Genomic DNA, 57,543 nt, shown 5'->3' on the forward strand with positions numbered 1-57,543 from the left:
CACCTTTCCTGAAATACTCACGGCGCTGCCGTTGCAGGTGCAGAAGGCGGCCCGTTGCGAAGCTGCCGCACGGGGGGGCTTACCTTTGCCCAATCTGAAACTGTCATGATCTGGGCTGATCGCGATCACCGCCGGGACTGACATCCCCGGCACTTTGGAACAGGGCCCTTGGCAGGGGCACGCACAACCGACGTTCAGCGTGCGGGGTCGACAGCCCCGTCCCACCTCCGCTTCCGGCGGCGCCGCCACTTCTTATGGCTTGGAATTCTGGCTGGATATCAGCCCCGAGCAATCGGCTGCAGCAGAGCCAAAGAGACCGATACTCCGGCAGGGCAGTGCCCCGACCGGACCAAAGCCATGCGCAGCGTTGCCTGTGCAAACCCGAGCTGCAAATCGCGGTCATGACCGCGAAAACCGACAGGGGGCGGGCAGAAACCTGCATTCCGGGCGACGCTAGGTCGGTTTTGTCATGTTTTGGGTCGGATGGATTTGGCGCAAAATCTGCAGGCGGGGCATAACTCCCTGCAAACGAGTCATCATTTTCCGGAGAGCGGGCCCATGAAAACCCAAGTCAAAGCATTGGTCGTCGGCGGTGGCGCTGTCGGCACCTCGATTGCCTATCACCTTGCCAAAGCAGGCTGGGACGACGTCATGCTGATTGAGCGTGATGAGCTGACCTCCGGTTCGACATGGCACGCGGCGGGTCTCTTGCCGCTGTTCAACATGTCCTATGCGACCACCCATATTCACAAATACTCGGTCGATTTCTACAAGACCCTTGAGGAAGAAACCGGCCTCAACGCAGGCTTTGCCGTGGTGGGCAACCTGCGGATGGCGCAGACTCAGGATCGCATGGATGAATATATGCTCTATGCCTCCACCGCCGAGACCTGCGATGTCGACTACGAATGGCTGACCCCGGATCAGATCAAGGAACGCTGGCCGCTCATTGAGACTGGCGACCTGAAGGGGGCGATCTACCACACCGAAGATGGCTATATTAACCCCGCCGATGTGACCCAGGCGATGGCCAAGGGCGCCCGTCAGCGCGGCGTTGAGATCCACCGCAAGCTGCAGGCCGACGACTTCCACTGGAATGGCACCCATTGGGAAGTCACCTGCACCAAGATGGTTGAGAAGGGCGGCAACCTGATTGAGAGCGACGAGAAAGTCGTGATCACCGCCGAGCATGTCGTCACCGCCTCCGGCAACCACGCGCAGCGCACCGCCAAGATGCTGGGCATCAAAATGCCAGCGATCCCGGTGGAGCACACCTTCATCGTCATGGACAAGGACCCCGAGCTGGTCAAATGGCGTGAAGCCGGCAACCCTGAACATCCCGTTATCCGCGACGCCGACAACGAATCCTATGCCCGTGAGGAGCGCGGCGGCTGGATCCTTGGCATCTATGAGCATGGCGCACCTGCGCGCTTTGAGCACGGCGTGCCAGACAGCTTCCGCGCTGATCTGTTCCCGCTGGATCTGGACCGGATTGCCGATCAGTATATGGCGATGGCCGAGCGTGTGCCCTCCTGCGCCGAATCCGGCCTGAAGGACGATTTCAACGGCCCGATCTGCTACACCCCCGACGGCAACCCGCTGGTTGGCCCGGCTCCCGGCCTGCGCAATATGTGGCTGGCAGAAGGTTTCTCCTTCGGCATCACGGCGGCGGGCGGCACCGGCTACTATCTGGCGCAGATGATGGTGGACGGCGAGGCCGAGATCGACATGGCGTCGCTCGATCCGAAACGCTACTCCTCCAACTGGATGACCACCGAATTTGCGGCGCGCAAGAACGAAGAGTGCTATGAGCACGTCTACATCCTGCACCACCCGGATGAAGAGCGCCCGGCAGCCCGCCCGCTGCGCACGGCACCTGCGTTTGACCGCCAGAAAGCCCGCGGCGCACAGTTTGGCTGGGTCAACGGCTGGGAACGCCCGAACTATTTCGGCCCTGTCGATGCCCCCGACAACTTCGACAAAGAGAGCCGTTCCTTCCGCCGCGGCGGCTGGTGGCAGCATGCCGTGGATGAGGCCAAGGCGATCCGCGAAGGGGTTGGTCTGGTGGATGCCACCGCCTTCACCAAACATGTCGTCAAAGGCCCCGGTGCGACCCAGTTCCTCGACTGGTTCACCTGCAACAAACTGCCGAAGGTCGGCCGCATCAACCTGACCTACGCGCTGACCGTTGCCGGCACCACCCGCACCGAATACACCATCGTGCGCAATGGCGAGAACAACTACTACCTCGTCTCCGCCGGTGCCTGGACCGAGTATGACGCCGACTTCCTGCGCAAGGCCGCAGAGGACAAGATGGAGGAGTTCGGCTATATCGAGATCCAGGATGTCACCACCCAGTGGGGCGTCTTCGCCATCGCAGGCCCCAAGTCCCGCGATGTGCTGAAAGAGGTGATCGTCGACGCCGATCCGGAAACCGCACTGTCGAACAAGCGCTTCCCCTGGCTGTCTGCGCGTCAGATCGAACTGGGCATGTGCCCGGTCAATGCGATCCGCGTGGCCTACACCGGTGAACTGGGCTGGGAACTGCATCACCCGATCGAGATGCAGAACTACCTCTTTGACCTGTTGGAAAAAGCTGGCGAAAAGCACGGCATGAAGCTGGTGGGCGCACGCGCCCAGAACTGGCTGCGTCAGGAAAAATCCTACCGCGCGTTTGGCAACGAGTTGGGCCGCGACGCGACCCCGCTGGAAGCCGACCTGCCGCGCTTTGTCGATCTGGAGAAAGACTTCCACGGCAAGGACAAGCTGGTTGAGACCGGCGTCCGCGTGAAGTGCTGCACCCTGCTGATCGACGGTCCGTCGGACGCTGACCCCTGGGGCCACGAGGCGCTTTATGCTGAAGACGGCACAACCCGCGTTGGCCGCCTGACCTCTGGCGGCTATTCGGTGGCCTTTGAGAAATCCATCGGCATGGGCTATGTACAGCCCGACGTTGCGGTGGAAGGCACCAAGCTGAAGGTCAAGATGCAGGACAAGCTGTGGGATGCGGTCGTCACCTGCGACAGCCCCTACGATCCGAAGAACGAAACCATCCGCCAGAACGGGTGACCTCCCGGTTCTTTTGCGCAGACTAAAACAACAAAGCCCCGGCCACTGTGCCGGGGCTTTATTTTTGGGTCAGGCGAAAATCAGGTAGCTATGGAGGAATGACGGCTGGCAATCCTTATGAGCAGTTTTTTTCTCCTAATCCGTGTGCTAAATGAGCGGCATGGACAGCATCGAAAAAAATCTGGCCAACTGGCAGGCATCGCTTGTTGAAAACGTTCCACTCGGAGGGCTGTTTGCGCGCAATCCCACGGTTTACAAGTGGAAGGCTCCATTTCGGTGCTGGCTGTTACGAGAGGGGTCGTTCTGGCGGACAACAGATTTGTTGACACAGTCGTTATGGTTGCATCAGCAGGGACATGCCCTTGGCGCACGTATCTTATTGAGAAGCTGCTTCGAGACACTGGCAATGCTTATCTATGTTAACCTTCTTATTCGGAAAGTAATAAGTGGCGAAATTGAGTTTCACTCTTTTTCAGAGAAAACTAGTATTCTCTTATTGGGTTCGCGCGACGATTCAACGGGACATCAGGCGCTTAACATCGTTTCCATCCTGGACAAATGTGACAAACGCTACCCTGGAATTAAGAAGCTGTATGCTGGGCTTTCTGAAAGTGCTCATCCAAATTATGAAGGCATAGTAACGGGTTATTCTCGGGTCGATCACGACGAATATGACACACGCTTCTGGAACCGGTGGGGAGAGATTTACGGGAGTGCGCACCTCGACAAGATGGAACTGTGTATGACGACGTTTCACCTTGAATACGATGAAGTATGGCCGGGTCTGATGGATAAGCTGGAGAGTTGGATTGCCGAGAATGACGAAATGCTCGAAACGAGCGCCAATAGCGGCCTCCGAATTTAGAGAGCCTCTCGGCTGACCTGTCGTCTGGCCACCAGCGCCAGATTGTTGGCGGGCATCTCGATGACCTCCGCCATCTCCAGACCGCTGGCCTGTAGCCAGTCCATCACATCGAAATCATCCTTATAACCCACCTCCGGGTCATGGCTGCTCAGTTTGGTGTGAAAGGCGCGATCGCCCTCGCTGGTCAACTCACCTGCGCGCATGAACGGCCCATAGATCACGAAACGCCCGCCCGGTGCCAGATGATCGGCGGCCCCTCGGATCAGCGCTTTGGCTTCCGGCGTGCTGATCAGATGCAGCAGGTTGCACAGGACGATCAGTTCAAAGGCAGCCATATCCTCGGGCCAGGGCCCTTCGGTGGCGTCCAGCTGGCGGGCCGGGGCGATGTTTGTGCACCCGCTCTCGGCGCTGTAGGCGGTGATGCTGGCCAATCGTGCCGGGTCCACGTCACTGGGGTGCCATTCCAGGTGCGGGCAGCGGCGGGCGAAGCCGACAATATGCTGGCCGGTGCCGCTGGCGATTTCCAGTGCGCGCGGGCGGGGGGCCTCCCCCGTGCCGGGCTGGGGGGCGATCTGGGCCAGAAGATCTGCAATCGGCTCCAGATTGCGCGCGGCAGAGGGGGCAAACAGCTTCTCACCCGCCTCAGGCAGCGCGACGGAGGCTTCTCCGGGGACGCTCCGCACAGCCATCAGCGCACCCGTCCGGGGCTGAGAGCGGCCAGCGTGGCCGCATCGATTTCCGGGGTCTCACCGGTGATCAGGTCGGCAATCAAGCGTCCGGCAGCGGGACTGGACTGCACGCCGTACCCCCCCTGACCCGCACACCAGACAAAGCTGGGCTGATCCGGGTCGGGCCCCATCACCGGCACACCGTCAGCGACAAAGCTGCGCAGACCCGCCCAGTTGTGCTCTACCCGCGTGACAGGCTCGCTGACCATCTCTTCGTACCGGGCCAGCCCCTCGGCCAGCACCATATCATCAGCATAGGCATCATGCGGCGCGACCGGATCGGCATCGGCGGGGGAGACCAGCAGCTTGCCTGCGTCCGGTTTTGCATACCAGCATTCGCCCACTCCCATGATCATCGGCCAGCGGGTGACATCGTGGCCACCGGGGGCAGGCAGCCGCGCCATGGAGCGACGTTTGGGTTGCAGGCCAATCGGGGGGAGACCCGCCAGCGCGGCGATCTCATCGGCCCAGGCACCGGCGGCATTGACGATATGGCGGCTGCGCAGGGTTTCGGTGGTTCTGCCAGTCCCCGTGCCGATGGTGACCTCAACCTCCCAAAGATCATCTGCAGCGCTGTGGCGGATGGCTGTCACCTGCGCATCGGTCCGGATCACCCCGCCGTGGCTGCGCGTGACCTTAGCGAAATCCTGCAGCAGCCGGTCGGCGTCCAGATCTTCGGCGGTGTCGTGATAGGCGGCAAAGCCTACTGCGGCGGGGTTCAGCACCGGCACCATCTGGACGGCCTGTTCCACGGGAATCTCTGTCAGCGACAGGGCGGCGCAGTCAGCGGCAAATTCCTCTGCCTGATCGGGGCCTGCGACCAGCATCATGCCGCGCGGGCTGAGATAGCCATGGCTGCGGTGGTGGGCCTCGCTGGCCTGTGTCAGCACCTGCACCGGGCCGGGGCCGTAATGGGCCTCAAACATCGCCGCAGAGCGACCGGAGGAATGATAGCCAAGTGCGCTTTCGCTCTCCAGCACAAGGGTGCTGCGTCGGGGGCTGAGTGCGGCTGCGGCGCTAAGACCCGCAAGCCCGCCGCCGATGATCAGCACATCGGGGATCTGAGTGCTCATGCCTGTTCCTCCAGTCTGTCGGTGGCCGGCGCCGGACGCGGCGACAGCGCTGAGATGCGGTCATAAAGCGCGGGCGTCATCTCGATATCCAGCGCCGCCAGCGAGGGGCGCAGCTGCGCAAGCGTGCGGGCAGAGATGATCGGCGTCACCTGCGCGCCATAGCCTGCCGCCCAGGCCACAGCGAGGCTCGCAGGCTCTACCCCCAGCTCCGCAGCCAGTTCAGCAAGGGCGCTGGCACTGTCCAGCATCCAGCTCTGGCCGTAACGTTCGCGGTAGCGGGGATCCTCATCCAGTCGGCCCCGGCTGCCGCCATCGGTTGTTTCATCCGCAAGACCCGCAGCATATTTCCCGGTCAGCATCCCGCCGCCCAGCGGCGAATAGGGGGCAACGGCAATGCCCTGATCGGCGCACATCGGTAGGAGTTCCACTTCGGCCTGACGTTTGATGAGCGAATACATCGGCTGCAGGATCGCCGGGCGCAGATCAAACTCCTGTCCGATCATGATCGCCTTCATCACCTGCCAGGCGGCAAAGTTCGACAGGCCGAGATAGCGAAACTGCCCGGCCGCGCGCAGCTCAGCCAGTGAGGCAAGCGTTTCGCGCAGATCCGTTTCTTCGTCGTAGCGGTGCAGATAAAGGATATCGACCATATCCTGCCCCAGACGCGCCCGTGACTGATCCAGCTGGCGGCGGATATTCTCGCGGCCTGCGCCACCGGTATAGGCGACCTTGGTGGCGATCAGCAGGCTGTCGCGGGCGTCCCGGATCAATTGGCCGAGGATTTCTTCGCTCTGGCCATCGGTATAGACCCAGGCGGTATCGAAATGGGTGATCCCGGCGGCGCGGCAGGCGTCATACATCGCAGCTGATTGCGCGGCATTGGCACGGCCGCCAAACTGCATGGTGCCAAAGGCAAGGGCGCTGGCGGGGGTGCCGTCTAGGCTGATCAGTTTGGTGCTCATGCGCCGCAGCGTGGCACGAGTGCGCCGCAACCAAAAGCGCAAAATGTCAGATATTGGCGCAAAGATATCTGCGGGAAATCCCGCATCCTGCCTATCATAATCGTGAGTGGCAAAGCCCCGGTACGCGGGGTAGGGGAGAGTATGTTTGATTCAAAAATCCGCCCGCTGATTGATCCGATGCTGAACGCGCAGGGGCAGGTGATCGCCCGCGCCGGCATCAGCGCCAATCAGGTGACGCTGCTGGGGCTGGCGCTGGGGCTGCTATCGGCCGTGATGATTGCCTGCGGTCTGTTTGCGCTGGCGCTGCTGCCGCTGCTGCTGTCGCGGCTGGCGGATGGTCTGGACGGTGCGGTGGCCCGCGCCAGTGAACCAAGTGATTTTGGCGGCTATCTCGATATCACCTGCGATTTCCTGTTCTACGGCGCGGTGCCGCTGGCCTTTGTGCTGGCGGATCCCGGCCAGAATGCGGTGGCGGGCGCCTTCCTGCTGATGACGTTCTATGTGAACGGCACCAGTTTTCTGGGCTATGCGGTGCTGGCGGAAAAACACAAGATGAAGAGCACGGCGCGCGGGGTGAAGACGCTCTATTTCACCGGCGGTCTGTTGGAGGGGGCGGAGACCATCGGCTTCTTCGTGCTCCTGTGCCTGCTGCCTGCGTGGTTTGCCCCCATGGCCTGGGTGTTTGGCGCGCTGTGTCTGGTGACTGCCAGTTCCCGCGTGCTGCTGGCGCTGCGGGTGTTTCATCGCGACTGAGGTCCTGAGCCGCGCCCTAGGATTTTGAGTATTTTGGGAAAGGTGACAGGCGGAGGTCGTTTGTCCCGGAGAGGCTTCCTCTCGCAGGTATCATTGACGTTCCTTGCGACAAAAAAAGGCCCGCCGGATGAGGCGGGCCTTTCGTGTCATTACATCGTTGAAGAGGCGCCGCTGCTTACTGCGGGATATCGCCCTGAATGCCCTCGACGAAGAAGTTCATGCCCGCCAGGGTGCCGTCATCCGCGGTCTCACCTTCTGCCAGCCAGTCGGATCCGTCCTGTTTTTTGATCGGACCGGTGAAGGCATGGTAGGAGCCATCCGCCAGCGAGGCCTTCAGCGCCAGCGCCTCTTCCTTCACGGCGGCAGGAACCGCATCGGTGATCTCGCCGATTTTCACCATGCCGGCGCCGATGCCGTCCCAGGTGTCGGTGCTTTCCCAGCTGCCATCCATGACCGCCTGGGTGCGGGCGATGTAATAGGGTGCCCAGTCATCAATGATGGAGGACACGCGCGGTTTCGGCGCGTATTCCGCCATGTCGGAGGCCTGCCCGAAGGTATAGACATTGCCAGCGGCCTGCGCCGCGGCCTGCGGCGCGGTGGAGTCGGTGTGCTGCAGGATCACGTCGGCGCCCTGTTCGATCAGAACCTTGGCGGCGTCGGCTTCTTTGGCAGGATCAAACCAGGTGAAGGCCCAGACGATTTTGAACTCCACATCGGGGTTCACCTTCTTGGCGTGCAGATAGGCCGAGTTGATACCCCGGATCACTTCGGGGATCGGATAGGAGCCGATATAGCCAACGATATTGCTCTCGGTGAGATTGCCCGCAATGTGACCCTGCACCGCGCGGCCTTCGTAGAAACGGGCCGAGTAGGTGGAGACATTGTCGGCGCGCTTGTAGCCGGTGGCGTGCTCGAACTTCACATTGGGGAATTTCTTGGCGACGTTAATGGTCGGATCCATGTAGCCAAAAGAGGTGGTGAAGATCAGATCCGCGCCTTCCAGCGCCATCTGGGTCATCACGCGTTCGGCATCGGGGCCTTCTGCCACGTTTTCGACGTAGACGGTTTCGACCTTGTCGCCGAATTCCGCAACCACGGCCTTGCGGCCCTGATCATGTTCGTAGGTCCAGCCACCATCACCCACCGGGCCAACATAGACAAATCCCACTTTGGTCTTGTCGTCTGCGGCCACGGCGCCGGTTGCCAGGCCAAGCGCCACTGCGGCGCTGGTCAGCAGTTTATTCAGTTTCATCTTTACGGACTCCCCGTTTTGGTTGTTGTGCCCAGGAGAGGACCCTGGACAGAGGTTCCGCCACCCGCCAGATCAGCGGGAGGCGTGGAAATTGCGGCCAAGGGCGGCAGGTGCGCTGCTCTTGTCCGCGGAAAGAATAACAAGCACGATAATGGTGATCACGTAGGGCGACATTGCCAGATACTCGACCGGGATGGCAACGCCTGCGGCCTGCAGATTGAGCTGCACCACTGTGACCCCGCCGAAAAGATAGGCACCCAGCAGCGCACGCCAGGGTTTCCAGCTGGCAAAGACCACCAGCGCAAGTGCAATCCAGCCGACACCGGCGGTCATGCCTTCGGTCCATTGCGGCACCCGGATGAGGCTGATGTAGGCGCCGCCAACACCGGCACAGGCCCCACCAAACAGGATCGCCATCAGGCGAATGCGGATCACCTTGTACCCCAGCGCATGGGCAGCGTCGTGGTTTTCACCCACCGCCCGCAGGATCAGCCCGGCGCGGGAAAACTTCAGCAGCGCCCAGACAGCGGCGGTGAGCGCGATGCCGAAATAGAGAATGATATCGTGGCCAAAGAGGATTGGCCCCACCACCGGCAGATCGCTCAAGACGGGGATATGGATGTCGCCCATTTGCGGCGGCTTCACCCCGACATAGGATTGTCCCATCAGCGCTGACAGCCCCAGACCAAACAGCGTTAGCGCCAGACCAGAGGCGACCTGATTGGCCTTGGCAAACTGGGTCAGGAACCCGAACAGCACCGACAGCGCCGCCCCGGCAAAGGCGGCAGCAAAGAAGCCCAGCAGGGGGGAGCCGGTCTCCACTGCGGTGGCGAAACCGGCGATGGCGCCGGTGATCATCATGCCTTCGACGCCAAGGTTCAGAACGCCGGATTTCTCCACCACCAATTCGCCAATGGCAGCGATCAGGATCGGTGTGGCCGCCACCATCAGTGAGGCGATGAGCAGGACCGGGTTAATTGCAGAAAGATCCATATCAGGCGTTCCTCGTTTCACGCAGGGCAAAATAGAGCGGCAAGGCAAGGGAGAGGCCAACCGTGAAGGCCGCAGGCAGGGTCAGCCACCACAGGTCAACTCCTTCGCGTTTGGCGTCAAAGAAAGACCAGATCCAGAATATTGGGATCGACAGCAGGATATCCGTCGAAAACCCCGCAGCAGCCCCATTCTCAAACAGTGCCATTATGAACAACACAGGCGACAGGCCGTGCTGGGCAATGAATGACGCAAAGAACAGCCAGGGTAGAACGGTGCCCAATACCGCGAGGGTCCACCAGAATGCAGGCCTTGGCATCACGCCACCTCCCGCATGCGCAGGGTGATGCGGAAATTGGTCAGGAGGTCGAAGGCCAGCAGGAAGAACAGCAGCATCCCCTGAAACACCTGGATCGCGGCGGAGGGCAGGCCCATGTTGGACTGCGCGATATCGCCGCCAATATAGGTCAGCGCCATCAACCCGCCGGCCAGCAGAATACCCACCGGATGCAACCGACCAAGGAAGGCGACAATAATGGCGGTAAACCCGTAGCCCACATTGAAATCAATGGAGATCTGACCGGAGGGGCCGGAAACTTCAAACAGGCCCGCAAGACCCGCCAGCGCGCCGGAGGTGCCAAGGCAGAACAGCACCAGCCGGGTGGGGTTCACACCTGCAAAACGCGCCGCACGGGGGGCCTCGCCGCTCAGGCGGATGTGATAGCCCAGCATGTGACGGTTCAGCAGCACATAGGCAAAGATCACGGCAATCAGCGCCGCCACAACGCCCCAGTGCATGCCAGTGCCCGCGATCAGCTCGGCGTTATGGGCGCTGTCCCAGGACTGCAGGTTGCGCGAGCCGGGAAAGCCGAAGCCCTCGGGGTTTTTCAACAGGCCAAGCGAGACCGAGGCGAGGAACTGCTCGGCCACATAGACCAGCATCAGCGAGACCAGGATCTCATTGGTGCCAAAGCGGGTCTTGAGCACGGCCGGGATCATCGCCCAGGCCCAGCCGCCAAGCGCACCAGCCACCACCATCAGCGGAAAGATCAGGACCGAATCCGACGGGTAAAAGGCAAGGCCGGCACCGGCGCCACAGATGGCGCCCATGATGTACTGGCCTTCAGCGCCGATGTTCCAGATCCCCGCACGAAAGCCCAAGGACAGGCCGATGGCGATCAACACAAGGGGCGCACCCTTCACCAGCAGTTGCGGGCGGTAGTAGAAGGCAAATTCGCCAAACAACGGGTCCCAAAAGATGGTGCGGATCGCCGCCACCGGATCTTTGCCGAGGGCGGCAAACAGCAGCCCGCCCGCAATCATCGTCGCCAGCACCGCCACCAGCGGCGTTGCCATCGACCAGACGCGCGATGGCTGTGGTCTCTTTTCTAGCCGGATCATTCCTATCGTTCCCCCCGGTCGCAGATCTGTGCCTGCGTGCCTGTCATCTTTCCAAAAATACTCACACTCCGAACCCGGCAGCCTGCGCTGCGGTTGGACTGCGTGCGCTCGGCCGCTAGGCTAGACATGCGCAACTTCCATGCCGTGGGCGCCGCCCATCATCAGGCCGATTTCATCGACACTGAGACCCGCAGTGGGGCGCGGCGCGCTCAATCGGCCCTCGTTCAGGGCGGCAAAACTGTCGGCGATCTCCATCAGTTCATCCAGATCCTGACTGATACAGATCACGGCGGTGCCCCCGGCGGCCAGATCCAGCAGCGACTGGCGGATTGCAGCAGCGGCGGCGGCATCCACACCCCAGGTCGGCTGATTCACCACCAGAACCTCCGGGCGTTGCAGGACCTCGCGGCCAATGACAAATTTCTGCAGGTTGCCCCCGGACAGAGAGCGCGCGGCATTCTCTGGGCCAGGCGTGCGGACGTCGAAGTCCTTGATGACCTTCTCGGCGAATTCCTGCGCCAGCCCCCATTTGAGGAAACCCCGGCTCGCCAGCCCCTCGCGGGTGGCGGCGGTCAGCATGGCATTTTCTGTCAGGCTCATATCCGGCGCTGCGGCATGACCCAGACGCTCCTCAGGGGCGGCCAGAATACCCAACCGACGGCGCGCCACGGGGCCAAGGTTGCCAATCGGGGCGCCATCCAGGGTGACCGCATCGGCGGCGGTTGTGGTCTCGCCCGACAGCACACCCAAGAGTTCGTCCTGACCGTTGCCCGCAACCCCGCCCACGCCGAGGATCTCTCCCTTGCGCACGGTCATATGTACGTTCTTCAGCGCGGTACCAAAGGCAGAGGGCGCAGGCACCGACAGCCCGCTGATATCCAGCGCCACATCGCCAAGCGCGCGGCCGGAGCGTTCCGGCGTTTGCAGCGCTGTGCCCACCATCATCTCCGCCATATCGCGGGCCGAGGTCTCAGCCGGTACACATTCCCCGACATTCTTGCCCAGCCGTAGAATGGTGGCGTGATCACACAGCGTGCGGATCTCTTCCAGCTTGTGGGAGATATAGAGGATCGACGTGCCCTCGGACCGCAGCTTTTGCAGGGTCTGAAACAGGATCTCCACCTCCTGCGGGGTGAGCACGGATGTAGGCTCATCCATGATCAGCAGTTTTGGGTCCTGCAACAGGCAACGGATAATCTCTACCCGCTGACGTTCGCCCGCAGAGAGGTCGCCCACTGTGCGGTAGGGATCCAGCGGCAGGCCATAGGTTTCCGAGACCCGGCGGATCTGGCTGGCCAGATCGCGCATCGCAGGCGGGTTTTCCATGCCAAGGGCGATATTCTCCGCCACATTCAGCGCATCGAACAGCGAAAAATGCTGAAACACCATGGCAATGCCATCGGCGCGGGCCTGTCGCGGCTCGCCGGGGGTATAGGGTTCCCCGCGCAGCAGCATGGTGCCGCTGTCGGGCTTCACCAGCCCATAGATCATCTTGACCAGCGTCGATTTCCCGGCGCCGTTTTCGCCGAGCAGGGCATGAACCTCTCCCGCGCCGATATCAAAGGAGACCGTATCGTTGGCAACAACACCGGGATAGGCCTTTGTCAAACCTTGCAGGCTCAGGAGAGGTTGGGTCACGCGCGTCTGTCCTTCTTCAACTCGTCTGTGGCGCCCAGGCGCAAAAGCTCTGCCGCAACCCCCACCGCAATCATTTGCGGATGCTTGCCAAGGGCGGGATCGCCAATGGGGCAGGTCAGCCGGGCGATCTGATCCGGCCTGTGGCCCAGTTCCCTGAGCCGCGAGCGGAACCGCGCCCATTTGGTGGCAGATCCGATCACCCCGGCAAAGGCAAAGCCGCGCAGCAACAGGGCGTGGCATAGCGCCAGATCCAGCGCATGGGAATAGGTAAGCACCAAATGCTGTGCATTTTCAGGGGCATGGGGCACCAATGCCGCAGGCTCCGCTGCGGGCACGGTGGTGACAGCCGCAGGACTGTCAGAGGGGAAGCGCTCAGGCCCGGTATCGACCCAGGTGATATCCAGATCCGGCATCGGCGCCAGCACATCGACCAGGGCGCGGCCGACATGGCCCGCTCCCCAGATCCACAGCGGCGTTTCAGGGCGGTGCACAGGTTCCAGCAGCCAGCCATCGCTCAGCTGCGGATCGGGGCGTTGCCCCTGACTGCGGGCCAGCGCCAGTTTGCGCCGCAGGGCAAGCGGCGGTTCGCCCGTATCCGTCTGCAGCGCCCGCAGGATCACCTCGTCGTCCAACTGCTTCAGATCCTCAGCGCGGTACAACTCGCTCCACAGTGTCACCGACCCGCCGCAGCATTGCCCCAGGTCGGGACCAAGTGCGCGGGTGGTCTGCTGCCGCATCCGACCCGTCGCCAGCTGGGCACGAGCCGCCTCAGCCGCCTCATGCTCCAACGCGCCACCGCCGATGGTGCCGGACTGGCCGTCTTTCCAGACCAGCATCGCCGCGCCTACCTCACGCGGGGAGGAGCCGCGGATGGCGGCAATCACCACCCGCACCACCGGTCCATGCGCCGCAATCCTGTGGCTCAGATCCTGCAGATCAAAACCCATCGCTCAGGCCTCCGGCGCGATGCGACGCACCGCCCGCCAGAGTTCTTCCGCCGTTGCGGGCGCATTCAGCGCCGGATAGCCGCCGCCGTAGGCGTCCACCGCATGGCTGAGCGCGAGCCAGGCCGAAATTCCCAGCATGAAGGGCGGCTCCCCCACCGCTTTGGAGCGATAGATGCTGTCCTCGCGGTTCTCGCCATTCCAAAGCGCGACATTGAACACATCCGGGCGGTCGGAACAGGCGGGGATCTTGTAGGTGGAGGGCGCATGGGTGCGCAGATTGCCGGTCTGATCCCAGACCAGCTCCTCTGTCGTGAGCCAGCCCGCCCCCTGCACATAAGCGCCTTCCACCTGCCCGATATCCAATGCGGGGTTCAGCGAGGCGCCCGCATCATGCAGAACATCGGCGCGCAGAATGCGGTTTTCGCCGGTCAGGCGGTCCACCACAACCTCGGTGATCGCCGCGCCATACGCAAAGTAGAAGAACGGGCGCCCCTTGCCCTGAATGCGGTCCCATTCCAGTTTCGGGGTTTTGTAATACCCGGTAGACGACAGGCTGATGCGGCCTGTGTAGCATTCCATCGCCGCCGCCTCGAAGCTCAGCTCTTCGCTGCCGATGATGACCCGATCGTCCTCAAACCGCACGGCTGCGACTGGCTGCTGATAGCGCTCCGCGAGATAGGCCGCCATGCGGTCGCGGATGGTGTCACAGGCGGCCTTCACCGCCATGCCATTGAGGTCGGTGCCGGAGGAGGCTGCCGTGGCCGAGGTATTTGGCACCTTGGCGGTGTCGGTGGCAGTGATCTTTACCTTGTCCAGCGAGATGCCAAAGCGGCTGGCGGCGACCTGTGCCACCTTCTGAAACAGGCCCTGACCCATTTCGGTGCCGCCGTGGTTCAGGTGGACCGAGCCATCCTGATAGACATGCACCAGCGCACCCGCCTGATTGAGATGGGTCAGCGTGAAGGAAATGCCGAATTTCACCGGCGAAAACGCAATCCCGCGCTTGAGGCGGTCATTATCGGCGTTCCACTTCGCGATCTCCGCCTTGCGGGTTGCGTAGTCTGATGTGTCCAGCAGCTCTGCGGTCAGCTCGTGCAGAACGAAGTCCTCTACCGGCATATGGTAGGGGGTGGTCTGCACATCTGCGGCGGGTGTGGTGACATTGGTTGAGTCTGCTGGGGCACCGCGAGAGGCAAGATCGCCCGCCGCATCCGGCGCGGGGACAGAGCTGTCGTGGGGCGCGCCCGCTGGCGCGGTGGCGGACTGCATCGGCGCATAATAGTTGCGCTGGCGCAGCGCGACCGGATCCAGACCCAGGGCATGGGCCGCGTGATCCATCAGCCGTTCGATGCCCACCATGCCCTGTGGACCGCCAAAGCCGCGATAGGCGGTGGCGCTTTGACGGTTGGTTTTCAGCCGGTGGCTTTCGATGCGGATCGCGGGGATCAGATAGGCGTTGTCGCTGTGCAGCATGGCGCGATCCGCCACCGGCAGCGACAGATCCTGCGCCCAGCCGCAATCAACCAGATGGGTGAATTCAACCCCCAGAATGCGCCCCTCTGCGTCAAAGCCCGCGCGATAGGAAATGCGGAAGGCGTGACGCTTGCCGGTGATGGTCATGTCATCATCGCGGTCATAGCGCATCTTGCAGGTGCGACCCGTGGCGCGGGCGGCGATGGCGCAGGCCACGGCCAGCGCGTTGCCCTGGCTTTCCTTGCCGCCAAAGCCACCGCCCATGCGGCGGGTCTCAACCCGGACGGCGTGCATCGGCAGGCCGATGGCCTCGGCCACCTTGTGCTGGATTTCGGTGGGGTGCTGGGTTGAGGAGTTGACCAGCATGCCGCCGTCTTCCTGCGGCTGGGCCATGGCGGCCTGGCCTTCCAGGTAGAAATGCTCCTGCCCGCCGATGTCAAACGTGTCCTCAACCACATGCGCGGCGGTCTGGATGGCGCTGTCTGCGTCACCTTTGGAGTAGATGCGGGGGCCGTCTTCGAACCGGCTGTCTGCGGCCAGCGCGTCCTCCAGCGTCAGGAGAGCCGGGCGTTCGGCGTAGCTGATCTCGCCCTTGCGCGCCGCAACCCGTGCCGCACGATGGGAGGTTGCCACCACCAGAAACACCGGCTGGCCGATATGGTGAACAGACCCTTTGGCCAAGAGCGGCTCGTCATGTGCCGAGGGAGACACATCATTGTCAAAGGGCAGATCTTCAGCGGTCAGCACCGCAACCACGCCATCGCTTTGGCGCACGGCCTCCAGTTCCATCGCGGTGATATCACCATGGGCCACGGTGGAGAGGCCAAAGGCCAGATGCAACGTGTCACGCGGCGCCGGAATATCATCCACATAGCGCGCCTGACCGGTCACATGCAGCCGTGCCGCATCATGGGGAAGGGGTTTTGCAACAGCCATCACTTCACCTCCAGCACATGGGTGGGGGTGGTCGGCTGGCCCAGATCGTCAAAATAGCGAGCGAGCATATTTGCCGCCGCCTCCAGCCGATAGTCGGCAGAGGCGCGCATATCGCTCATCGGGGTGAAGTCGCGGGCAAATTCGCCCCGCGCGGTGGCGAGCGTGGCAGCTGACAGGGGCTGGCCAATCAGCGCGGCCTCCACGTGGCTGGCGCGCTTGGGCACACCTGCCATGCCGCCAAAGGCGATGCGGGCGGCGGTGATCTGGCCGTCCTCAACCGTCAGATTGAACGCCCCCAGAACGGCAGAGATATCCTGATCGAACCGTTTGGAGAGCTTATAGACGCGCAGGGCCTCAGTTTGACCCTCCGGGAGTGCAGGCAGGGTGATCGCCTCAACAAATTCGCCGGGCTGGCGGTCCTGTTTGCCGTAGTCGATGAAGTACTCCTCAAGCGGCAGGCTGCGGCGGGTATCCCCACAGCGCAGGTGCAGTGTCGCGCCAAGGGCGATCAGCGCAGGCGGAGTGTCCCCGATGGGGGAGCCATTGGCGATATTGCCGCCAATGGTGGCGGCGGCGCGCACCTGCTGGCTGGCAAAGCGGCGCAGCATTTCGCCAAAAGACGGATGGCGCGCGGCAAGCGCGCTGCGCAAGCGGTTCATGTCGACCATCGCACCAATGCGCAGGCTGCCGTGGGGCTGCTTGGTGATCTGCTTCAGATCCTCGCAACCATCAAGGAAGATCACATCCGGCAGATCGCGCAGCTGTTTGGTCACCCAGAGGCCTACATCCGTGGCGCCCGCAATCAGCGTCGCCTCGGGCCGCGCGACATAGGCGGCGGCCAGCGCGTCGGCGGAGGTGGGGCGCAAGGACGTGACATCACCGCCTGTTTCGGAGAGGCTGATCGCGTCTTCGCTGTGGATCCAGTCGGGGATCGGCGCCTCAGCGGCGGCCTCAGCGGCGCGGATGATCGGGGCGTAGCCGGTGCAGCGGCAGAGATTGCCTGCCAGTTGGTCATCGTGATCCTGCGCGCCGTTCTTATGAGCGGTCACCATCGACATGATGAACCCCGGGGTGCAGAAACCGCATTGGCTGCCGTGGTGGGTGATCATCGCCTCTTGGACGGGGTGCAGCTGGCCATCGGGGCCTGCGGCCCCTTCGACGGTGCGGATGGACTTGCCGTGCAGTTGCGGCAGGAACAGGATGCAGGCGTTGAGCGGCTTGGCGCCGTGGTCATCGGTGACCATCACAGTGCAGGCGCCGCAGTCGCCCTCGTTACAGCCTTCTTTGGTGCCGGTGAGGCCGCGATCCTCGCGCAGCCAGTCCAGCAGTGTCGCCGTCGGAGAGACCTCCGTCAGCGCGACCTCTTCACCGTTCAGCCGAAAGGTGATTGTCATGTCAGAAACCCGTCGCGTTACTTTGGTTTTCCCTTGGTGCCATCCCTTCGATGCGACGTAGAAGACATGGCGGGCCTTGGTAGATCTGTTGCCGATAGCCTAGAAAGCAGGCTGTTGTTCTGGCAAGGAAAAGTGACTCTGCCATGGAGCCGGGCGACGGCGCAAGATCCTTGCTGTGTGCCGGTGTATGCCGTTATTTTTGAAGGGTTTAATGCCGGATTGTCGCAGGGCTCCGGGCGGATCTTGATAAGACTTTCAAAGAAAGCGGAATAATAAGCGCCCAATTTTACGGCAATTGAAAAAGCCTGCCGTGTGCCGGAAGTTGGTCACCCGCGTGTGGAAGCGCTTTAACCTTGGCGGTGCTGGCGGTAGCTTGGCGGCATGACAAATGCTCCCCGATTCATTCATCTGCGCACCCATACCGAATATTCGCTCTTGGAAGGCGCGCTGCGGCTGAAGAAGCTGCCGGATCTCTGCAAGAAACATGAGATGCCCGCGATTGCGGTGACCGACACCAACAACCTGTTTGCCGCACTGGAATTTTCGGTTGGGGCCAGCGGGGCCGGGGTGCAACCGATCATGGGTTGTCAGGTGGATCTGCGGTTCACTGAGCCGGCCCCCGGGGAGCGGCCCAAACCGCCCGCTCCGCTGGTGCTGCTGGCGCAGAGCGAGACCGGGTATGAGCATCTGATGAAGCTGAACTCCTGTCTTTACATGCGCGAAGGCAGTGAACTGGCGCATGTGACGCTGGAGGAGCTGGCGGCGCATTCTGAAGATGTGATCTGCCTCAGCGGTGGGCCGGATGGGCCGGTGGGGCGGCTGTTGCAGATGGGGCAGCGTCCGGCGGCTGAAGCATTGATGCAGCGGCTGAAGGCGATGTTCCCGGATCGTCTGTATGTGGAGCTGCAGCGTCATCCCGGAGAGCATGGCCAACCAGAGGCGGAGCAGGCGACCGAGCGCGGCCATGTGGAAATGGCCTATGCCATGGATCTGCCGCTGGTTGCCACCAATGACGTCTATTTCCCGAACACAGAAATGTATGAGGCCCATGACGCGATGATCTGCATCGCTGAGGGCGCTTATGTCGATCAGGCCGAACCACGGCGGCGTCTGACGGCGCAGCATTATTTCAAGAGCCAGGAAGAGATGGTGGCGCTGTTTGCCGATCTGCCCGAAGCGATTGAGAACACGGTGGAGATTGCCAAACGCTGCGCCTTCATGGCGTATCGGCGCGATCCGATCCTGCCGAAGTTTGCCGATGACGAGGTTGCAGAGTTGCGCCGCATCGCCAATGAAGGCCTGCAGCAGCGGCTGGCGGTGATCCCCCATGCGGTGAGCGTCGAGGAATACCAAGAGCGGCTCGATTTCGAGCTGGGCATCATCGAAGGGATGGGGTTCCCGGGCTACTTCCTGATTGTTGCCGACTTCATCCAATGGGCCAAGGATCACGATATACCGGTGGGGCCGGGGCGGGGCTCCGGTGCGGGCTCCTTGGTGGCCTATGCGCTGACGATTACCGACCTTGATCCGCTGCGCTATTCGCTGCTGTTTGAACGCTTTCTGAACCCGGAACGGGTGTCGATGCCGGACTTCGACATCGACTTTTGCATGGATCGCCGGGAGGAGGTGATCAAATACGTGCAGGAGAAATATGGCCGTGACAAAGTTGGGCAGATCATCACCTTTGGTGCGCTGTTGTCGAAGGCGGCGGTGCGCGACATGGGGCGGGTGTTGCAAATGCCCTATGGCCAGGTGGACCGGCTGTCCAAGCTGATCCCGGTCGAGGGCGTGAAGCCGATGTCTATCGTGGACAGTCTACGCGAAGAGCCGCGGCTGCGCGAGGAGGCGGAGAACGAAGAGGTTGTCGACCGGCTGCTGAAATACGGCATGCAGGTCGAGGGACTGTTGCGATCAGCGGGCACCCACGCGGCGGGTGTGGTGATTGGCGATCGACCGCTGGATGCGCTGGTGCCGCTTTACCGCGATCCGCGCTCGGACATGCCCGCGACCCAGTTCAACATGAAATGGGTGGAGCAGGCAGGGCTGGTCAAATTCGACTTCCTTGGCCTGAAGACGCTGACCGTCATTCAGAACGCGATGGATCTGATTTTCCAGTCGGGCCGTGATCTGCATGTGGCCGCCGATGGCACCCAGCTTTATGATCCGCCGGAGGGGGCGGAGAACCAGATCAACGCCATCCCGCTGGATGACACGGTCACCTATGATCTCTACTCGCGGGCCAAGACTGTGGCGGTGTTCCAGGTGGAATCCACCGGCATGATGGACGCGCTGAAGCGCATGAAACCCACCTGTATCGAAGACATTGTGGCGCTGGTGGCGCTGTATCGTCCGGGCCCGATGGAGAACATCCCGGTCTATTGCGAGGTGAAGAACGGCCTGCGCAAGATCCAGTCGGTGCATCCGCTGATCGACCACATCCTTGAGGAAACCCAGGGCATCATCGTTTATCAGGAACAGGTGATGCAGATCGCCCAGGTGATGGCGAATTACACGCTGGGCGGCGCCGACCTGTTGCGCCGCGCCATGGGTAAAAAGATCAAGGAGGCGATGGACGCCGAGCGTCCGAAGTTTGAAAAAGGTGCAGCGGAAAACGGCGTTCCGGCCAAGAAGGCGTCGGAAGTTTTCGACCTTCTGGAGAAATTCGCCAACTACGGCTTCAACAAATCGCACGCGGCGGCCTATGCGGTGGTCAGCTACCAGACCGGCTGGCTCAAGGCGAACCACCCGGTGGAGTTCATGGCCGGCGTCATGAACTGCGATATCCATCTGACGGACAAGCTGGCGATCTACTTCGAAGAGGTCAAGAAAGGCCTGCGCCTGCCCTATGTACCGCCCTGTGTGAACCGCTCAGAGGCGACATTCAATGTGGTCAAGGGGGAGCTGGTCTATGCGCTGGGCGCGCTGAAAAACGTCGGGGTGGAGGCGATGCGTCTGGTGACCGCGGCGCGGCGTGAGAGCGGTGAGGACAAGCCCTTTGCCACGCTGTTTGATTTTGCCCGCCGGGTGGATCTGAAAAAGGTCGGCAAACGCCCCTTGGAGATGCTGGCGCGGGCCGGGGGCTTTGATCAGCTGGACCCCAATCGCCGTCGGGTGTTTGAAAGCCTCGGCGCGCTGGTGGACTATTCCTCCGCCGTCCATGACCAGCGCAATTCCAGTCAGGTGTCGTTGTTCGGTGAGGCGGGGGAGGATCTGCCAGAGCCGCGTCTACCCGGCACCCCGGACTGGCTGCCTGCTGAGCGGCTGTCGGAGGAGTTCAAGGCGATTGGGTTCTACCTCTCGGGTCATCCGCTGGACGACTATATGCCTGCGCTGAAACGCAAGGATGTGATGACGCTGGACGAGGTGACGGCCAAGGCGGAGCGCGGGCCGTTCATGGCCAAGATGGCCGGTGTTGTCGCCGGTCGGCAGGAGCGCAAATCGGCCCGCGGCAACCGCTTTGCCTTTGCCCAGCTGTCGGACACCAGCGGGGGCTATGAGGTCACGCTGTTTTCCGAAGTGTTGGAGAAATCACGTGAATTTCTGGAAACCGGCGCCAAGGTGGTGATCACCGCAGAGGCCACGATGGAAAGCGATCAGCTGAAACTGCTGGTGCGCTCTGTCGGGCCGGTGGATGCGGCGATTGCCGACGCCGGACGCAGTTCGCTGCGGGTTTATATCTCGCAGGCGAGCGCTGTGGCGACGGTGGCACAGGTGCTGGAGGATGCCAAATCTGCCGCCCGCAACGCCGCGCGCGGGGAGGTTTATATGTACCTGCAGGATCCCGGCCTGCCCGGTGATGTTGAGATGGATCTGGGCCAGCCCTTCCCCATCAACCCCCAGATCAAAGGCGCGCTGAAATCGCTGGACGGGGTGATGGATGTGGAGGAGATTTGAGGGAGGGCGCAACTTGAGGAAGTCATCTGATGAGTTCGGATTGTTCAAATGGGGGTAGATGCTCCGACATAAATCTAGATTTTGCTAGATCTGAGTGGGAGCAGAACCGGATTCAAACCCGAATGGCGTTACAGGCTATTTGGCGTTTGGAAATAGTAATATTGTCCGGGTATGCAGCATTTTATGGGTGGTTGGTATCCAAATTTAATGCAGGTGTGCCGCCGGTTGGGATTGAGTATATATTGTTAATAAGTACGATTTTTTGTGGCCTTTGTTTGTACCGTTTGAAGGTCGATTATTCGATATTGAAGGCCTTAGGTGAATATAGTGGTTTACTGGAGGCATATATTTATGGTGGTGACGCGCAATCAAAACCTGTTGGTTGGCAGAAGTACTTGAATGATACCTCCCGGCCTGGGAGAGAGTTCCCCAGCGTCTTTAGAAGATATATCGGTGCGACTATTACCTTTGCCTTTCTATTATTTGTGAATTGTGGTCTAACAGGCTGGGCTATTTATTTGCGGTTTGGAGATGGCGGAATCCAAGGCTTTTGGGCGTGATGTCAGAGCTCGCCTCACATAATTCATGCTGCCTACGTGACTGACCACCCAGATCTTACTCTGCGGGTTGCAGATATGGCGGATGCGTCCAGCCTGGCGGCGCTGTCGCTGGAGGTTTGGGTCGGGACCTATCTGCGCGAGGGGGTGAGCGGGTTCTTTGCCGATTATGCGCTGGCGGAGCTGACGGCGGCGCGGTTTGCCGAGACGCTTGCTGATCCGCAGGAGCATGTCATTGTCTCGCAGAACCGGGTTGGCATTGATGGCTATGTCCGCATCAGTCGCGGGCGTCCGGGGCCGACACCGGGCTGTTCGGACGTGGAGATCACAACGCTTTATGTGCAGCCACGCCACCATGGGCGGGGCATTGGAGCCGCACTGCTGCGCGCGGGTCTGGCCCATTGTGCGGAGGAGGGCGTGGCGCGTGTCTGGCTGGCCAGCAATGCCGAAAACACCCCGGCCAAGGCGTTCTACCTATCACAGGGGTTTGAGCGGGTTGGGGAGACACAGTTTGTCATCAACGATCAATCGTATCTGAACGACGTCTTTGCGCGCAACTGTCCGGGGTGAGCAGCCCCTTCAGAGGGCGGCGTTGAAGACGGAATTGGTGTCCAGAAGATATTGGGAGATGATCGGGCCGCTGGCGGCGCCGATGGCGCGGGCGTTGGGGCCGATGGCGCCGCATTCGATGCGGGGCAGGATCAGGCCGCGGGCGTCGAGAGCCGCCAAAGCGGTGCGGGTGCGGTCGACCAGGGCCGCGCGGATGGTGTCGGGCAGGGCGCCGTCGATCAGCACCGCTTCGAAATCAATCACCGCGCAGGTCGCGAGGCTGGCGCGGGCGATGGCGTCGGCGGCCTGATCCAGCCAGGGGGTGACCTCGGCGTCAAATCCGGACCAATGCATCGGCAGCTGCCAGAGCTGGCCGGGATCCTTGCCCGCATCGCGCAGGCGCTGCTCGAGGAGGTGGATGGAGGCAAGGTCCAGGAGCTTTGCCTCCTGTCCGTCGGGGCCAAGCATCGACAGGGAGCCAAGCGCGCCGGCGTTGCCTTGATTGCCCTCCAGCACCCGGTGATTCAGCACCACGCCGCCACCAATGAAGGCGCCGACGAAAAAATAGGCGTAGTCGCGATAGGCCTTGCCCCGGCCATACATATGTTCGGCGCGGCAGGCGGCGGTGGCATCATTGACCACATGCACGGGCAGGGCGCTGAAGCGCGCAATTTCAGATGTGAAATCAACCGTCTGCCAGTCGGCCAGCGCCTCTGCGGGGGCGTTGATCTGGGCATGCCAGGTCCAGAGCTGGAAGGGGGCAGCAACGCCGATGCCGCAGATGCGCGGGTGCAGCTCTGGCGGCAGTGCCGCCTCGATCTGGCGCATGCTGTCGCGCAGGAAGTCAAAGACCACCGCGGGCGTGGGGTAGGGGTAGCGCAGCCGCAGCTGCTGGCGCACCGCACCGCAGACATCCATCAACAGCACCTCGACGCTGCGGCGGCCGATCTTCAGCCCGTAGGAGAAGAGGCCGTCAGGATTGAGACCCATGGGCACCGACGGCTTGCCAACCCGGCCGCGCTGAGTCGCGCCACGCCTGAGCAGCCCATCGGTTTCCAGCTTGCGCAGGATGACGGAGACAGTCTGTGGCGACAGGCCGGTCCCCCGCGCCAACGCGCTGCCGGGCATCGCCCCGTTGCGCTGCAGAAGAGACAGGATCAGCCGTTCGTTGAACACGCGGACACCGGTCTGATTGACACCGCCGGTCAGGGATCTGGCTTGCTCTTGTTCCATGCGGCGGACCCTAATCACGCTTTGAGATCTGAGGAAAGTGCGGATATCGACTTAATAAGTCAAGTTGATTTACTTATTGACAGGGAGGTCAGAATCACGGCCCTCTATGGGCGACACGACGGCTGGCCCGTCCTGTGTTTGTTTGTGCGTTATGATGCTGAGGGAGGACATCATGAAGAAATTGCTATTGGGAACCGCGCTTGGATTTGCGGCCATGTCTGGCAGCGCCTTTGCGGCGGAGGGCGTGACGGCCTGCCTGATCACCAAGACCGACACCAATCCGTTTTTCGTCAAGATGAAAGAGGGCGCCGAGGCCAAGGCGGCAGAGCTGGGCATGACGCTCAAAAGCTTTGCCGGGAAGGTGGATGGCGACCATGAAACCCAGGTGGCGGCGATTGAGACCTGTATCGCCGATGGGGCGAAGGGCATCCTGCTGACCGCCTCCGATACTTCGTCAATCGTGCCGGCGGTGCAGCAGGCGCGCGACGCTGGTCTGGTGGTGATTGCGCTGGATACCCCGCTGGAGCCGATTGATTCCGCCGATGCCACATTTGCCACCGACAATTTTCTGGCCGGTGAGTTGATCGGCAAATGGGCAGCAGCAAGCCTGGGCGATGAGGCGGCCAATGCAAAGATTGCCATGCTGGATCTTGCTGTCAGCCAGCCCACGGTGGGCGTGCTGCGCGATCAGGGATTCCTGCAGGGGTTTGGCATTGATCTGGGCGATCCCAACAAATGGGGCGACGAGACTGATCCGCGCATTGTCGGCAATGATATCACCGCAGGTAACGAAGAAGGCGGTCGCCGCGCGATGGAGAACCTGCTGGCCAAGGATCCGATGATCAATGTGGTCTATACGATCAATGAACCTGCCGCTGCGGGTGCCTATGAGGCGCTGAAGGCGATCGGCCGTGAAAATGACGTGCTGATCGTCTCTGTTGATGGCGGCTGCCCCGGTGTGCAGAACATCAAGGATGGTGTCATTGGCGCGACCTCGCAGCAATATCCGCTGCTGATGGCCTCCAAGGGGATCGAGGCGATCAGCGCCTGGGCCAGCACTGGCGAGAAACCAGCACCGACACCGGGCAAGGCGTTTTTTGACACCGGCGTGGCGCTGGTGACGGATCAGCCTGCTGAGGGCGTCGAGAGCATCAACACCGATGAGGGCACCAACCTCTGCTGGGGCTAAGTCCGGGCATCCGGTTCGGCCTGACCTCTTGACGACGGATTGGCAGCGCCACCGGATACGCAGGCATATCTCGCAGGCGATCATACCAACCCATCGAGCAGATCATGGGTGCTGAAATAGACAGGGGCGGTGGCAACATCGCCCCCTCTGCACCGCTGCGGATCTGATCCGCAGTTCAATCCCCGGATCGGGACCATGCGACCCGCCCGGATGCCGGATGTTACGGAGACAGATATGACCACGCCCCAAAGCTATGAAGCGGCGGCCAGCGGCAGCCCCGAGGCCGTTGCGGATTTTGACCAGGGAGAGGCCTCCTTTATCAGCCGATTGCAGCATCTTCTGCATGTGACGCCATCGCTGGTGCCGCTGATTGTGCTGGTGCTGTCGGTGATCGTGTTTGGGCTGCTGCTGGGGAGTAAGTTTTTCTCCCCCTTTGCGCTCACGCTGATCCTGCAACAGGTCGGTATTGTCGGCATCGTGGCCTGTGCGCAGTCGCTGGTGATCCTGACGGCGGGGATCGACCTGTCGGTGGGCGCCATCATGGTGCTGAGTTCGGTGGTGATGGGTCAATTCACATTTCGCTACGGGTTGCCGGTTGAGGTGGCGGTGGCCTCGGGCCTGATCTGCGGCACGCTTTGCGGATTTATCAACGGCTGGCTGGTGGCGCGGATGAAACTGCCGCCGTTCATCGTGACCCTGGGCATGTGGCAGATCGTGCTGGCGACGAATTTCCTCTATTCCGCCAATGAAACGATCCGCAGCCAGACCATCGCTGCTGAGGCGCCGCTGTTGCAGCTGTTTGGCGAGAAGATCAAAATCGGCGGCGCGGTGTTCACCTATGGGGTGATCTTCATGGTGGTTCTGGTGCTGTTGCTGGCCTATGTGCTGCGCCACACGGCCTGGGGGCGGCATGTTTATGCTGTTGGCGACGACCCAGAGGCAGCGGAGCTGTCGGGAGTCAAGGTCAACCGCGTGCTGATCTCGGTCTATATGCTGTCGGGTCTGATCTGCGCCTTTGCCGGTTGGGCGATGATCGGGCGGATCGGATCGGTGTCGCCGACTTCGGGCCAGCTGGCGAATATCGAGAGCATCACGGCGGTGGTGATTGGGGGGATCTCGCTGTTTGGCGGGCGCGGGTCGATCCTTGGGACGTTTTTCGGGGCGCTGATTGTCGGGGTCTTTACCCTGGGGCTGCGCCTGCTGGGGGCGGATGCACAGTGGACCTATCTGCTGATTGGCCTTCTCATCATTGCGGCGGTGGCCGTGGATCAATGGATCAGAAAGGTGTCTGTCTGATGGAACCTATTTTGAAAGCCCGCGGTCTGATGAAGCGCTACGGGCGTGTGACGGCGCTGGACCATTGCGATTTTGATCTGATGCCGGGAGAGATCCTTGCGGTGATCGGTGACAATGGGGCCGGGAAATCCTCGCTGATCAAGGCGATTTCCGGCGCGGTGATCCCGGATGCGGGGGAGGTCTGGTTGGAGGGGCGCAAGGTGGCGTTCCAATCGCCGATTGATGCGCGTGAAGAGGGGATCGAGACGGTTTATCAGACGCTTGCAATGTCGCCTGCGCTGTCGATTGCCGACAATATGTTCATGGGGCGTGAGCTGCGCAAACCCGGTTGGCGGGGCAATCTGCTGCGGCAGCTGGATCGCGCCCGCATGGAGCAGGTCGCCCGTGACAAGCTGAACGAGCTGGGCTTGGCGACCATCCAGAATATCAATCAGGCGGTGGAAACCCTGTCGGGCGGTCAGCGTCAGGGCGTAGCCGTGGCGCGGGCGGCGGCCTTTGGTTCCAAGGTGATCATTCTGGATGAGCCAACGGCGGCGCTGGGTGTCAAGGAGAGCCGCCGGGTGCTGGAGTTGATCCAGGACGTAAAATCACGTGGCATTCCGATCATCCTGATCAGCCACAATATGCCCCATGTGTTTGAGGTCGCGGATCGCATTCATGTGCATCGGCTGGGCAAGCGGCTCTGCGTGATTGATCCCAAACAGCACAGCATGTCGGATGCGGTGGCGTATATGACCGGCGCGCAGGTGCCGTCCGAGGATCTGACGGCGGCATGACGCAGGAGGTGACATCACTGGCGGATCTGGTCACTGCCATTGAGGCGCTGCCATGTCGGCCCGGTCGGGCGCGGCGACTGGTGGCGCTGGCAGGCGCGCCGGGCAGTGGAAAATCCACCCTCGCAGAGCTGCTGGTGCGGGCGCTCTGTGCGCAGGGGGCATCAGCCGCGGTGGTGCCGATGGACGGGTTTCATCTGGACAACCGGTTGTTGTCGGAGATGGATCTGCTGGCACGGAAAGGCGCGCCGGAGAGCTTTGATCGGGCGGGGTTTCAGCGGCTGATAGAGGCCATGGCGGTAGACGAAGAGGTGATTTACCCCGAGTTCGACCGCGCGCGGGACATTGCCATCGCAGGCGCCGCACGGGTGAACGCAGCTGTTGAGGTCGCTGTGGTGGAAGGCAACTATCTGATGTTTGACGCGCCGGGCTGGCGCGATCTGGCGGCATTGTGGGATGTATCGGTGCGGGTCGATGTCCCGCGTGAGATGCTGCGCGAGCGGCTTGTGGCGCGCTGGCAGGCCCATGGCCTGAGCGACGCCGAGGCAGAGGCGCGGGCGGAGGGCAATGACCTGGCCAATGCAGATCGTGTGGCCGCCGCCTCCCTGCCTGTGGATGTGATCTGGAGAGGTAAGACAGAATGATCCTGTGTTGTGGAGAGGCGCTGATCGACATGATCCCGGCGCCGGTCGCGGGGGGCGTGGCCACCATGGATGGCGCAGAGGCGCAGACCGGGTTTGTACCCCATTGCGGCGGTGCGGTGTTCAATACGGCGATTGCGCTGGGGCGGCTGGGGCAGGAAACCGGCCTGTTCACCGGCCTGTCGCGCGACCTGTTCGGCCAGCAACTGGCGGCGGCCCTGACGGCGTCACATGTGGATCACGGGTTTGCCGAACGGTCGGATCAGCCCTCTACTCTGGCTTTTGTGCATCTGCGTGACGGTCATGCGGAGTATCATTTCTTTGACGAGAATTCCGCCGGGGCCAGCCTGCGTCCTGACAGGTTGCCGGAGCTGTCTGAGGATGTGGAGACCTTGTTCTTTGGCGGGATTTCTCTGTGCAATGGCGCTGCGGCGGAGACCTATGCAACGCTGGCGGCGCGCGAGCGGGGGCGCCGGATCATCATGATCGACCCCAATGTGCGGGCCGGGTTTGCCAAGGATGAGGTGGCCTATCGCAGCCGCTTGGCGGCGATGGTGGCGGGGGCCGGGATTGTCAAAGTCTCGGATGAGGATCTGCACTGGATCTATCCCGGCGATGCACCGATTGAGGAGAAAATCCGTCAGGTTCTGACCGGGGAGACCGGGAGGGGGCCAGGGTTGGTGATCCTGACGCTGGGCAGCAAGGGCGCGAAGGGGTTCCTGCGGTCCGGCCCCACGGTCGAGGTTCCTGCGCAGGTGGCGGTGGTTGCGGATACTGTCGGGGCTGGCGATACGTTTAATGCAGGCTTTCTGGCCGCAGCGAGCGAGGCTGGCGTGCTGGCGGATGCGGCCTGCGGTGAGTTGGATCCCGAACAGCTGCGCGCCTGTCTGGGATATGGCGCCCGGGCGGCGGCTGTCACGGTATCCCGTCCCGGTGCAAATCCGCCTTGGCGCGATGAACTGAAGGGCTAAGGCGCTCGGTCCAATCCCCATCAATGCCAGATTTGTTGAGGCGCCACCGAGCCGTGACCGCCGGTGTGGTGCGTTGCGTTTGGGATTGTCCGACCTTGAATGTTCATGTATTGTTCTTGTGAGTTGTGCAGCGAAGGATTGATGTGATGATTGACGGGAGCTGTTGCTGTGGAGCGGTTAAATTCCGACTGAAGGCGGAGCCAAGCATGATGGGCACGTGCCATTGTTCGCGCTGCCGAAAGGCGGGGGCGAGCACCATCGTTTTTGTGAAACGGGAAGATCTGACTTGGGTCGCGGGCAGGGATCAGGTGGCCCTCTACCAGCCGGGCGCGCCGTATAAATACGGGAGATGTTTCTGTAGGATCTGCGGCAGCTCGCTTGGTGAAATCCTATCCGAGGAGGATAGTTTCCCGATTGCCGCAAATGCGCTGGACAGCGAGATTTCGACCAGAAACCGGTTCCATGAATTCGTGTCGGAGAAGCCCGGCTGGTATGAGATTTGCGACGATGCGCCAAAATCCAGCGGTCATCCGGCCTGATCCGCCCGCTTTGAGCGGGGTATAACCGTGGCCGTCCCGCAGCGCCGTTTGCACAGGGCTGCGGGAGTGTTGCTGTCAGGCCTGCGCGGTCAGCGTGGCAGCTGGCTGGCGGCGCGGGCGAGGTCGCGGATGCCGTCCCAATCGCCAACCTCAACCAGTTTCGCCGGGGCCACCCAGCTGCCACCGGCGCAGACCACGTTGGAGAGCGAGAGATAGCTGTTGGCATTGTCCGGGCTGACGCCGCCGGTGGGGCAGAAGCTGATCTGCGGCAGCGGGGCGCCAATGGCCTTGAGCGCGGGCGCGCCGCCTGAGGCCTCAGCCGGGAAGAGTTTCAGCATGTCATAGCCGCGCGCGAGCAGGCGCATCGCTTCGGAGGCGGTGGCAGCACCGGGCAGCATCGGCAGGCCAGCGGCTTCCGCCGCGTCCAGCAGCGTGTCGGTGGCACCGGGGGAGACGCCGAACTGTGCCCCGGCAGCGACGGCGCGGGTGACATCCTCTGGCGTGACCAGCGTGCCTGCACCAACAACGCCGCCTTTCACCGTCGCCATTTCGGCGATCACATCCAGCGCGGCGGGGGTGCGCAGGGTGACCTCCAGCGCGGGCAGGCCACCGGCGACCAGCGCCTCTGCCAGCGGGCGGGCGTGGGCGACGTCATGGACAACCAGAACCGGCACGATGGGGGCCAGTTGGCAGATCTCGCGGGCACGGGTGCTGGCGTCTTGTGGGGTGATGGCCATGGGTCAGTCTCCGGTCAAGGTCGAGAATACGGTGGCGCCGGTGTCGGCAGAGGTGACGGCATTGCGGAATAGCGCGAACATCTCGCGGCCGGTGCCATGCTGATAGGCGGAGAGATCGGCGACCACTGGCTCGCGGGCATCAAACCCCTCGCTCAGAACCTCCAGCGTCCCGGTGAGGGCATCAACCCGCACGATGTCGCCGTCACGCAGTTTGGCGATTGCGCCGCCATCCAGCGCTTCCGGCACCACGTGGATGGCGGAGGGGATCTTGCCCGAGGCGCCGGACATGCGGCCATCGGTGACCAGCGCCACCTTCTGACCGCGCCCCTGCATGATGCCGAGGAAGGGCGTCATCGAATGCAGCTCCGGCATGCCGTTGGCCTTCGGCCCCTGGAAGCGGACCACGATGACAACGTCGCCTTTGTCCAGTTCCCCGGCCTTGAAGGCGGCTTTGGCTTCCTCCTGATCGTGGAACACACGGGCCGGGGCTTCGACCACGCGATGTTCGGGCGCGACGGCGGAGATTTTCATCACGCCGGTGCCGAGGTTGCCAGACAGGCGGGAAAGCCCGCCGGTGGGCTGGAAGGGGTCGCTGGCGGTGCGAATGATCTTGTCGTTGAGGGTCTCGGCGGCGCCGGGTTTCCACACCAGACCATCGTCACCAAGGAAGGGTTCGGCGGTGTAGCTCTCCAGTCCGCTGCCTGCGACCGTGCGGGTGTCGGCGTGAAGGTGACCTGAGTTCAGCAACTGACCGATCACATAGCCCAGCCCACCTGCGGCATGGAAGTGGTTCACATCGGCCAGACCGTTTGGATAGACCCGCGCCAAGAGCGGCACCACGTCGGAGAGGTCAGAGAAATCCTGCCAGTCGAGAATGATGCCACCAGCACGGGCCATCGCGATCAGGTGGATCAGCAGGTTGGTGGAGCCGCCGGTGGTCATCAGCCCGACGATGCCATTCACATAGGCGCGTTCATCCAGAATATCGCAGACCGGCGTGTAATCATTGCCAAGCGCGCTGAGGGCGAGGGCGCGGCGGGCGCCTTCTTCCGTGAGGGCGGCACGCATATCGGTGCCGGGATTGACGAAGGAGGAGCCGGGCAGGTGCAGGCCCATGAACTCCATCAGCATCTGGTTGGTATTGGCGGTGCCATAAAAGGTGCAGGTGCCGGGGCCGTGATAGGCGGCCATTTCGGACTTGAGCAGCTCGTCACGCCCGATTTCACCGGCGGCGAATTTCTGGCGGACCTTGGCCTTGTCGTCGTTGGAAATGCCGGAGGTCATCGGACCGGCGGGCAGGAACACTGCGGGCAGATGGCCAAAGACCTGCGCGCCGATGACCAGACCCGGCACGATCTTGTCGCAGACGCCGAGGTAGACGGTGGCGTCAAAGACATTGTGGCTGAGGGCGATGCCGGTGGCCATGGCGATTGTATCGCGGGAGAACAGGCTCAGCTCCATTCCCGCCTCGCCCTGGGTGACGCCATCGCACATGGCCGGCACGCCGCCTGCGACCTGCGCCGTGCCGCCAACGCGTCGCACCGCGTCGCGGATCCGTTGCGGGTAGGTTTCAAACGGCTGATGCGCCGAGAGCATGTCGTTATAGGCGGTCACAATGCCGAGGTGCCCAGCGGTGCCTTCGGCGAGGGGCATCTGATCCTCACCGGTGGCGGCATAGGCATGGGCCTGACCGCTGCACGAGAGATGGGCGCGGGCGGGGCCTTTGCCCTTGGCGGCGCCCATCCGGGCCAGATAGGCCGCGCGGGGTTTGGCGCTGCGGGCGATAATTCGGTCTGTGACGTCGCGGACTGTTTGGTTCAAACGCATCAGGTGCCTCTTTCAGTCAGTCAGGTGCCGGTTGGTCGGATCGTGTCGGGAGCGAGAACGGGCAGGTTCAGGAGCCGATGCCGCGCCAGCGTCGGTTGTCGCGGTGCATCAGGAGCAGCGCATCCTCTGGCCCGGAGCTGCCGGGATCATAGGGCTGTGGGCTGTCATTGCTGTTGTCGGCCCAGCCCGCGATGATCGGATCGGCCCAGGCCCAGGCGGCCTCGACCTCATCACCGCGCATGAACAGGGTCTGGTTGCCCCGGATCACATCCATGATCAGCCGCTCATAGGCATCCTGCGGGCGTCCAGCCTCAGGCAGGCTGTCGGCGAAGGTCATGTCGAGATTGGCGCCGGTCAGGCGCATGCCACCGGGGCCGGGATCCTTGATCGTAGTGCGCAGGGTGATGCCCTCATCCGGTTGCAGGCGAATGACCAGCACGTTGCCCTTGATGCCGCCGGTGCCGGTGTCCTCGGCAAAGATGTTGTGCGGTGGATCGCGGAAGAACACCGCGATTTCCGACTCGCGGGCGCGCAGGCATTTGCCGGTGCGCAGGTAAAACGGCGTGCCGGCCCACCGCCAATTGGCGACCTCCACCTTCATCGCAATGAAGCTTTCGGTGGTGCTGGCGGGATTGCCTGCATGGTCGCGGTAGGAGTCCCCTTCCGGGCCGCGATATTGGCCGCGGGCGATCTGATCCGGGGCGACGGGGTTCAGCGCCTCGATCACCTTCACCTTCTCGTCGCGCACGGCGTTGGGGGTGAAGCGGGCGGGAGGTTCCATCGCGGTGAGGCACAAGAGCTGCATCAGGTGGTTCTGGACCATATCGCGCATGGCGCCGGATTTGTCATAATATTCGCCGCGCCCTTTGACGCCGATGCTCTCGGCAACGGTGATCTGCACATGGTCGATGTGCGAGGAGTTCCACAGGGGTTCAAAGAGAGAATTGGCAAAGCGCAGGGCCATCAGGTTCTGGACGGTCTCTTTGCCCAGATAATGGTCGATCCGGTAGATCTGGTGCTCTTCGAAATTGGCGCGCAGGGCGGCATTCAGCGCCTGGGCTGAGGCGAGATCATGGCCGAAGGGTTTTTCCAACACGATACGGCTGTCGGGGGTGGCGATCCCGGTGGAGCGCAGACGGCCCGCGATATCGGGGAACAGGCTGGGCCCGACGGAAAGGTAGAAGGCGCGGATGGCATCATCGCGCAACAGATCGCCAAGTGCCTGCCAGCCGTTGTCGCCGCGCGCGTCTACAGCGGTGTAGTGCAGCAGTTCCACGAAGGCTGCGATTTCGTCGTCGCTGGTCTCGCCCGGCTGGCCATAGGTGCGGATGGCGTCGGCGACCATCTCCTGGAATCCCTTGCGGTCCATTTCGCTGCGCGAGGTGCCGATAATGCGGCAATCGTCAGAGAACTGTCCGATCTGGAAACGGTGGAACAGGCTGGGCAGGATCTTGCGGCGGGCGAGGTCCCCGGTCGCACCAAACAGCACGAGGTCAAAGGACTGGACGGGAATGACGCGGGATACCATGGCTTTTTCTCTGTCAGCTGAGGGGGCGGAAGGGCGGCGGGCGGATCAGGTAAGTTTGGACAGCAGGCCCCGGGTGGAGCCGTCTTTGGCCTCGTAAGCCTCGGGCGGGGCGGAGCCATCGACCAGCGGCAGCAGGCTGACGGCCAGTTCTTTGCCCAGCTCCACACCCCATTGGTCAAAGGAGTTCAGCCCCCAGATCACCCCTTCGACAAAGACGCGGTGCTCATAAAGCGCGATCAGCTGGCCAAGCACAAAGGGCGTCAGTTTCGGATAGGCGAGGGTCACAGAGGGACGATTGCCAGCAAAGGACAGGTGCCCGGCCATCTGCTCCAATGCCTCACCGGTGAAGCCGCGTTTGGCGGCGATGGCGCGGGCGTCCGCGTGCGAGCGGCCCAGCATCAGCGCTTCGGACTGGGCGAGGCAGTTGGAGATCAGAAGCTGGTGGTGATGGGTCAGATCCCCCTCATGCGCCTCGGCCGCGATAAGGAATTCGGCAGGCACCACGCGGGTGCCCTGATGCAGCAGTTGATAGAAGGCGTGCTGACCGTTGGTGCCGGGTTCGCCCCAGACAATCGGGCCAGAGTCGCGCGGTAGCAGGCTACCATCCAATGCGACGCTCTTGCCGTTGCTTTCCATATCCAGCTGCTGGAGATAGGCGGGGAAGCGGGCCAGACGCTGGTCATAGGGCAGGATCGCGCGGCTGTCGTAGCCGCAGATATTGTGGTGCCAGATGCCGGTCATCGCGAGCATCACCGGCAGGTTCTCGCGGAACGGTGCGGTGCGAAAATGCGCATCCATCGCAGCGGCACCGGACAGGAACTGGCGGAAATCCTCCGCCCCGATGGCGATCATGATCGGCAGACCCACCGGTCCCCAGAGCGAGTAGCGCCCGCCCACCCAATCGGCAAAACCGAAGACCCGTTCGGGGGCAATGCCAAAGGCGGCGGTTTTGTCCTGCGCGGTGGAGACGGCGGCCAGATGGGCGGAGGTGTCCTCTCCCAGCGTGGCGCGCAGCCAGTCCAGCGCGGTGCGGGCGTTGGTCATCGTTTCTATGGTGGTGAAGGTCTTGGAGGCGATGATGACCAATGTGGTCTGCGGATCCAGCCCCTTCAGCGTGTCGGCGATATGGGCGCCATCCACATTGGACACGAAATGGCAGCGGGGGCCATTATGGTAAGGCGCCAGCGCCAGCGTTGCCATGGCGGGACCAAGGTCAGAGCCACCAATGCCAATGTTGATCACATCGGTGAATTTGGCACCGGTGCTGGAGCGTAGGGTGCCATCGCGCAGCGCCTCGGCGAAGCTCTCCATCTGTTGCAGGGTCTGGCGGATGGCAGGCAGGACATCGTCACCATCGACCTTGATCGCGGTATCGGTCTGCGCCCGCAGGGCAGTGTGCAGCACGGCGCGGTCTTCGGTGGTGTTGATTTTCTCACCGCGGAACATCTGGCTGATGCGATCCGCGAGGCCCGCCTCAGCGGTGACACGCTCGAGCAGCGAGAGCGCGGTGGTGTCCAGCGCGGTTTTGGAATAATCCAGAAGCAGACCGTCGGTTTCGGCAGAGAAAGCCTGAAACCGGTCGGGCGCGTCAAACAGCGACAGCAGCGCGGTATCGGCAGTCTGTGCGTGGTGCTCTGCCAGAAGTTGCCAGGTCTGCGTCATCGTCGGTCTCCCTCGGTTGGTCTTGCCCAGTTGTGATCCATCCAGTTGCGAATCACTCCGGGGCACCGCTGCCGTCTAGTTAGCGCTAACATGTGTATTTGTAACGCCCTAATATAGCAGGCCGCCGGAATAGGCCCAATAGATCGGTCCGGTGAGCTGTGCCTGAAACAAGAGCGCGCGCAGCAGCGCGCGATCAGATACGTTGTCCCGCAGCGTCGAAGGTAAGGCAGTTGGCAGGGTCGAAATCGAATTGCAGCGTCTCGCCTACATCGGTGTCATGCTGGCCAAAAAGCCGCGCGGTGAAGGTGAGGTTCTCGCCCATGTCGACGAGGATATTGGTATCTCCGCCCAGCTTCTCCACGTGAATCACCTCCCCCGCGAGGGGGCCATCAGGGCTGATGCGGGCGTATTCCGGGCGGATGCCGATGAACTGACCGGCAGTGCCGCCAAGGCGAAGGGCCGGCACAAAATTCATCGCAGGCGCGCCGATGAATTCGGCCACAAAGCGATTGGCGGGGTTGTTGTAAAGCTCCATCGGCGTGCCGACCTGTTCAATACGGCCATCGCGCAGCACCACGATCTTGTCGGCGAGGGTCATCGCCTCGATTTGGTCATGGGTGACGTAGATCATGCTGGCCGACAGCTGCCGGTGCAGCCGGGCGATTTCCAGCCGTGTGTTCATCCTCAGGGCCGCATCAAGGTTGGAGAGCGGTTCATCAAAGAGAAACAGTTTCGGTTCGCGCACCACGGCGCGGCCAATGGCGACCCGCTGGCGTTGGCCGCCGGAGAGTTCCGAGGGGCGGCGGTCCAGGTAGTCTTCCAGCGACAACATGCGGCTGGCTTCGGCGACGCGGGCGGTGATTTCCTCTTTGGGCTGGCGTTCCTGTTTCAGCGCCAACGCCATGTTTTCGCGCACGGAAAGATGCGGGTAAAGCGCGTAGGACTGAAACACCATGGCAATGCCGCGTTTGGCGGGGGGTGTGGTGGTGACAGTCTGGCCGCCGATCGAAATTTCGCCTGCGGTGGCATCCTCCAGCCCGGAGATAACCCGCAGGAGGGTGGATTTCCCACATCCCGAGGGGCCGACAAAGACCACGAATTCGCCGTCTTCGACGGTGAGGTTGATGTCTTTCAGCACCTCGACCGGGCCGAAGGATTTGCAGACATTGTTGAGCTGTAGGGCAGTCATGGCGGTAATCCTTCAGGTCTTCGGGGTCAGAGATGGAGAGGCGGGCGCTGTGGCCTCGGCCTCTGTCAGGTCAGATGTCAGATCGACAGGCGCGCCGCTGCGGATACTCTGGTCGGCGGCCAGACAGATCGCCAGCGAGGCAACGGCGTCCTGCATATGCCGCCCCATGTCGATGTCCTCGGCGATGACGCGCAGCATATGGGCCTGTTCAGCCGCGCAGAGAGCGTCATGGTCGGGTTCGTCGGGCAGGTCTATCTGGCGGTCGGGGATGCCTTGCGCGCTGCGATGCACGATCAGGCTGCCGACGGCGGTATGGCCATCCACATCGTCCGAGCCGCCCTTGTCGGTTTCGGTGATCGAGACGGAGCCATTCGGCGACACCACGTCTTTCACGAAATAGGCGGTCTCCGACATCATCGGCCCCCAACCGGCCTCGTACCAGCCGACGGAGCCGTCGGAGAAACTCACCTGAAACTGGCCGTAGTTATACATATCCTCGGCGATTTCGTCGGACAGGCGCAGGCCGATGCCGTGAACGCGCTGGGGCGTGGCATCGGTGATCTGGCACATGACATCGACGTAATGCACACCGCAATCCACGATCGGAGAGGTGGTTTGCATCAGCGCTTTATGGGTGTCCCATGTCGGCCCATCGGACTGCTGGTTGAGGTTCATGCGGAACACATAAGGCGGGCCCAGATCTCGGGCCTCAGCAATCAGACGCTGCCAGCTGGGGTGATGGCGCAGGATATAGCCCACCATCAGCTTGCGCTCCAGACGGCGGGCGGCGTTGGTCACGGCACGCGCATCAGCAACCGTGGTGGCCAGCGGTTTTTCGACAAACACATGCGCGCCGGCCTCCATCGCCGCGATGGCATAGGCGGCGTGGCTGTCGGAATAGGTGGCAATGACCACAAGATCGGGTTTGCTCTGTGCCAGCGCCCGGTGGAAATCGCTAAAAACCGGATAATCCTGCAAGGGAGCCTGCGCGGCCGTGCCAGAGCGGTTGACGAGGCCGACGATCTGCGCGGTGTCATCTTGGTGGTGAGCCAGAGCATGGGAAAACCCCATGTTGCCGAGGCCAGCAATCAGAACACGGGTCATTGGCTGTCTCCTGAATGGCGGTTCAGCTGCACGGCGGTTGAGTGCGCCGGACCAAGAGATGACAGAGGTCTGCCATCTTGGGGGGCTGGTCCGGCGCGGCCCGGCATCAGGACCGGGCAGGGGGATGGTTTGCGCGGCAGCGTCATTTGACCGCCCCGGAAGTGATGCCGCGGATGAGCTGGCGTGAGAAAATCACGTAGAGCACCATCACCGGCAGAATGGCCATCGACAGGGCGGATAGCACGGCGTTCCAGTCGGTGACGAACTGCCCGATGAAGACCTGGCTGCCCAATGTCAGCGTCTTGGTCTCCTCGGCCGGGGCCAGGATCAGCGGGAACCAGAGATCGTTCCAGATCGGGATCATGTTGAAAACCGCGACGGTGGCCATGGCTGGGCGCACCAGCGGCAGGACCAGTCGGAAGAAGATGGTGTATTCCGACAGCCCGTCGATGCGGCCGGCGTTTTTCAGATCGTCGCTCACCTGTTTCATGAATTCCGACAGGATGAACACCGCCAGCGGCAGCCCTTGCGCGGTATAGACAAGGATCAGCGCAGTCAGCGTGTTCACGAGGCCAGTGTCCACCATCAGCTCCAGAATGGCGACGGTGCCGATGCGGATTGGGATCATGATGCCAAGGGCGAGGTATAGGCCAAGCAGCATATTGCCCTTGAACCGATATTCCGCGAGGGCAAAGGCGGCCATAGCACCAAACAGCAGCACCAGTGCGAGGGAGACCACGGTAACAATCATCGAGTTCTGGAAATAGAGGAAGAAATCCCCCTGCTTCAGGACGGTCTGATAGCCGACCATCGAAAACGTGTCTGATGTGGGCAGACCCAGCGGGTCGCGAAAGATCGCTTTGCGGGTTTTGAAGCTGTTCACCAGAATGACGAAGACCGGAAACAGGGCGATCAGCGTGTAGGTGATCAGCGCGCCATGCGCGAGGATGCTATTGAACGGGTTTGAGCGGGCTTTGTTCATCGTCCGATCCTCAGAACTGGTAGCGGCGCAGACGGGTCTGAATGCCGAAGAGATAGATACAGACACCGATCAGGATGATCGCAAACATGGCGGTGGCAATCGCGGATCCCATATGCGGATCGCCCAATTGCAGCTGAAAACCGAAGAAGGTGCGATACATGAAGGTGCCGAGGATATCGGTCGAGAAGTCCGGCCCAGCGAGCGCGCCCTGAGTGGTATAGATCAGGTCGAAGGCGTTGAAATTGCCGACAAATGTCAGGATTGAGATGATCCCGATGGAGGGCAGGATCAGCGGCAGTTTGATCTTCCAGAAGGCGGCCATTCCGGTAATGCCGTCAACCTCGCCCGCCTCGATCACCTCTTCCGGGATCGACAGGAGGGCTGCGTAAATCAGCATCATCGGGATGCCGACAAACTGCCAGACGGAGATCAGCGCCAGCGTGGTCAGGGCGTAGTCTTCCTTGCCAAGCCAAGGGGTGAACAGCCATTTCAGGCCGATGGCGTCCAAGAGGTCCGGTGTGATGCCCCAGATCGGCGAGAGGATCAGTTTCCAGGCAAAGCCGACGATGACGAAGCTGAGGATTGTGGGCACAAAAATCGCCGTACGATAGAGCGCTGCAAAGCGCAGCCGGGGATGGCTGAGGATCGCCGCCAATGCCACCCCGATCGGGTTCTGCACCAGCATGTGAACAAAGAAAAACCAGAAGTTATTGCCAAGCGCGTTCCAGAACTGTTCAGACCAGTTGGGATTGGAAAACAGGGTCTCGAAGTTGGCAAGGCCGACGAACTGGCGGATCTGGTCGCTTTCGCTGTAAAGCGCGAGCCGCAGAGTATTGAACAGCGGGAAAATCATGATGGCGGTGTAGACCAGCACAGCGGGCGCAAGGAAAACGGCGATATGCCAGCGTCTGCGCGGTTTATGAGAGGTATTTTGCATGATGTGTCCCATCTGTCGGCGGGTCCGGGCCGCATGGGGCCGCCCGGACTCCTGAGTGTCAGGTCAGTCAGGTGGTGGCGCGCTTACTTCTGCGGTTCGTACCAGCTGGCCAGACCCTCTTGCAGTTCTGCGCCCAGATCAGCAGGAGCTTTGGTGCCCTTGATCGCAGCAACGGAGGCGCCCCATGTCTCGTTTTCGAGGTTGGGCGTGCCGCGCGATAGGATCTGATAGGTGGAGCGGATGGTGCTCTCACACTCGCCACGCCAGGAGACGAACTCCTGCGCCAGCGGATCCTCCATTGCGACCTCATGGTTCGACAGCGAGAAGAAGCCCGGCAGCGCATTTGCGTAGATGCTGGCGAATTCAGCCGAGCCGACCCAGTTCAGGAAGGTCTTGGCAGCCTCGGCATTGGGGGAGGCGGCGTTCAGGCCCACGGCAATATCGGTGTGATCCGAGATGTAGCAGGTGTCGCCTGCGGCTTTGACCGGCGGTTTGAACGCGCCCATTTCAAAATCAGCCTGGGTGTTGAAGCCGGAGATTTCCCAGCTGCCTGCCGGATAGATCGCAGCGCGGCCCAGAGTGAAGATGTTCTGGCTGTCAGGATAAGTCTGCGCCTCATAGCCGTCGCCCATGTACGCGCCCCATTTCGACAGGGTCTCATAGGGGGCAACCCACTGATCATCTGTCAGTTTCTGCTCGCCTGCGATCAGGGCAAGACGGCCTTCCTCACCCTTCCAGTAGTTCGGGCCAATGTTGTTGTAGCCCATGGTGGCGGCTTCCCACTGGTCGTTGGTGCCCATCGCCAGAGGCACGTAGTTGCCGTCCTGTTTGATCTTTTCCAGCGCCGCAAAGAACTCATCTTCGGTTTCGGGCACATTCACACCCAGCTCGGCAAAGGCGTCTTTGTTGTAGATGAAGCCGTGGATCACCGAAGCAATCGGCACGCAGAAGGTGGCGGAGCCGTCATCGGTCTGCCAGGCGGATTTGGCGACATCGGAGAAGCTGCCCATGGCGTCCAGATCAGAGAGGTCCGCCAACTGGCCCTTGTCATAAAGACCAAGCGAGGCGTCAAAGGGGCGGCAGGTGATCAGGTCACCGGCGCTGCCCGCATCCAGTTTGGAATTCAGCACCGCATTGTATTCTGCCGGGGCAGAGGGGGTGAACTTCAGCTTGATGCCGGGGTTGGCCGCTTCAAAGGCGGGGATGATCTTGTCCTGCCAAAGGGCGAGGTCGTCATTGCGCCAGCTCTCAATGGTCAGCGTCACGTCTTCAGCAGCTGCGGCGCCGCCGATCACGGTCGAGCCGAGCAGCGCGAGGGTAAAGAGTTTCCGTGTCATTCAGTATCTCCCAGTTTGCATGTTGGTATTTGTAATCAGGGTCTTGGTGACCTCTTGGGTGGCGCATGGCCGACCGTTACACCTGTGCGAGCGCGGCTCGCAGGTTGTTCTTGTGATGGCGCAGCAGTGTTTCTGCAGCGGTGGGTGAGGCGGCCCCCTGCAGCAGCAGAATGGCGGGCTTTACCGCGCCGCCGGTCTGATCCAGAGCCCGGGCTGCGGCCTCAGCGTCCTGCCGGGTGAGGGTGCTGACAATGCGGATGGCGCGCTGGCGTAGCTTGGCATTGTCGGCGATGAGGTTGACCATCATGCCGTCCATCACATGCCCCAGCCGGATACCGGCCAGCGTGGACATCATATTGAGCGCGGCCTTCTGTGCGGTGCCGGCCCCCATACGGGTCGATCCTGCGATGACCTCCGGCGGGGTGAGCAGGCAGATCGCCACATCGGCCAGGTTCAGAAGCGGCGTGTCGGCGTTGTTGGCGATGGCGATCACCTTGGCCCCGGCGGCCTGCGCCGTCCGGGCAAAGCTCATCGGGAATGGGGTGCTGCCGCTGGCCGAAAGGGCGATAACCACATCATCTGTGGTCACAGTGGTGGCGGCTTTGGCGCCGGCCTCAGCGTCATCTTCGGTGTGGCCGGGCATGCGCCCGTCCGCAGGGATGCCCCCCGCCATGTGAATGGAAATCTGGTCGGCGCTGACGCCGAATGTCCCGGGCAGTTCTGCTCCATCGGCGAGCGCCATCAGGGCAGAGGATCCTGCGGCTGCGTAATGCAGATGGCCGCCATTGTGCAGGCGGCTGGTCAGCAGGGCTGCACCGGCTGCGATCGCAGTGTGGGCGCTGGCCACAGCTTCCAATGCGCGCAGCTGACCGTCCAGCAGGGTGTCGAGGATCTCCGCGTCAGCGCGCAGATCCAGCCCCTGGGCATCAGGGTGCAGCGTCTCTGTTTGCGCCTCGGCCTGTGCCGGTTTGCTGGCTGCGGAGTGTTGGTCGCTCCTCGATGCCATGTGATTCCTCCCCCTCAGGTGAATGAGAAGTATTTAATACCTATACAATACCACTTGTCTACCATTTAATTTATGTAGAGGAATTTTGCAGTAAATACCGCCAATTATCCTGCTGCATGGTAATCTTGCTGTCAGAGAGGTCTTTATTTTGAGTGAAAGGTATCTTATAGGTATTGCATGACCGACTCGCGCTTTCCATATCTGATCGCCGTGGATGGAGGGGGGACCTCCTGCCGCTTTGCCTTACTGAAATCCGGGGCGACACCACCGCAGCAGCTGGTGGTGACCGGCGGCAGCGCCAATGTTTATACGGCGCCCGATCAGGCCGTTGGGACCCTGCGTGGCGGATTGGCGGATCTGCGGCGGCAGTCGGGACTGACTGATGAGGATTTTTACCAGATTCCGGTCTATGCCGGACTGGCTGGTGTCATAGATCGTGAGTCTGCCGCGCGTGTCGCGGAGGCCCTGCCACAGGCGCATGTCCGGGTGGAAGATGACCGCATGCCCGCTGTGGTGGGCGCATTGGGGGAAGAGACCGCCAGCCTCATCGGGGTTGGCACCGGGTCGTTCCTCGGGCGTCAGGTGGCCGGTCAGGTTACGCTTATTGGCGGCCATGGTACGGTTCTGGGGGATGAGGCCTCGGGCGGTTGGCTGGGGCGGCGTGTGTTGCAGTTGACCCTCCAGGCTGCCGAAGGGGTTGAGCCGATGACCCCGCTGCTGCGCAACTGTCTGCGCGACTTTTCCAATGAGACAGCAAGGATTGTCCGTTTTGCCCAGACCGCGCGGCCGGTGGCCTTTGGCGCTTATGCGCCGCGCGTGGCCAAGGCTGCGGCGGAGGGTGATGCGGCGGGGCGGCGGCTGATGGCGGAGGGCGCAGAGTATCTGTGCAACGGTCTGCAGGCGCTGGGGCGTCGGCCTGAGGAACCTGTGTACCATATCGGGGGGGTCGCCGCGCAATACGCCGCCTATCTGCCCGCGGATGTGGCGGATTATCTTCGGAGGGCACAAGGCTCGCCGCTGAATGGCGCGCTGGAGCTGGCACGCCGATTTGCCCGCGAGATCGCGCAGGAGGCAGTATGACGGTTGAGGAATTCCTGACGCCGGCCGCCTGGCTGGACGATGCGGCCGGTCCTCGCTATGTGCGGCTGCGCCAGCGTATTGAGGATGGCATTGAAACCGGGCTCCTCCCCAAAAGCGCGCCGCTGCCTGCGGAGCGGGAAATTGCCACACTCACCGGCCTGTCGCGGGTCACCGTACGCCGTGCGATGCAGGATCTGGTGGATCGCGGCATTATCGTGCAGCGGCAGGGCTCTGGCAGTTTTGTGGCGGATGGCACGCCCAAGGTGGAGCAATCGCTGTCGCAGCTGACCTCCTTTACCGAGGATATGGAGCGGCGCGGGTATGACACCAGTGTTGAATGGCTGGAACGCGGCATTCACACCCCGTCACCGGAAGAGGTGATGGCGCTGGCGCTGACCTCCGGCGAGGCGGTCGCCCGGATCGCGCGTCTGCGCCGGGCCAATGGGCGCCCGATGGCGATTGAACGCGCGTCGCTGCCGGTGGATATCCTGCCCAATCCGCAGGCGGTTCAAGGCTCGCTTTATGAGGTTCTGGAGCAATCCGGCAGCCGTCCGGTGCGGGCGTTGCAGCGGATCTCGGCGATCAACCTGCCCGAACAAGAGGCGCAGATGCTGGGGGTGGAGCCTGGGATGGCGGGGCTGAGCATCGTGCGGACATCGTATTTGCGCAACCGACGCGTGGTGGAATTCACCCGCTCGATCTATCGCGGCGATGCCTATGATTTTGTCGCCGAGCTGCGGCTCGGGACGACCTAACCTGGCGACCCTGAGGAGGGAACCATGACAGATATCACCAAAATGCGTCGTGAGATCGACGAGATCCCGACAGCTGTGGACCGGCTGCTGAGCCATGGCCGGGCTGAGATTGAGGCCGTCGCAGACGCGGCGCGTGCCCTTGATCCCAATGTCATGGTAACCGTGGCGCGCGGCTCCTCCGACCATGTCTGCACCTATCTGAAATACGCCAGCGAGATCATGCTGGGGGTGCCTGTTGCGTCGGTCGGGCCGTCGGTGGCCTCAATCTACAAGGCGCCGCTGCGCCTGAAGGGCGCGCTGAGCCTCGCGGTGTCGCAGTCCGGCAAAAGCCCGGACATCGTGTCGATGGCGGACAGTGCGCGCAGGGATGGCGCATTGTCGATTGCGCTGACCAATGATGCGGCCTCGCCGCTGGCGGCGGCGGCGGATCACACGTTGGATATCCATGCGGGGCCTGAGCTGAGCGTGGCGGCGACCAAGACCTTTGTGACCTCGGCTGTGGCCGGGCTGTGGCTGCTGGCGCAATGGGATCGCAATCAGGCGGTCGTAGCGGCGTTGCACGCGTTGCCGGAACAGTTGGACCGCGCCTGCCGGATCGACTGGCCCGAGGTGCGCGACGCCATTGGCGCGCGGTCCTCCCTGTTCACATTGGGCCGGGGACAGGCGTTGGCAGTCTCCAATGAGGCGGCGCTGAAGTTCAAGGAAACCTGCCAGCTGCATGCGGAGAGCTATTCCTCGGCAGAGGTCTTGCACGGGCCAGTCTCCATTGTGGAAGAGGGGTTCCCGGTGCTAGGCTTTGCGGCGGCGGATGCGGCGGAGGGCGCGCTGGCGGGCATTGCCGATCAGATCGCGGCCAAGGGCGCGCAGGTCTTTGCCACCACGGATAAGGTCACGGCAGCGCAGCGGGTGGACCATGTCCGCACCGATCATGCACTGACAGACCCGATTAGTCTGATCGTGTCCTTCTATGCGATGGTCGAAGCCTTCGCCGCCTCGCGCGGGATCGACCCGGATGCACCGCGCCACCTGAAGAAAGTGACGGAAACGGTATGACTGGGGATCGGCATTTGCTGCGTGCCCTGACGGGCGCGCGGATCCTGACCCCGGTGGGCTGGGAAGACGACAGCGCGCTGGTGCTGCGCGGCGATCAGATCGCGGCGGTTCTGCCGATGGGCAAACTGCCCGAGGGGGCCGAGATTACAGCACTTGATGGCGGGATCCTGACAGCAGGGTTTGTCGACCTGCAGGTCAACGGCGGCGGTGGGGTCATGTTCAATGACGTCCCGGAACTGGAGCAGTTGCAAGTCATCGCTGCCGCACATGCGCGGATTGGTGCGACCTCGATCCTGCCGACGCTGATCACTGATACGCCGAATTGCGTGGCCCGCGCGATTGAGGCCACCGTGGAGGCGATTGCCGCCGGTGTTCCAGGCATCGTCGGATTGCATCTGGAGGGGCCACATCTGGCGGTCTCGCGCAAGGGTGCGCATGATGCGTCGCTGATCCGCCCGATGAGCGAGAAGGATTTGGTGGCTCTCTGTGCCGCCGCAGCCCGGTTGCCGCTGCTGAAGGTTACGCTGGCCTGCGAGGCGGTCACCCCGGCGCAGATCCGGCGGTTGAGCGAGGCCGGGGTGCTGGTGTCGCTGGGCCACACCGACGCCAGCCATGCTGATTGCGTGGCGGCGGTTGCGGCGGGCGCGCGCTGCGTCACCCATCTGTTCAACGCCCAGAGCCAGCTTGGCAATCGCGAACCCGGTGTTGTCGGCGCGGCACTTGATCTTGGCGGGCTGTCCGCCGGGCTGATTGCTGATGGCGTGCATGTGCACCGGGCGTCGATCCGGGCGGCGCTGGCAGCCAAGACCGGACCGGGGCAGGTGTTTCTGGTCAGCGATTCCATGGCCACCGGAGGTTCCGACATTGACCGGTTTACCCTGAATGGCCGCGAAATCCGCCGCGATAACAACCGTCTGACCCTGGCTGATGGCACCCTTGCGGGTGCGCATCTTGAGCTGGCAACAGCGGTGCAGATCCTGGTTGAGGGGTGTGATGTCCCGCTGGAGACGGCCCTGGAGATGGCCTCTACCCGGCCTGCGGACCTGATTGGGCGATCCGATCTGGGACGGCTGCAACCCGGCGCGCGCGCTGACGTGCTGCATCTGAACAACACGCTGGAGCTGCGGCAGGTCTGGCAAGGCGGGCTGGCTCTGTAGCTGCTGTCGCGTCAGGTCGAGGCGCTTCAGTGTGCGATGACATATGTGGTGAATGTCGCCGCCAAGTTTTTTGCTGGGGCCGCAAGTCGTGTTGGTCCGTTTTAGCTCACGTCGATCGATGCTGCGTTTTAAGCCAACGGCTGCGATGCGCAGATAGCGACATATGCAAAGTTGGAGTGATAGGACATGACTTCTGGCCCGAGCAACCCAATAGCCGACGTTCAACGACTTACATTTGACGTCAGCGCATCTTGCCGCATTCTTATTTTCTTGGTTTCATCTGCGGGCGCGCTTTCTCGGCTGCGTCGCTTTCCGCCTTAAGGTCCAAGACGAGTTTTTCCAGAGCTACGATATCAGCGTTGAAATCTTCCGGCTTGGGAACCGGGACAGTATCTGCAGCGGGATTGTCGTGGCTGTGGGTGTTCGCCCGCGTCATGCCCTCATGAAATCGGATCGCGAGCGCATCCGACAAGGAGACATAGCGCAACAGTTGCGTCTGGATGACGTCGGTGCCTCTACGAACGATGTCCCTGAAAATAATCTCTTCAACCACGCGCTCATAGGTATCGCGCACCCGGCCATAGAGGTGCTTCACCTTGTATTCATAATCGGCCGGACTGCTCGCGAGCAACTTGGGCAGTGGCGCAAAGTCGCTTTTGATCTTGCCTATGCGCTTGGCGACGTTGAGACCCTTCCATACCATGCCAGCGGCATCGATTTTTCCAGCGGCGTTTTGGTCCCCGAAGAGGGCGATTGTTGTCGGCTCGATACCCTGGCCTTCGGCAGCGCCGCACAGTTCGTTGAAAAAGATGATATCGTGGGTGGAACACGACTACCTGCCGCTGGTGAGCCTCTGCGGCAAGTCGTTTAGCAACACGTGCGCTCCGGTCGCGGTCGAGCGATGATACTGGATCGTCGACAATGATCGGCCCGGATTCGTCGGTCAGTGTCACTTCAGTGAGAAAGCCCGCGAGCGCGAGCGCCCGCTGCTCACCCTCACTGAGAATTTCCGAGGTGACCCTGGTGAGTTTTGTCTTCGGATCGACCTCGAATTCGGCCTTGGTCTGACCACTTTTCCGCGAAAGGCCGACGTTGAGGTACATTATGTCGAATCCCTCGCGCTCAGCGTCGAATTGCGTCACCACCGCCGATGTGAGATGCTTATCAACCAAATCGTTTGCGCGCTTCGTGATCCCCGTGGTCTGCACTTCAGCGAGCGCTTTTGCGTACGCGGCATCGGTTACGAGGAGATCTCGCCGCTTAACCAGCTTGGTGCGATTGGTCGCAAGGATCTTCTTATCTTCGAGTTCGGCCTTCTCGCTGGCCAGCCTCTCGCGCTCCTGCGCCGCACCAGCCTTAGCAAGCGCGCCCTTCTCGTCTTTGAGTTTCTTCGCCAATTCCTTCATCAAGGCATGCGGCGAGTCGAGCGCCGGAACTGACGCGCTGTCGTCGCCTGCCAATCTCGCAATGGCACCCTGGCGCCGCTGCGTTGCCGACAGCTGAAAACTCAACAAGGCGTCGGCGAGCTTCGGCTCGCGCTGTCGGATCTGCTCGCCCCGATCAGCGAAGCCTTTCGCGCTCAGCTGTATCAATGGTGGAAGCGCGTCTACGGCATCGGTGACCGCCTTCTCGGCCTTCGTGGCGGCGACGTCGAGTGTATCGTCCATGTATTTCTGGAAACGTTGCAACCGTGCGGTGCCCTCGGGAAGCAGCGGTTGCTGACAAAGAACGCAGTTTGCCGGACCGGATTCGGTCTTAGTGACTGGGAACTCGGCACTGCCATATGCATCGCTCACCGAATAGTCGCGCGCTGCGGCCCACAGCGCGCGCCAGCTCTCGCTTCCCACGCCGGGCAGCGGCTCGTCCGTGAAAAGAGCGCTTGCCGACAATTGCGCTGTCTGGCGCGCGGTGACGGCACTATTGCGCAAGGTCGTGAACCCAAACAGGGCGGTGTCCGAAAAGGCAGTCGCAGCGGTTTCGCATTCGTCTGCGATCGACTCGACCCATCCGATAAGTGCGGTCAAGTCTGCGACTGCCGCCGAACCTGCCGACAGGATCGCCGCAATCTCATCGAGGCGTTCTTGATCCACTGCTGAGAATTTGGCTGCGTCGTCAATCTTGGCATCGGTTGTAGCCCTGTCCAACTCGCGGCCAAATAACTGGGCCTTCGTGTCACGCTGGACTGGGAAGATGATCTCCGTGAGGCTTGCCTTGTCTCCTACGACTGCTAACCGCTCTGCGTCGAGGGATTCTTTGAGCTTGAGGCAGACGCTATTAAGACGGTGCGGAAGCGCGAGGCCAAAGGGTAAGTAGCGTATTTGGCTACCGCCATCGACATAGAGCTGCGCGGAAAGTGTATCGAACACCGCGATTGGCGTGAGCTCTGGTGCCGCTATCATTCCCGCCGTCCAAACGACCGGCGTGTCGCCTTTGCCCGCATCGATGATGATTTCGGCCGACTGCGGCACAGTACTGCCGCCATAGACGTCGGATAGGACCTTCAGCTTGGCGGGATTCTCAACGCGGGTCCGGCACGCGGTGCGCAGGATGCGCACAAAGCCGCTTTTACCACTACCGTTGCGACCGTATATTACGGTCAGCGCCTTAGGGCAAAAATCAAGTCTTGCCTTCGCGACGAGCCGATTAACATTCTGCACATTGGCAATGCTCTTGAGCACGATCGGCTTTCGCTTTCCGCCGCCGAAATGCACCTTGGCGAAAGGAACGGGTGCCGGAACTGGCGTGGTGAGCTGAAAACCGGCCGCTTCCTTGATCATCGCTAACAAGTCGTCGAAATCGCCCCCGGATAGCTCATTGCTGACTGCGAGCCGACGCAGGGCATCCTGCCGCCACGGCGCCAGCTTCTTCGACCAGACTTCGATTTCGTCGATTGGGCCTGCCGTCATGTTTCCCTCACCTCTTCTGACCGTTTTTGACTCGCTCGACGTTACATTAGTAATCCAACTTATGGTAGAATTTCAGTCAGGCAGCAGCGAAACATAGGATAGACAATTTCGCGGAAGTTCAGAGCCAGCTTTTCGTCATAGGCGTGGTCAACTGCCAGCCGGAAATCACCTCAGGACCTGACATTCGTAAACTTAACTTCGAATGGCCGGTTTCCGCCCGACCTGTTGGGGGCTTCTTGCCCGGCGGTGCCAAAAGGAATGTCTCCTTTGGGCTGGATGCCGCCATTTGAAGGTGCTAAGAGCATCATTCAGGCGAGAATTGACCGAGCCATGATGCGTGCCATCCCTATAATCAGGAGATCTTGCTGATTGATTTTATCATCATCACAGGCGCGGCCTTCTTTGCCGGTGTCCTGAATGCTATTGCTGGAGGGGGTAGTTTCCTGACGTTTCCAGCACTCGTCTTTGTTGGTGTGCCGCCCATCGCCGCGAATGCAACCAGCGCCGTTGCGGTGTTTCCAGGCTACCTGAGTGGTGCTGCTGGGTTCATGGAAGAACTCCGCATCTTTGATCGGGGCGCGCTTTTGGCGCTGCTCGGTTTGTCCGTCGTGGGCGGCGTATTGGGCGCGATATTGTTGCTGATCACACCATCCGCGGTCTTTAGTTTCATCGTTCCCTGGCTTTTACTGTTTGCAACGCTGCTGTTTGCCTTTGACGAGAACATTCGTAGCTGGACCCAGAGCAAAAAGGGCGTGAACCCCATTGGCAAAACCACAACCATCCTGACCGTGACCACATATGGCGGCTATTTCAATGGCGGCTTGGGCATCGTATTGCTGGCGCTGTTCTCTGGCTTGGGCTATCGCGACATAAACCTGATGAACGGGCTGATGAACGCGCTCTCCTTCATTCTGTCGGGAGCATCTGTCGCCACCTTCTTGCTGGCTGGAATCGTCTATTTACGCGAAGCTACAATCATGATGGTGGCCGCGACAATCGGCGGTTATATCGGCGCAAAGCTCGCAAAAAGGCTTCCGAGAACGGCCATTCGTACCATAGTAATCGTGGTCGGGCTTGGAATGACCATGGTTTTTTGGACGCGAAGTTGAAATTGATTTCTGCGCATCTGCTCTCTTTGATCAATTGAGCGGTATGCCTAGCGATTGCGTGTCGGGAGTTCTGAATCTTTCCCGTTGCCGGTAACTCTCAAAAGCCCATTTTGCACATCACTGCCGTCAACAAACTGACCGTCCGGTGAGAGTGCTCTGGCGCCCCGCGGGTGATCCCTGCTTTGCGCCATTCAGGCAACCTCGCGGATTGCACCGGACCGGTACAGCTCTTTGAGGCCGGTGTAGCTATCCGCATGCATCCGGCCTTTGTCGCTGGCCAGATGCGCTGAAGGATGCTCGCCTTTGCAGTTTGATGTGAGCCGGTAGTGAGGCATTGGCCGCCATCGGTCCGAGGCCGATGCCGAGCGCGGCAGGCGGATCAGCTCCGCCGCAGGGCCGTTCATCATGGATAAGGGTTCAGACCCACGCGGTGGCACATTTGCCTTTTGCCTGCAAGTTGATCGGGGTATCATCCGAGGAGATGGTCGGACTTGCGCGCACATGACGGCCCATCGCTTCAGCCAGTGGTTCCAGCAGTGCCGCAGACCGGCCAATCCAAATTGCCAGGGGGGAACGGTCCAGATCGATCCTCTCCCGTCCGTATAACTGCGATCGGCGGTACTGGGGGGCAGTGGTCGGCATTTGCTGACCAGGACCGGGGCGTCCGCGCACGATTGGGTGCGAACGCAGTGCCGATTGAACGATCCCCTCACAATCACGGCAGACCATGTATTGTCCGGCAGGCGCTTTGCATAGCAAATCTGCCGAGAGGGCGCGGGCGGACAATCCGGTTCACAACAAATCGGCCCGGCACATATTCCAGCTCCTCCGCCACACCTTCGGCAATGGCCCGCAGCTTCGGGCCGCATGTGCAGGTCTCACCCAGTGTCAGAACCTGATTAATCCGGGACATTTCGGGCGGCAGCGGTTTGCGCTTGGGTTTGGACTTCTGCCCCCTCAGTATCACCGGCGGGAACATCTTCGCTGGCAACCTGCCTTGCCGCGGTCTCTTCCTCCTCAAGACGGAGCTGAATCTAATCCAGGCTTTCCGGTTTTGATCCGAACCGGTGCCGGTTATGCCCTGTAAGCTGGTGTTCCAGTTCGGTGACCCTCAGAGCCTGGGCCCTCACAAGATCAATCAACCCCTCCGCCGGCTCACGGAGTTTGCCAGGATCGGGAGGTGTTGTTTTGGGCGCATCCAGCATGGGCCGGAATATCTACCGCCACAGCGGAATGGGGATTCTACGGGTCTGCAATCGCGGAGTAATTCCCAGCAGTCAGCGGCTTCCAAGTCTTCGTGCCCGCAGGAGCCAGGATCACGAAGCCAGCTCCCGGATTAAAGCGGCGAGCGAGATCGGGATCGAAGCCGCCTTGAACCTTCAGGCGGTGGCCATTGGAAAGCGCCACCTCTATCTGTGCCCCGGCTTCCGGCGGAGCTGACGCAGGCTCAGCATCCAGAACTTCGGCTCGCGGGTAACGGGCAACTTCTGATTTTCATCAGCCGCTGCGGCAGACGGCGGCTCCTTCCGCCAATTGAAGGCCTGGTTGGGATTCACAGTGGAGCGCCGCGCAACCTGAGCAACCGAAACATCCGGCACCTGCATCTGTGTGCAGATGACCTGGTTCTCATATTTCGACCAATTCCGTCGGCGTATTAGAATGCCAAACCTCGATAATGTCCAATTGCTCGCTAAGGGACGCTACCCATCACCAATGACCACCGGTGGTGCGGGCAGACCGGACAGTTACCTATCAACCGCTGCAGCATTGGGTATAAAAGGCCCATAGTCAGATTTCGCCACCTGCCACACGAACATCTGCTGCCAATGAGGGAACGTCATGGTGTCGTCCCGGGCGGCACGATTTGAAGAACTTGGCCAAAGCTCTGGCGAGATGCTTCTTTTGCCTCAGAACCATCGGTCTTGCTGAGCTGGCATTCGGCAGCACTGAGCCCTTTTGGAAATTTCTGTCGTAGCCTGGCGAAGGACCGCTTCACCAAGTCAGGCTTCAGATTCTGATCCATATTCTCGACGAAGCTGCCGAACGAACAGAGCTTCTGGTCTATCCAGCGCGATCTCCCAAGCGTCGGTACTCGAAGTGATAACCTCCTTGAACCCTTGCATATTCTCAGGTTCGTCCGAGATCAAAACCCAACCACCGCCTGACACGCTGCTGATCAATCGCTTCAGCACGATCAATCGATCTTTCTCAGAAAGCATGTGCAACGTACGGTCCAGAAGAAGCACATCAAACTCCCCATCGGGAACGAAGGTCCTGATGTCAGAAACGATTCCCTTAATGCTGAGGTTTTCGCGGCGTGCTGCTTCGTTCAAATCACGAATGCCATTAGGCGAGAGATCGACCCCGACAACTCGGTGCCCAAGGCGCCCGACAAATATTGCGTCGCGACCTTGGCCGCAGCCAATGTCCAATAAACGTAGATGATTGCCTGCGTGTCGCTTGAAAAAATCGACAAAGAGTTGTGTTGGCTCGCCAAGAGCCTGAGGTGTCGATCCATAGAGTTTGTCGAAGTTGTAGGGGATATACAGACCAAACATCTCTGTTGTCGCGTCTGACAAGTCTTCCACCAACTCAAATCCGTTCTTTTGCAGAACCCTGGAGGACGCAGTATTGCCGTTTTCCACACCGCCAAATAATTGCACGGATTGGCCTTCGTCCTTGCACCGGGTGACGAGCCCCGCGATCAGTTCGGTCGCATATCCCTTTCCCCAAGCCTCTTCTGAAAATAGATACCCCAAATGAACCGTTGTAAGGAATTCGGATTCCGAACACTCAGCCAGGATCAAGAGGCCAAGCAGTCTATCGCTGGCGCGATCACGAACCAGCATTACGTTGCTCTCAGCGGAGCGTGATGTGATCCATTCGTCAATCGCTGGATGTGTCTTTGACATTTGCAAAGATTCAGGCAGGTGTCGTAAAACAACAGGGGTTAAAACGTCCCTGAGTTCCTCGACTAAGGCGCTTCGCTGAGTGTGGCTGCTTATGGTTTCAGACCAACTCTTTACCTGCATCCTTACGGTTTCAAATCGTTTGGTTTGTGTCATGACATCTGCCCTGGTGTCTAGGATCGCAAAGTCTTGGAAAGCGCCCAGACACTGCGTTCAGTTAAGTTAGTTAGATTAACTTACTATATGGGATGATTCTATACCACTGGCAAGACTGATCGAACTCGCCCACAGACTAGGCCACGGACAGTGGGCAAAAGCGGGTGGGCCATCGATGCCAACGGGAGACGTTCTCGACATTCTCGTCAGCCCCGCCGCTATGACTTTGCCGCTCTGACCTATCGCCACGCCCGAGCTGACGCCTTTGCCCTGTGGGACGGATATGCAGTCGAAATATCCGCCTAAATGCTCGGTCTCACCCCTATCACAATCCACGTCAGAAAACTTGGCAATGCCGATTGCCCAGTTTTGCCGGATCACTTCAGCATTGGCTGGCCGAACGGAGCTTTGCGGTCAGGTTAAGCCGAGGATCTTCCGCGCCTGGGCCGGAGTGGCGACCGGGCGGCCGTGGCGGTGACAGATCGCCGCCACCCTTGCCACCAGTTCGGCGTTTGACGACGCGAGCCGGTCCTTGCTGAGACGTATGTTGTCCTCCAGACCAGTCCGTGCATGGCCGCCTTCAGCGACGCACCATTCGTTCAGGGTCAGCTGGTGCTGACCGATCCCCGCCGCGCACCATTCTGCGCTGGGCAACAGGCGGTTCACTGTCTTCACGTAGTAGTCAAAGACATCGCGGTCGGCAGGCATCGCGTTTTTCACCCCCATGACAAACTGAATGTATAATGGCCCCTTCAGACGCCCGTCCGCCTGCATCCGCGCGGCCTGGTGAATGTGGCTGAGGTCGAAGGCTTCGATTTCCGGCTTCACATCATGGACGAGCATCTCTGCTGCAAGCCAGTCCACCAGATCGGGTGGGTTCTCGTAGACGCGGGACGGGAAGTTGTTTGACCCCACCGAAAGCGACGCCATGTCCGGCCGCAAGGGCAGCATGCCGCCCCGTTCCTTGCCAGCACCTGAACGTCCCCCGGTGGAGAATTGGATCACCATGCCGGGGCAGTGTTTTTCCAGCCCTTCTTTGAGGCGTGCAAAGGTCTCGGGATCTGAGGACGGCGTCTCGTCCTCGTTACGCACATGCGCGTGACAGATACTGGCCCCGGCCTCAAACGCGGCATGGGTGCTTTCGATCTGTTCTTCGACAGTAACCGGCACTGCCGGGTTATGCGCCTTGCGCGGCAGGGATCCGGTGATCGCGACACAGATGATGCAGGGTTTCGTCATGCGGTCAGCCCTTTGCCAGAACGAAGTCATGTTCCACCAGATAGAAGGCCTCATCAAATCCGGCTTCTTGCTGCGCTGCCCGGTCTTCGATCAGGTCGAATTTGGCCATCAGGCTCTCTTTCACGCCAAAGACGGCGTCGGAGTTGATATAGGGGTCATCCGGGTCGAAGATGTGGGTGGTCAGACTCTCAAACCCATCAGCCTCGAGGATGTAATGGAAATGCGCGGGCCGGTAGGGGTGTCGGCCAAGGGAGCGCAGCAACTTGCCCACCGGGCCATCATCCGGGATCGGGTAGAATTTCGGCTTTACCGCCCGGAAGCTGTAGGTGCCATCAGGGCCGGTGCGAAAGACGCCGCGCAGGTTGAAATCGGGTTGGATGCCCTTTTGCTGCACATCGTAAAACCCCTCGTCATTGGCCTGCCAGACGTCGATCTTGGCATCCGCGACCGGGGTACCGTCCGTGTCGAGGATCCGGCCCCTGACCAGCATCGGCTCACCCTTGCCATCAAGGCAAATATTCGACCCCATCGGCAACTCTGGTGCCTCAGCCACGTGGAAGGGGCCAAGCACCGTGCTTTCGGACGCGCCGGAAGGTTTGCGGTTGTTGATCGCATCCACCAGCATGGAGACGCCCATGATATCCGACAGCAGGATGAACTCCTGCCGCCAGTCATCGCAGGTGTGCCCCGTTTCCGTCAGGAACATGATGGTCTTGAACCATTCCTCCTGGCTGGGCTCCATTTCCTTGATGGCGGCGTGGATGTGTTTCACCAGGATGTTGACGCAATCGCGCAGCCGCTCATCTTCGGCCTTGGCGTTGCGGGCGGCAACAACCTCGGCGCTGGTTTCCTCGGTGAAGTAGCCGTTTTCGTGTTCATCAAACATGGTGTTACTCCGCTGCCATGGAAGCCGCAGCACTGCGGCCGAAAACTCGGGAAAGCACCCGGCGCAATTCGCCTTTGGGATCCGAGGCCATTTCCTCGGCACGCCAGCAGACGTGATGGTCGGGACGGACCAGGATACAGCCGGAATCGGCAACTTCCGATGCCCGCGCCCAATCACCGGTATGGTCTGCGTATTTACGCCGCGGTCCGATCAAGCGCACCGTCAGCTGCAGGCCGAACTCGGCGGCCACGTCTTCTGCGGCTTCCTCCCAGGCCTCGCCACCGATGCCGGTCAGCAGGGTAAAGGCGCCCTTGCCGCACAGGTCGAGGGTTGAAAGCTTTTCGCCGGTGCCGTGGTCAAACACCCAGACATGCGGCAACCGAGCGCCCGGCCAGGTGGTCGGCTGATAGTGCAGTTCCGCGTCCAGCTCGAATGCCGGTTCCATCTGCCCGTCGGTGACCACGGCATCGGATTTATAGCGCTGGTTCATTTCCACCCCATGGGCGTCGAACTCGTACTTCTTGAAAGCAATCGCCTCGCGGATGGCTGCGCGCTGTTTTTCCGCCTCGGGCGTGGAATCGCAGCGGGCAGCCACGCTGGACCGGATCTCCTCCAGGCCGACGCTACCGGTCATGCCAAGGGTTTCAAAGATTGGGCCGAATTCGCTAATCGACTGATTTGCGCGGGTTACAATCTGCTTGGCAACCGGCGCGCGCTCGGCGGTGTAGCTGTCCAGCAGCACAGGCGCGGCCTGGCCATTCAGCACCGCGGCCAGTTTCCAGGCGAGGTTGAAACTATCCTGGATCGAAGTATTGGAGCCAAGCCCGTTCGACGGCGGGTGCCTGTGCGCCGCATCACCCATGATAAAGACGCGGCCATTGTGCATTCGAGGCGCATAGGCGTTGTTCACGGTCCATGTGTTGGCCGATATGAGGTCGATTTCTAGCTCCGGGTCGCCGACCAGCTGCCGCGCGACCTGTGTTGCCATCGCCTCATCCACAACGGGTGCGGGTTCGTTGATGTCATACCCCCAGACGATCAACCATTCGTTCCAAGGCCGCACCATGCGCACCAGCCCCATGCCGATACCCCCCACATCGGCGCCGGGCTGCATCACCCAGTAGAGCACGCTTGGCCGGTGAGCGACATATTTGGACAGATCCGCGCGGAACAGGATGTTCATCGACCCGCCGACGCCCATCTTGCCTTCGATCGCAAGGTTTTCGTTCTGCGCCACCAGCGAGTTGCCGCCATCGGCACCGACAAGGTATTTTGACCGGACCGTGAATTCGCGGCCCGACAGGCGGTCGCGGCAGGTGGTGGTCACGCCCTCTGCGTCCTGTACATGGTTCAGATACTCGGTGCTCATCCGGGCTTGGGTGCCGCGCTTGCAGGCGGTGGAAAACAGGATCGGCTCCATGAAGGTTTGCGGCAGGTCATTCATCATCGTCGGGCTGGACAGCAGGTGCTCGGCCTTTGACAGAGGGTGGTTGCCCCAGCTTTTCACCCGGCCGATCTCCTCCCCTGCAAGGCTTTCGCAAAAGACATTCTCGCCCATCAGGTCCTGGTGGGCCGCATGCATATAAGCCTCGGCTTCGACATCCTGCCCCAGATCGCGCAGCACCTCCATCGTGCGTTGGTTGGTGATATGGGCGCGGGGGGTGCTGGCCAGCCAGCCGTAGCGGTTGATCGCCATATTTGCGATGCCGTAGCTTGACAGAAGCGCCGCTGTTGCGGAGCCCGCAGGCCCGGTGCCGATGATAAGCACGTCGGTTTCGATCTCAGCCATGATTAATCCTCCTTGAGTGTGCCGCCGTTCAGACGCCGCTGAACGGGAAAAAGCTGAATGCCGGTCCGGTCGGAGAAAAGCCCCCATAGGCCACGAGGGGCCAGGAGCATGACGGCGATTCCGATAAGACCAAGCGTGAACAGATACCAGCTGCCAAAGTCCGCCAGCAGCGATTGCAATGCGAAGAAGATGAGTACGCCCAGGATCGGGCCCTCGATGGTGCCGATGCCGCCGATCACCACGATGAATATCACGTAAGCCGTCCAATCGGTCACGCTAAAGGCGGCATCAGGGCTGATGCGGGCTTTCTGAACATAGATAAGCGCCCCTGCAAGCCCGGTGCCAAAGCTGGCGGCCAGGAACACCATCCATTTGATCCGGCCAGCATCAACGCCAACGGATTTCGCAGCCTCCGGATTGTCGCGCACGGCTGAGAGCGCCAGGCCGCGGCGCGAACGCAGAAGCGCATAGATTGCTGCGATAACCACCACCGCCAGCAGCAGCGCCAACCAGTAGGTGAGGACATCGCGCGCGGCGGCGCTCTTCACATCTAACGCGGATTTGATCCAGCCGGTGGCCCACATCTCGCGGGTCGCGCTGCGGGGCAGAGAGGTGCCGGTGCCACCGCCGAGTGATTTAACCTGCGCAAGCAGCAGCCGCGCCACCTCGGCCAAGACCCAGGTGCCGATGGCGAAATAGGCGCCTGCGAGTCGAAAGGCGAAAAAACCCATTGGCACCGCAAGGGCGGCCGCCGCCAGCCCGCCCAGCAGAATTGCAGCGATCGGATCGATGCCTGCAATGATAACGCCGCCGAACATCGCATAGGCGCCGATGCCGACAAAGGCCTGCTGACCAATGCTGACCAGGCCGCCGTAGCCTGCGAGCAGGTTCCAAAGCTGTGCCAGCACCAGCATGGTCATTATGAAGAAGAGATCCTGGATCAGCCCGCGCCCGGCAAAGAATGGCAAAACCGCCAGCAGAAGGACCGCGCCGCAGGCCAGCAGGCCGAACAGGTCGGACGCCCTTGTCCGAGTCGTTACGCGGAGCGGTGCCGTCGCAGGAAGTGCCGCAG

The 57,543-nt window shown here is 61.5% G+C and carries 50 protein-coding genes and 1 pseudogene (1 of these 51 only partly in view); 18 read left to right on the forward strand and 33 right to left on the reverse strand.

Annotation, left to right across the window (positions count from 1 at the left end):
* Positions 1-558 precede the first annotated feature (558 nt).
* Both OO25_RS07755 and OO25_RS07760 read left to right on the forward strand, forming a co-directional pair.
* Entirely contained in the window at positions 559-3,069 is a 2,511-nt protein-coding gene (locus tag OO25_RS07755; RefSeq protein ID WP_040179462.1) for an FAD-dependent oxidoreductase, read from the forward strand.
* A gap of 160 nt (positions 3,070-3,229) precedes the next feature.
* Positions 3,230-3,934, forward strand: a complete 705-nt coding sequence (locus tag OO25_RS07760; protein WP_040179754.1) for a hypothetical protein — start codon at positions 3,230-3,232, stop codon at positions 3,932-3,934.
* Here OO25_RS07760 and OO25_RS07765 read toward each other — a convergent pair.
* From OO25_RS07765 to OO25_RS07775, 3 genes are read right to left on the reverse strand one after another with little or no spacing between them, the layout of a single operon-like run.
* A complete protein-coding gene (locus OO25_RS07765) occupies positions 3,931-4,623 on the reverse strand; it encodes a DUF938 domain-containing protein (protein ID WP_040179463.1) in 693 nt (230 codons plus the stop codon). The two genes, OO25_RS07760 and OO25_RS07765, sit on opposite strands and share 4 nt — an antisense overlap.
* Positions 4,623-5,735: an FAD-binding oxidoreductase gene (locus tag OO25_RS07770; RefSeq protein WP_040179465.1), complete on the reverse strand. Its 1,113-nt coding sequence runs from the start codon at positions 5,733-5,735 to the stop codon at positions 4,623-4,625. Before OO25_RS07770 ends, OO25_RS07765 begins: the two co-directional genes overlap by 1 nt.
* Positions 5,732-6,697 (reverse strand): aldo/keto reductase, encoded by a 966-nt coding sequence (locus OO25_RS07775; protein ID WP_040179466.1) that lies wholly within the window; start codon positions 6,695-6,697, stop codon positions 5,732-5,734. The genes OO25_RS07770 and OO25_RS07775 overlap by 4 nt, the downstream gene beginning before the upstream one ends.
* A gap of 141 nt (positions 6,698-6,838) precedes the next feature.
* Here OO25_RS07775 and OO25_RS07780 point away from each other — a divergent pair, with 141 nt between their 5' ends.
* On the forward strand, positions 6,839-7,450 hold the full coding sequence (locus OO25_RS07780) for a CDP-alcohol phosphatidyltransferase family protein (RefSeq protein ID WP_040179468.1): 612 nt from the start codon (positions 6,839-6,841) through the stop codon (positions 7,448-7,450).
* Positions 7,451-7,625: 175 nt separating this feature from the next.
* Here the strand turns inward: OO25_RS07780 and OO25_RS07785 are convergent, their stop codons facing one another.
* The 8 genes from OO25_RS07785 to xdhA form a co-directional block, all read right to left on the reverse strand.
* Positions 7,626-8,702 (reverse strand): BMP family ABC transporter substrate-binding protein, encoded by a 1,077-nt coding sequence (locus OO25_RS07785; protein ID WP_040175572.1) that lies wholly within the window; start codon positions 8,700-8,702, stop codon positions 7,626-7,628.
* 72 nt (positions 8,703-8,774) lie between these two features.
* The gene (locus OO25_RS07790; protein ID WP_040179471.1) at positions 8,775-9,695 is read right to left on the reverse strand and encodes an ABC transporter permease; all 921 of its coding nucleotides are present in this window, start codon (positions 9,693-9,695) and stop codon (positions 8,775-8,777) included.
* 1 nt (position 9,696) lies between these two features.
* Positions 9,697-10,011, reverse strand: a complete 315-nt coding sequence (locus tag OO25_RS07795) for a DUF2834 domain-containing protein (protein WP_040179473.1) — start codon at positions 10,009-10,011, stop codon at positions 9,697-9,699.
* Positions 10,011-11,093: an ABC transporter permease gene (locus OO25_RS07800; protein WP_040179476.1), complete on the reverse strand. Its 1,083-nt coding sequence runs from the start codon at positions 11,091-11,093 to the stop codon at positions 10,011-10,013. The genes OO25_RS07795 and OO25_RS07800 overlap by 1 nt, the downstream gene beginning before the upstream one ends.
* 120 nt (positions 11,094-11,213) lie before the next feature.
* Complete coding sequence (locus OO25_RS07805; RefSeq protein WP_040179479.1) at positions 11,214-12,731, reverse strand: ABC transporter ATP-binding protein; 1,518 nt, start codon at positions 12,729-12,731, stop codon at positions 11,214-11,216.
* Positions 12,728-13,678: a xanthine dehydrogenase accessory protein XdhC gene (xdhC, locus tag OO25_RS07810; RefSeq protein ID WP_040179481.1), complete on the reverse strand. Its 951-nt coding sequence runs from the start codon at positions 13,676-13,678 to the stop codon at positions 12,728-12,730. Before xdhC ends, OO25_RS07805 begins: the two co-directional genes overlap by 4 nt.
* Positions 13,679-13,681: 3 nt before the next feature.
* A complete protein-coding gene (gene xdhB / locus OO25_RS07815; RefSeq protein ID WP_040179482.1) occupies positions 13,682-16,087 on the reverse strand; it encodes a xanthine dehydrogenase molybdopterin binding subunit in 2,406 nt (801 codons plus the stop codon).
* Positions 16,087-17,481: a xanthine dehydrogenase small subunit gene (xdhA, locus tag OO25_RS07820; protein ID WP_040179485.1), complete on the reverse strand. Its 1,395-nt coding sequence runs from the start codon at positions 17,479-17,481 to the stop codon at positions 16,087-16,089. Before xdhA ends, xdhB begins: the two co-directional genes overlap by 1 nt.
* A gap of 381 nt (positions 17,482-17,862) precedes the next feature.
* On the opposite strand from xdhA, the gene dnaE reads away from it, so the two are divergent.
* The 3 genes from dnaE (at position 17,863) to OO25_RS07830 (ending at position 22,502) form a co-directional block, all read left to right on the forward strand.
* The gene (gene dnaE, locus OO25_RS07825) at positions 17,863-21,375 is read left to right on the forward strand and encodes a DNA polymerase III subunit alpha (RefSeq protein ID WP_040179487.1); all 3,513 of its coding nucleotides are present in this window, start codon (positions 17,863-17,865) and stop codon (positions 21,373-21,375) included.
* Between the two features lie 122 nt (positions 21,376-21,497).
* A complete protein-coding gene (locus OO25_RS22760; protein ID WP_139044757.1) occupies positions 21,498-21,935 on the forward strand; it encodes a hypothetical protein in 438 nt (145 codons plus the stop codon).
* A 36-nt stretch (positions 21,936-21,971) separates the two neighbouring features.
* Positions 21,972-22,502, forward strand: coding sequence for a GNAT family N-acetyltransferase (locus OO25_RS07830; protein WP_040179489.1), 531 nt, complete (start codon positions 21,972-21,974; stop codon positions 22,500-22,502).
* A 9-nt stretch (positions 22,503-22,511) separates the two neighbouring features.
* Here the strand turns inward: OO25_RS07830 and OO25_RS07835 are convergent, their stop codons facing one another.
* Positions 22,512-23,714 carry an ROK family transcriptional regulator gene (locus tag OO25_RS07835; RefSeq protein WP_040179490.1) on the reverse strand — a complete coding sequence of 401 codons (1,203 nt, stop codon included), beginning with the start codon at positions 23,712-23,714 and terminating at the stop codon, positions 22,512-22,514.
* A gap of 172 nt (positions 23,715-23,886) precedes the next feature.
* Here OO25_RS07835 and OO25_RS07840 point away from each other — a divergent pair, with 172 nt between their 5' ends.
* The 6 genes from OO25_RS07840 to OO25_RS07865 all read left to right on the forward strand — a co-directional run bounded on the left by OO25_RS07840 (position 23,887) and on the right by OO25_RS07865 (position 29,123).
* Positions 23,887-24,903 carry a sugar ABC transporter substrate-binding protein gene (locus tag OO25_RS07840; RefSeq protein ID WP_040179492.1) on the forward strand — a complete coding sequence of 339 codons (1,017 nt, stop codon included), beginning with the start codon at positions 23,887-23,889 and terminating at the stop codon, positions 24,901-24,903.
* A 234-nt stretch (positions 24,904-25,137) separates the two neighbouring features.
* Positions 25,138-26,199 carry an ABC transporter permease gene (locus tag OO25_RS07845; RefSeq protein ID WP_040175556.1) on the forward strand — a complete coding sequence of 354 codons (1,062 nt, stop codon included), beginning with the start codon at positions 25,138-25,140 and terminating at the stop codon, positions 26,197-26,199.
* On the forward strand, positions 26,199-26,975 hold the full coding sequence (locus OO25_RS07850) for an ATP-binding cassette domain-containing protein (RefSeq protein ID WP_040179495.1): 777 nt from the start codon (positions 26,199-26,201) through the stop codon (positions 26,973-26,975). Before OO25_RS07845 ends, OO25_RS07850 begins: the two co-directional genes overlap by 1 nt.
* Positions 26,972-27,616: a nucleoside/nucleotide kinase family protein gene (locus OO25_RS07855; protein WP_040179497.1), complete on the forward strand. Its 645-nt coding sequence runs from the start codon at positions 26,972-26,974 to the stop codon at positions 27,614-27,616. Before OO25_RS07850 ends, OO25_RS07855 begins: the two co-directional genes overlap by 4 nt.
* A complete protein-coding gene (locus OO25_RS07860) occupies positions 27,613-28,584 on the forward strand; it encodes a carbohydrate kinase (RefSeq protein WP_040179499.1) in 972 nt (323 codons plus the stop codon). Before OO25_RS07855 ends, OO25_RS07860 begins: the two co-directional genes overlap by 4 nt.
* A gap of 206 nt (positions 28,585-28,790) precedes the next feature.
* Positions 28,791-29,123 carry a GFA family protein gene (locus OO25_RS07865; RefSeq protein WP_241770629.1) on the forward strand — a complete coding sequence of 111 codons (333 nt, stop codon included), beginning with the start codon at positions 28,791-28,793 and terminating at the stop codon, positions 29,121-29,123.
* A gap of 89 nt (positions 29,124-29,212) precedes the next feature.
* On the opposite strand, the gene eda is transcribed toward OO25_RS07865, so the two are convergent.
* The 10 genes from eda to OO25_RS07915 form a co-directional block, all read right to left on the reverse strand.
* On the reverse strand, positions 29,213-29,860 hold the full coding sequence (gene eda, locus OO25_RS07870) for a bifunctional 4-hydroxy-2-oxoglutarate aldolase/2-dehydro-3-deoxy-phosphogluconate aldolase (protein ID WP_040179502.1): 648 nt from the start codon (positions 29,858-29,860) through the stop codon (positions 29,213-29,215).
* Positions 29,861-29,863: 3 nt separating this feature from the next.
* The gene (gene edd, locus OO25_RS07875; RefSeq protein WP_040179504.1) at positions 29,864-31,687 is read right to left on the reverse strand and encodes a phosphogluconate dehydratase; all 1,824 of its coding nucleotides are present in this window, start codon (positions 31,685-31,687) and stop codon (positions 29,864-29,866) included.
* A 67-nt stretch (positions 31,688-31,754) separates the two neighbouring features.
* On the reverse strand, positions 31,755-33,215 hold the full coding sequence (zwf, locus tag OO25_RS07880; RefSeq protein ID WP_040175546.1) for a glucose-6-phosphate dehydrogenase: 1,461 nt from the start codon (positions 33,213-33,215) through the stop codon (positions 31,755-31,757).
* 45 nt (positions 33,216-33,260) lie between these two features.
* Positions 33,261-34,877 carry a glucose-6-phosphate isomerase gene (gene pgi / locus OO25_RS07885; RefSeq protein ID WP_040179507.1) on the reverse strand — a complete coding sequence of 539 codons (1,617 nt, stop codon included), beginning with the start codon at positions 34,875-34,877 and terminating at the stop codon, positions 33,261-33,263.
* A gap of 193 nt (positions 34,878-35,070) precedes the next feature.
* Positions 35,071-36,066, reverse strand: coding sequence for an ABC transporter ATP-binding protein (locus OO25_RS07890; protein ID WP_040179509.1), 996 nt, complete (start codon positions 36,064-36,066; stop codon positions 35,071-35,073).
* A 12-nt stretch (positions 36,067-36,078) separates the two neighbouring features.
* Positions 36,079-37,170, reverse strand: coding sequence for a Gfo/Idh/MocA family protein (locus OO25_RS07895; RefSeq protein WP_040179512.1), 1,092 nt, complete (start codon positions 37,168-37,170; stop codon positions 36,079-36,081).
* A 142-nt stretch (positions 37,171-37,312) separates the two neighbouring features.
* A complete protein-coding gene (locus tag OO25_RS07900) occupies positions 37,313-38,152 on the reverse strand; it encodes a carbohydrate ABC transporter permease (protein ID WP_040179514.1) in 840 nt (279 codons plus the stop codon).
* A 10-nt stretch (positions 38,153-38,162) separates the two neighbouring features.
* Entirely contained in the window at positions 38,163-39,089 is a 927-nt protein-coding gene (locus OO25_RS07905) for a carbohydrate ABC transporter permease (protein ID WP_040179517.1), read from the reverse strand.
* An 83-nt stretch (positions 39,090-39,172) separates the two neighbouring features.
* Positions 39,173-40,426: an ABC transporter substrate-binding protein gene (locus OO25_RS07910; RefSeq protein ID WP_040179519.1), complete on the reverse strand. Its 1,254-nt coding sequence runs from the start codon at positions 40,424-40,426 to the stop codon at positions 39,173-39,175.
* 76 nt (positions 40,427-40,502) lie between these two features.
* Positions 40,503-41,432, reverse strand: coding sequence for an N-acetylmuramic acid 6-phosphate etherase (locus tag OO25_RS07915; RefSeq protein ID WP_052465617.1), 930 nt, complete (start codon positions 41,430-41,432; stop codon positions 40,503-40,505).
* A 177-nt stretch (positions 41,433-41,609) separates the two neighbouring features.
* Between OO25_RS07915 and OO25_RS07920 the strand changes: the two genes are divergently transcribed.
* The 4 genes from OO25_RS07920 to nagA are packed head-to-tail and all read left to right on the forward strand — an operon-like array spanning position 41,610 to position 45,477.
* Positions 41,610-42,512 (forward strand): BadF/BadG/BcrA/BcrD ATPase family protein, encoded by a 903-nt coding sequence (locus tag OO25_RS07920; RefSeq protein WP_040179522.1) that lies wholly within the window; start codon positions 41,610-41,612, stop codon positions 42,510-42,512.
* On the forward strand, positions 42,509-43,267 hold the full coding sequence (locus OO25_RS07925; RefSeq protein ID WP_040179525.1) for a GntR family transcriptional regulator: 759 nt from the start codon (positions 42,509-42,511) through the stop codon (positions 43,265-43,267). Before OO25_RS07920 ends, OO25_RS07925 begins: the two co-directional genes overlap by 4 nt.
* A gap of 24 nt (positions 43,268-43,291) precedes the next feature.
* A complete protein-coding gene (locus OO25_RS07930; protein ID WP_040179527.1) occupies positions 43,292-44,320 on the forward strand; it encodes an SIS domain-containing protein in 1,029 nt (342 codons plus the stop codon).
* Entirely contained in the window at positions 44,317-45,477 is a 1,161-nt protein-coding gene (nagA, locus tag OO25_RS07935; RefSeq protein ID WP_040179528.1) for an N-acetylglucosamine-6-phosphate deacetylase, read from the forward strand. The genes OO25_RS07930 and nagA overlap by 4 nt, the downstream gene beginning before the upstream one ends.
* A 262-nt stretch (positions 45,478-45,739) precedes the next feature.
* Here nagA and OO25_RS23110 read toward each other — a convergent pair whose 3' ends face one another.
* Together OO25_RS23110 and OO25_RS07940 are read right to left on the reverse strand one after the other, a co-directional pair.
* Positions 45,740-46,072 carry a hypothetical protein gene (locus tag OO25_RS23110; RefSeq protein WP_197540509.1) on the reverse strand — a complete coding sequence of 111 codons (333 nt, stop codon included), beginning with the start codon at positions 46,070-46,072 and terminating at the stop codon, positions 45,740-45,742.
* Positions 46,073-46,079: 7 nt separating this feature from the next.
* Positions 46,080-48,383: an AAA family ATPase gene (locus tag OO25_RS07940; RefSeq protein WP_197540510.1), complete on the reverse strand. Its 2,304-nt coding sequence runs from the start codon at positions 48,381-48,383 to the stop codon at positions 46,080-46,082.
* A gap of 362 nt (positions 48,384-48,745) precedes the next feature.
* Here OO25_RS07940 and OO25_RS07945 point away from each other — a divergent pair, with 362 nt between their 5' ends.
* On the forward strand, positions 48,746-49,492 hold the full coding sequence (locus OO25_RS07945; RefSeq protein WP_242407004.1) for a sulfite exporter TauE/SafE family protein: 747 nt from the start codon (positions 48,746-48,748) through the stop codon (positions 49,490-49,492).
* 191 nt (positions 49,493-49,683) lie between these two features.
* Here the strand turns inward: OO25_RS07945 and OO25_RS23205 are convergent, their stop codons facing one another.
* From OO25_RS23205 to OO25_RS07960, 5 genes are all read right to left on the reverse strand, one after another.
* The gene (locus OO25_RS23205; RefSeq protein WP_052465618.1) at positions 49,684-49,899 is read right to left on the reverse strand and encodes a hypothetical protein; all 216 of its coding nucleotides are present in this window, start codon (positions 49,897-49,899) and stop codon (positions 49,684-49,686) included.
* Positions 49,900-49,909: 10 nt separating this feature from the next.
* Entirely contained in the window at positions 49,910-50,221 is a 312-nt protein-coding gene (locus tag OO25_RS23210) for a transposase (protein ID WP_052465619.1), read from the reverse strand.
* Positions 50,208-50,405: an IS66 family transposase zinc-finger binding domain-containing protein gene (locus OO25_RS23215; protein ID WP_242407006.1), complete on the reverse strand. Its 198-nt coding sequence runs from the start codon at positions 50,403-50,405 to the stop codon at positions 50,208-50,210. The genes OO25_RS23210 and OO25_RS23215 overlap by 14 nt, the downstream gene beginning before the upstream one ends.
* Before the next feature lie 496 nt (positions 50,406-50,901).
* Positions 50,902-51,153 (reverse strand): transposase, encoded by a 252-nt coding sequence (locus OO25_RS23430; RefSeq protein ID WP_082035298.1) that lies wholly within the window; start codon positions 51,151-51,153, stop codon positions 50,902-50,904.
* A 339-nt stretch (positions 51,154-51,492) separates the two neighbouring features.
* Positions 51,493-52,557 (reverse strand): GNAT family N-acetyltransferase, encoded by a 1,065-nt coding sequence (locus OO25_RS07960; protein ID WP_040179533.1) that lies wholly within the window; start codon positions 52,555-52,557, stop codon positions 51,493-51,495.
* 207 nt (positions 52,558-52,764) lie between these two features.
* Between OO25_RS07960 and OO25_RS23220 the strand changes: the two are divergent.
* A pseudogene (locus tag OO25_RS23220) lies at positions 52,765-52,863 on the forward strand (IS6 family transposase); the annotation flags it as partial.
* 108 nt (positions 52,864-52,971) lie between these two features.
* Here the strand turns inward: OO25_RS23220 and OO25_RS07965 are convergent.
* The 4 genes in view from OO25_RS07965 to OO25_RS07980 are tightly spaced (at most 4 nt apart) and all read right to left on the reverse strand, a layout consistent with a single transcriptional unit that may run on beyond the window.
* Positions 52,972-53,796, reverse strand: coding sequence for a 3-keto-5-aminohexanoate cleavage protein (locus OO25_RS07965; RefSeq protein WP_040179536.1), 825 nt, complete (start codon positions 53,794-53,796; stop codon positions 52,972-52,974).
* 4 nt (positions 53,797-53,800) lie between these two features.
* On the reverse strand, positions 53,801-54,682 hold the full coding sequence (locus OO25_RS07970) for an intradiol ring-cleavage dioxygenase (RefSeq protein WP_040175521.1): 882 nt from the start codon (positions 54,680-54,682) through the stop codon (positions 53,801-53,803).
* 4 nt (positions 54,683-54,686) lie between these two features.
* Positions 54,687-56,471, reverse strand: coding sequence for an FAD-dependent monooxygenase (locus OO25_RS07975; RefSeq protein ID WP_040179539.1), 1,785 nt, complete (start codon positions 56,469-56,471; stop codon positions 54,687-54,689).
* Positions 56,472-56,473: 2 nt separating this feature from the next.
* Positions 56,474-57,543: the 3' portion of a branched-chain amino acid ABC transporter permease gene (locus tag OO25_RS07980; RefSeq protein ID WP_052465620.1), read on the reverse strand. It continues 31 nt past the right edge of the window; 1,070 of the gene's 1,101 nt are visible here — the last part of the coding sequence; its start codon lies off the right edge, out of view; it ends in the stop codon at positions 56,474-56,476.

It is taken from the genome of Phaeobacter sp. S60, assembly GCF_000826845.1.
GTDB lineage: Bacteria > Pseudomonadota > Alphaproteobacteria > Rhodobacterales > Rhodobacteraceae > Phaeobacter > Phaeobacter piscinae.

Coding starts and splice junctions, on each gene's coding strand:
- OO25_RS07975 (WP_040179539.1), bottom strand. CDS start 56,471: ATGGCTGAGATCGAAACCGACGTGCTTATCATCGGCACCGGGCCTGCG.
- OO25_RS07905 (WP_040179517.1), bottom strand. CDS start 39,089: ATGCAAAATACCTCTCATAAACCGCGCAGACGCTGGCATATCGCCGTT.
- OO25_RS07775 (WP_040179466.1), bottom strand. CDS start 6,697: ATGAGCACCAAACTGATCAGCCTAGACGGCACCCCCGCCAGCGCCCTT.
- OO25_RS07890 (WP_040179509.1), bottom strand. CDS start 36,066: ATGACTGCCCTACAGCTCAACAATGTCTGCAAATCCTTCGGCCCGGTC.
- eda (WP_040179502.1), bottom strand. CDS start 29,860: ATGGCCATCACCCCACAAGACGCCAGCACCCGTGCCCGCGAGATCTGC.
- OO25_RS07930 (WP_040179527.1), top strand. CDS start 43,292: ATGACAGATATCACCAAAATGCGTCGTGAGATCGACGAGATCCCGACA.
- OO25_RS07855 (WP_040179497.1), top strand. CDS start 26,972: ATGACGCAGGAGGTGACATCACTGGCGGATCTGGTCACTGCCATTGAG.
- OO25_RS07900 (WP_040179514.1), bottom strand. CDS start 38,152: ATGAACAAAGCCCGCTCAAACCCGTTCAATAGCATCCTCGCGCATGGC.
- OO25_RS07780 (WP_040179468.1), top strand. CDS start 6,839: ATGTTTGATTCAAAAATCCGCCCGCTGATTGATCCGATGCTGAACGCG.
- OO25_RS07800 (WP_040179476.1), bottom strand. CDS start 11,093: ATGATCCGGCTAGAAAAGAGACCACAGCCATCGCGCGTCTGGTCGATG.
- OO25_RS07960 (WP_040179533.1), bottom strand. CDS start 52,557: ATGACACAAACCAAACGATTTGAAACCGTAAGGATGCAGGTAAAGAGT.
- OO25_RS07910 (WP_040179519.1), bottom strand. CDS start 40,426: ATGACACGGAAACTCTTTACCCTCGCGCTGCTCGGCTCGACCGTGATC.
- OO25_RS07915 (WP_052465617.1), bottom strand. CDS start 41,432: ATGGCATCGAGGAGCGACCAACACTCCGCAGCCAGCAAACCGGCACAG.
- OO25_RS07765 (WP_040179463.1), bottom strand. CDS start 4,623: ATGGCTGTGCGGAGCGTCCCCGGAGAAGCCTCCGTCGCGCTGCCTGAG.
- xdhC (WP_040179481.1), bottom strand. CDS start 13,678: ATGGGTTTTGATCTGCAGGATCTGAGCCACAGGATTGCGGCGCATGGA.
- OO25_RS07835 (WP_040179490.1), bottom strand. CDS start 23,714: ATGGAACAAGAGCAAGCCAGATCCCTGACCGGCGGTGTCAATCAGACC.
- zwf (WP_040175546.1), bottom strand. CDS start 33,215: ATGGTATCCCGCGTCATTCCCGTCCAGTCCTTTGACCTCGTGCTGTTT.
- OO25_RS22760 (WP_139044757.1), top strand. CDS start 21,498: ATGGCGTTACAGGCTATTTGGCGTTTGGAAATAGTAATATTGTCCGGG.
- OO25_RS07925 (WP_040179525.1), top strand. CDS start 42,509: ATGACGGTTGAGGAATTCCTGACGCCGGCCGCCTGGCTGGACGATGCG.
- OO25_RS07845 (WP_040175556.1), top strand. CDS start 25,138: ATGACCACGCCCCAAAGCTATGAAGCGGCGGCCAGCGGCAGCCCCGAG.
- OO25_RS07920 (WP_040179522.1), top strand. CDS start 41,610: ATGACCGACTCGCGCTTTCCATATCTGATCGCCGTGGATGGAGGGGGG.
- OO25_RS07795 (WP_040179473.1), bottom strand. CDS start 10,011: ATGCCAAGGCCTGCATTCTGGTGGACCCTCGCGGTATTGGGCACCGTT.
- OO25_RS07760 (WP_040179754.1), top strand. CDS start 3,230: ATGGACAGCATCGAAAAAAATCTGGCCAACTGGCAGGCATCGCTTGTT.
- OO25_RS23210 (WP_052465619.1), bottom strand. CDS start 50,221: ATGGTCTGCCGTGATTGTGAGGGGATCGTTCAATCGGCACTGCGTTCG.
- OO25_RS07965 (WP_040179536.1), bottom strand. CDS start 53,796: ATGACGAAACCCTGCATCATCTGTGTCGCGATCACCGGATCCCTGCCG.
- nagA (WP_040179528.1), top strand. CDS start 44,317: ATGACTGGGGATCGGCATTTGCTGCGTGCCCTGACGGGCGCGCGGATC.
- OO25_RS07940 (WP_197540510.1), bottom strand. CDS start 48,383: ATGACGGCAGGCCCAATCGACGAAATCGAAGTCTGGTCGAAGAAGCTG.
- OO25_RS07860 (WP_040179499.1), top strand. CDS start 27,613: ATGATCCTGTGTTGTGGAGAGGCGCTGATCGACATGATCCCGGCGCCG.
- pgi (WP_040179507.1), bottom strand. CDS start 34,877: ATGACGCAGACCTGGCAACTTCTGGCAGAGCACCACGCACAGACTGCC.
- OO25_RS07895 (WP_040179512.1), bottom strand. CDS start 37,170: ATGACCCGTGTTCTGATTGCTGGCCTCGGCAACATGGGGTTTTCCCAT.
- OO25_RS07840 (WP_040179492.1), top strand. CDS start 23,887: ATGAAGAAATTGCTATTGGGAACCGCGCTTGGATTTGCGGCCATGTCT.
- OO25_RS07865 (WP_241770629.1), top strand. CDS start 28,791: ATGATGGGCACGTGCCATTGTTCGCGCTGCCGAAAGGCGGGGGCGAGC.
- OO25_RS23205 (WP_052465618.1), bottom strand. CDS start 49,899: ATGATGAACGGCCCTGCGGCGGAGCTGATCCGCCTGCCGCGCTCGGCA.
- xdhA (WP_040179485.1), bottom strand. CDS start 17,481: ATGACAATCACCTTTCGGCTGAACGGTGAAGAGGTCGCGCTGACGGAG.
- OO25_RS07785 (WP_040175572.1), bottom strand. CDS start 8,702: ATGAAACTGAATAAACTGCTGACCAGCGCCGCAGTGGCGCTTGGCCTG.
- OO25_RS07770 (WP_040179465.1), bottom strand. CDS start 5,735: ATGAGCACTCAGATCCCCGATGTGCTGATCATCGGCGGCGGGCTTGCG.
- OO25_RS07790 (WP_040179471.1), bottom strand. CDS start 9,695: ATGGATCTTTCTGCAATTAACCCGGTCCTGCTCATCGCCTCACTGATG.
- OO25_RS07755 (WP_040179462.1), top strand. CDS start 559: ATGAAAACCCAAGTCAAAGCATTGGTCGTCGGCGGTGGCGCTGTCGGC.
- edd (WP_040179504.1), bottom strand. CDS start 31,687: ATGCGTTTGAACCAAACAGTCCGCGACGTCACAGACCGAATTATCGCC.
- xdhB (WP_040179482.1), bottom strand. CDS start 16,087: ATGGCTGTTGCAAAACCCCTTCCCCATGATGCGGCACGGCTGCATGTG.
- OO25_RS23215 (WP_242407006.1), bottom strand. CDS start 50,405: ATGTCCCGGATTAATCAGGTTCTGACACTGGGTGAGACCTGCACATGC.
- dnaE (WP_040179487.1), top strand. CDS start 17,863: ATGACAAATGCTCCCCGATTCATTCATCTGCGCACCCATACCGAATAT.
- OO25_RS07970 (WP_040175521.1), bottom strand. CDS start 54,682: ATGTTTGATGAACACGAAAACGGCTACTTCACCGAGGAAACCAGCGCC.
- OO25_RS07850 (WP_040179495.1), top strand. CDS start 26,199: ATGGAACCTATTTTGAAAGCCCGCGGTCTGATGAAGCGCTACGGGCGT.